Annotated in this window: 56 protein-coding genes and 1 tRNA gene (2 of these 57 only partly in view); 19 read left to right on the plus strand and 38 right to left on the minus strand. The window is 64.9% G+C overall.

The features are described 5' to 3' along the window. A protein-coding gene (gene polA, locus GEU84_RS07905) for a DNA polymerase I (protein ID WP_174539433.1) crosses the window boundary here: on the plus strand, positions 1 to 2,401 show its 3' portion. 416 nt of this gene lie to the left of the window's left edge; the window shows 2,401 of its 2,817 coding nt (coding positions 417-2,817); the start codon falls outside the window, past its left edge; the stop codon is at positions 2,399 to 2,401. 106 nt (positions 2,402 to 2,507) lie between these two features. Here polA and GEU84_RS07910 read toward each other — a convergent pair whose 3' ends face one another. The 3 genes from GEU84_RS07910 to GEU84_RS07920 all read right to left on the minus strand — a co-directional run bounded on the left by GEU84_RS07910 (position 2,508) and on the right by GEU84_RS07920 (position 5,053). Next, a complete protein-coding gene (locus GEU84_RS07910) occupies positions 2,508 to 2,972 on the minus strand; it encodes a DUF1203 domain-containing protein (RefSeq protein WP_174539434.1) in 465 nt (154 codons plus the stop codon). Positions 2,973 to 3,076: 104 nt separating this feature from the next. Next, the gene (locus tag GEU84_RS07915) at positions 3,077 to 3,457 is read right to left on the minus strand and encodes an HIT domain-containing protein (RefSeq protein WP_174539725.1); all 381 of its coding nucleotides are present in this window, start codon (positions 3,455 to 3,457) and stop codon (positions 3,077 to 3,079) included. Positions 3,458 to 3,475: 18 nt separating this feature from the next. Then, positions 3,476 to 5,053, minus strand: a complete 1,578-nt coding sequence (locus tag GEU84_RS07920; RefSeq protein ID WP_174539435.1) for a DUF5928 domain-containing protein — start codon at positions 5,051 to 5,053, stop codon at positions 3,476 to 3,478. 149 nt (positions 5,054 to 5,202) lie between these two features. Here GEU84_RS07920 and GEU84_RS07925 point away from each other — a divergent pair, with 149 nt between their 5' ends. Beyond that, positions 5,203 to 6,021 carry a sulfotransferase family protein gene (locus GEU84_RS07925; RefSeq protein ID WP_174539436.1) on the plus strand — a complete coding sequence of 273 codons (819 nt, stop codon included), beginning with the start codon at positions 5,203 to 5,205 and terminating at the stop codon, positions 6,019 to 6,021. 36 nt (positions 6,022 to 6,057) lie between these two features. Here the strand turns inward: GEU84_RS07925 and uvrB are convergent, their stop codons facing one another. Together uvrB and GEU84_RS21425 are read right to left on the minus strand one after the other, a co-directional pair. Further along, the gene (gene uvrB, locus GEU84_RS07930; RefSeq protein ID WP_241427621.1) at positions 6,058 to 8,244 is read right to left on the minus strand and encodes an excinuclease ABC subunit UvrB; all 2,187 of its coding nucleotides are present in this window, start codon (positions 8,242 to 8,244) and stop codon (positions 6,058 to 6,060) included. An 87-nt stretch (positions 8,245 to 8,331) separates the two neighbouring features. Continuing rightward, a complete protein-coding gene (locus GEU84_RS21425) occupies positions 8,332 to 9,102 on the minus strand; it encodes a VHL beta domain-containing protein (RefSeq protein WP_174539437.1) in 771 nt (256 codons plus the stop codon). A 444-nt stretch (positions 9,103 to 9,546) separates the two neighbouring features. Here GEU84_RS21425 and GEU84_RS07940 point away from each other — a divergent pair, with 444 nt between their 5' ends. After that, entirely contained in the window at positions 9,547 to 9,858 is a 312-nt protein-coding gene (locus tag GEU84_RS07940) for an ETC complex I subunit (protein ID WP_174539438.1), read from the plus strand. Then, positions 9,858 to 10,316, plus strand: coding sequence for a GNAT family N-acetyltransferase (locus GEU84_RS07945; protein ID WP_174539439.1), 459 nt, complete (start codon positions 9,858 to 9,860; stop codon positions 10,314 to 10,316). Before GEU84_RS07940 ends, GEU84_RS07945 begins: the two co-directional genes overlap by 1 nt. A gap of 342 nt (positions 10,317 to 10,658) precedes the next feature. Here the strand turns inward: GEU84_RS07945 and GEU84_RS07950 are convergent. The 10 genes from GEU84_RS07950 to ccoN all read right to left on the minus strand — a co-directional run bounded on the left by GEU84_RS07950 (position 10,659) and on the right by ccoN (position 19,840). After that, positions 10,659 to 10,733: transfer RNA gene (locus GEU84_RS07950), tRNA-Glu, on the minus strand. A 445-nt stretch (positions 10,734 to 11,178) separates the two neighbouring features. Beyond that, positions 11,179 to 11,970, minus strand: a complete 792-nt coding sequence (gene fnrL / locus GEU84_RS07955; RefSeq protein ID WP_174539440.1) for a transcriptional regulator FnrL — start codon at positions 11,968 to 11,970, stop codon at positions 11,179 to 11,181. Positions 11,971 to 12,139: 169 nt separating this feature from the next. Beyond that, positions 12,140 to 12,298 carry a cbb3-type cytochrome oxidase assembly protein CcoS gene (gene ccoS / locus GEU84_RS07960; protein WP_174539441.1) on the minus strand — a complete coding sequence of 53 codons (159 nt, stop codon included), beginning with the start codon at positions 12,296 to 12,298 and terminating at the stop codon, positions 12,140 to 12,142. Positions 12,299 to 12,301: 3 nt separating this feature from the next. Further along, entirely contained in the window at positions 12,302 to 14,476 is a 2,175-nt protein-coding gene (locus GEU84_RS07965) for a heavy metal translocating P-type ATPase (protein WP_174539442.1), read from the minus strand. Positions 14,477 to 14,479: 3 nt separating this feature from the next. Beyond that, entirely contained in the window at positions 14,480 to 14,932 is a 453-nt protein-coding gene (locus tag GEU84_RS07970) for a FixH family protein (RefSeq protein ID WP_174539443.1), read from the minus strand. 1 nt (position 14,933) lies between these two features. Next, positions 14,934 to 16,370: a cytochrome c oxidase accessory protein CcoG gene (ccoG, locus tag GEU84_RS07975; RefSeq protein ID WP_241427622.1), complete on the minus strand. Its 1,437-nt coding sequence runs from the start codon at positions 16,368 to 16,370 to the stop codon at positions 14,934 to 14,936. 60 nt (positions 16,371 to 16,430) lie between these two features. After that, positions 16,431 to 17,300 (minus strand): cytochrome-c oxidase, cbb3-type subunit III, encoded by an 870-nt coding sequence (gene ccoP, locus GEU84_RS07980; protein ID WP_174539444.1) that lies wholly within the window; start codon positions 17,298 to 17,300, stop codon positions 16,431 to 16,433. Further along, entirely contained in the window at positions 17,300 to 17,491 is a 192-nt protein-coding gene (locus tag GEU84_RS07985; RefSeq protein ID WP_174539445.1) for a cbb3-type cytochrome c oxidase subunit 3, read from the minus strand. The genes ccoP and GEU84_RS07985 overlap by 1 nt, the downstream gene beginning before the upstream one ends. Positions 17,492 to 17,500: 9 nt before the next feature. After that, positions 17,501 to 18,226, minus strand: coding sequence for a cytochrome-c oxidase, cbb3-type subunit II (ccoO, locus tag GEU84_RS07990; protein WP_174539446.1), 726 nt, complete (start codon positions 18,224 to 18,226; stop codon positions 17,501 to 17,503). 12 nt (positions 18,227 to 18,238) lie between these two features. Further along, a complete protein-coding gene (gene ccoN / locus GEU84_RS07995; protein ID WP_174539447.1) occupies positions 18,239 to 19,840 on the minus strand; it encodes a cytochrome-c oxidase, cbb3-type subunit I in 1,602 nt (533 codons plus the stop codon). Positions 19,841 to 20,032: 192 nt separating this feature from the next. Here ccoN and GEU84_RS08000 point away from each other — a divergent pair, with 192 nt between their 5' ends. Then, entirely contained in the window at positions 20,033 to 20,881 is an 849-nt protein-coding gene (locus GEU84_RS08000; protein ID WP_174539448.1) for a universal stress protein, read from the plus strand. 126 nt (positions 20,882 to 21,007) lie between these two features. Then, positions 21,008 to 21,802 (plus strand): inositol monophosphatase family protein, encoded by a 795-nt coding sequence (locus GEU84_RS08005; RefSeq protein ID WP_174539449.1) that lies wholly within the window; start codon positions 21,008 to 21,010, stop codon positions 21,800 to 21,802. 180 nt (positions 21,803 to 21,982) lie between these two features. Here GEU84_RS08005 and GEU84_RS08010 read toward each other — a convergent pair whose 3' ends face one another. The 3 genes from GEU84_RS08010 to GEU84_RS08020 form a co-directional block, all read right to left on the minus strand. Beyond that, positions 21,983 to 22,363, minus strand: a complete 381-nt coding sequence (locus tag GEU84_RS08010) for a PRC-barrel domain-containing protein (RefSeq protein ID WP_241427623.1) — start codon at positions 22,361 to 22,363, stop codon at positions 21,983 to 21,985. A gap of 262 nt (positions 22,364 to 22,625) precedes the next feature. Next, positions 22,626 to 22,973 carry a YigZ family protein gene (locus GEU84_RS08015; RefSeq protein WP_174539450.1) on the minus strand — a complete coding sequence of 116 codons (348 nt, stop codon included), beginning with the start codon at positions 22,971 to 22,973 and terminating at the stop codon, positions 22,626 to 22,628. Between the two features lie 13 nt (positions 22,974 to 22,986). Next, positions 22,987 to 23,718 (minus strand): M48 family metallopeptidase, encoded by a 732-nt coding sequence (locus GEU84_RS08020; protein ID WP_174539451.1) that lies wholly within the window; start codon positions 23,716 to 23,718, stop codon positions 22,987 to 22,989. A gap of 192 nt (positions 23,719 to 23,910) precedes the next feature. Here GEU84_RS08020 and GEU84_RS08025 point away from each other — a divergent pair, with 192 nt between their 5' ends. The 5 genes from GEU84_RS08025 (at position 23,911) to GEU84_RS08045 (ending at position 26,757) form a co-directional block, all read left to right on the plus strand. Then, the gene (locus GEU84_RS08025) at positions 23,911 to 24,147 is read left to right on the plus strand and encodes a hypothetical protein (RefSeq protein WP_174539452.1); all 237 of its coding nucleotides are present in this window, start codon (positions 23,911 to 23,913) and stop codon (positions 24,145 to 24,147) included. Between the two features lie 247 nt (positions 24,148 to 24,394). Then, positions 24,395 to 24,634 carry a hypothetical protein gene (locus tag GEU84_RS08030; protein ID WP_174539453.1) on the plus strand — a complete coding sequence of 80 codons (240 nt, stop codon included), beginning with the start codon at positions 24,395 to 24,397 and terminating at the stop codon, positions 24,632 to 24,634. Continuing rightward, positions 24,631 to 25,125 (plus strand): hypothetical protein, encoded by a 495-nt coding sequence (locus tag GEU84_RS08035; RefSeq protein ID WP_174539454.1) that lies wholly within the window; start codon positions 24,631 to 24,633, stop codon positions 25,123 to 25,125. The genes GEU84_RS08030 and GEU84_RS08035 overlap by 4 nt, the downstream gene beginning before the upstream one ends. Positions 25,126 to 25,486: 361 nt before the next feature. Continuing rightward, positions 25,487 to 26,065: a nitroreductase family protein gene (locus GEU84_RS08040; protein WP_174539455.1), complete on the plus strand. Its 579-nt coding sequence runs from the start codon at positions 25,487 to 25,489 to the stop codon at positions 26,063 to 26,065. Further along, positions 26,065 to 26,757, plus strand: coding sequence for an EI24 domain-containing protein (locus GEU84_RS08045; protein ID WP_174539729.1), 693 nt, complete (start codon positions 26,065 to 26,067; stop codon positions 26,755 to 26,757). The genes GEU84_RS08040 and GEU84_RS08045 overlap by 1 nt, the downstream gene beginning before the upstream one ends. Here the strand turns inward: GEU84_RS08045 and GEU84_RS08050 are convergent, their stop codons facing one another. Beyond that, complete coding sequence (locus GEU84_RS08050) at positions 26,758 to 27,042, minus strand: DUF1467 family protein (protein ID WP_174539456.1); 285 nt, start codon at positions 27,040 to 27,042, stop codon at positions 26,758 to 26,760. Continuing rightward, positions 27,039 to 27,443, minus strand: a complete 405-nt coding sequence (gene mce, locus GEU84_RS08055; RefSeq protein WP_174539457.1) for a methylmalonyl-CoA epimerase — start codon at positions 27,441 to 27,443, stop codon at positions 27,039 to 27,041. Before mce ends, GEU84_RS08050 begins: the two co-directional genes overlap by 4 nt. Before the next feature lie 227 nt (positions 27,444 to 27,670). Here mce and GEU84_RS08060 point away from each other — a divergent pair, with 227 nt between their 5' ends. After that, positions 27,671 to 28,498 (plus strand): response regulator, encoded by an 828-nt coding sequence (locus tag GEU84_RS08060; protein WP_174539458.1) that lies wholly within the window; start codon positions 27,671 to 27,673, stop codon positions 28,496 to 28,498. Positions 28,499 to 28,544: 46 nt separating this feature from the next. Here GEU84_RS08060 and GEU84_RS08065 read toward each other — a convergent pair whose 3' ends face one another. The 5 genes from GEU84_RS08065 to GEU84_RS08085 all read right to left on the minus strand — a co-directional run bounded on the left by GEU84_RS08065 (position 28,545) and on the right by GEU84_RS08085 (position 33,582). Beyond that, the gene (locus GEU84_RS08065) at positions 28,545 to 29,246 is read right to left on the minus strand and encodes a GNAT family N-acetyltransferase (RefSeq protein ID WP_174539459.1); all 702 of its coding nucleotides are present in this window, start codon (positions 29,244 to 29,246) and stop codon (positions 28,545 to 28,547) included. A gap of 74 nt (positions 29,247 to 29,320) precedes the next feature. Beyond that, entirely contained in the window at positions 29,321 to 29,812 is a 492-nt protein-coding gene (locus tag GEU84_RS08070) for a DUF1993 family protein (RefSeq protein WP_174539460.1), read from the minus strand. Beyond that, positions 29,809 to 31,587 (minus strand): aspartate--tRNA ligase, encoded by a 1,779-nt coding sequence (gene aspS, locus GEU84_RS08075; RefSeq protein ID WP_174539461.1) that lies wholly within the window; start codon positions 31,585 to 31,587, stop codon positions 29,809 to 29,811. The genes GEU84_RS08070 and aspS overlap by 4 nt, the downstream gene beginning before the upstream one ends. Positions 31,588 to 31,855: 268 nt before the next feature. Further along, positions 31,856 to 32,488: an aminotransferase class IV gene (locus GEU84_RS08080; protein WP_420899276.1), complete on the minus strand. Its 633-nt coding sequence runs from the start codon at positions 32,486 to 32,488 to the stop codon at positions 31,856 to 31,858. Then, positions 32,446 to 33,582 (minus strand): aminodeoxychorismate synthase component I, encoded by a 1,137-nt coding sequence (locus GEU84_RS08085; protein WP_174539730.1) that lies wholly within the window; start codon positions 33,580 to 33,582, stop codon positions 32,446 to 32,448. Before GEU84_RS08085 ends, GEU84_RS08080 begins: the two co-directional genes overlap by 43 nt. Before the next feature lie 265 nt (positions 33,583 to 33,847). On the opposite strand from GEU84_RS08085, the gene carB reads away from it, so the two are divergent. The 4 genes from carB to GEU84_RS08105 all read left to right on the plus strand — a co-directional run bounded on the left by carB (position 33,848) and on the right by GEU84_RS08105 (position 39,876). Next, positions 33,848 to 37,177, plus strand: a complete 3,330-nt coding sequence (gene carB / locus GEU84_RS08090) for a carbamoyl-phosphate synthase large subunit (RefSeq protein ID WP_174539463.1) — start codon at positions 33,848 to 33,850, stop codon at positions 37,175 to 37,177. Between the two features lie 3 nt (positions 37,178 to 37,180). Continuing rightward, positions 37,181 to 37,792, plus strand: coding sequence for a hypothetical protein (locus GEU84_RS08095; protein WP_174539464.1), 612 nt, complete (start codon positions 37,181 to 37,183; stop codon positions 37,790 to 37,792). Continuing rightward, entirely contained in the window at positions 37,793 to 38,185 is a 393-nt protein-coding gene (locus GEU84_RS08100) for a hypothetical protein (RefSeq protein WP_174539465.1), read from the plus strand. Between the two features lie 350 nt (positions 38,186 to 38,535). After that, positions 38,536 to 39,876 (plus strand): DEAD/DEAH box helicase, encoded by a 1,341-nt coding sequence (locus tag GEU84_RS08105; protein WP_174539466.1) that lies wholly within the window; start codon positions 38,536 to 38,538, stop codon positions 39,874 to 39,876. Positions 39,877 to 39,981: 105 nt separating this feature from the next. On the opposite strand, the gene GEU84_RS08110 is transcribed toward GEU84_RS08105, so the two are convergent. Further along, positions 39,982 to 40,434, minus strand: coding sequence for a hypothetical protein (locus GEU84_RS08110; RefSeq protein WP_174539467.1), 453 nt, complete (start codon positions 40,432 to 40,434; stop codon positions 39,982 to 39,984). A 256-nt stretch (positions 40,435 to 40,690) separates the two neighbouring features. Between GEU84_RS08110 and GEU84_RS08115 the strand changes: the two genes are divergently transcribed. Beyond that, on the plus strand, positions 40,691 to 41,269 hold the full coding sequence (locus GEU84_RS08115; RefSeq protein WP_174539731.1) for a thymidine kinase: 579 nt from the start codon (positions 40,691 to 40,693) through the stop codon (positions 41,267 to 41,269). Here the strand turns inward: GEU84_RS08115 and GEU84_RS08120 are convergent. After that, positions 41,242 to 42,171 (minus strand): DMT family transporter, encoded by a 930-nt coding sequence (locus tag GEU84_RS08120; RefSeq protein ID WP_174539468.1) that lies wholly within the window; start codon positions 42,169 to 42,171, stop codon positions 41,242 to 41,244. The two genes, GEU84_RS08115 and GEU84_RS08120, sit on opposite strands and share 28 nt — an antisense overlap. Positions 42,172 to 42,329: 158 nt before the next feature. Here GEU84_RS08120 and GEU84_RS08125 point away from each other — a divergent pair, with 158 nt between their 5' ends. After that, positions 42,330 to 43,349 (plus strand): hypothetical protein, encoded by a 1,020-nt coding sequence (locus GEU84_RS08125; RefSeq protein WP_174539469.1) that lies wholly within the window; start codon positions 42,330 to 42,332, stop codon positions 43,347 to 43,349. Between the two features lie 65 nt (positions 43,350 to 43,414). Here GEU84_RS08125 and GEU84_RS08130 read toward each other — a convergent pair whose 3' ends face one another. The 11 genes from GEU84_RS08130 to GEU84_RS08180 form a co-directional block, all read right to left on the minus strand. Next, on the minus strand, positions 43,415 to 44,860 hold the full coding sequence (locus GEU84_RS08130; protein ID WP_174539470.1) for an SPOR domain-containing protein: 1,446 nt from the start codon (positions 44,858 to 44,860) through the stop codon (positions 43,415 to 43,417). Between the two features lie 67 nt (positions 44,861 to 44,927). Then, positions 44,928 to 45,560, minus strand: a complete 633-nt coding sequence (gene upp / locus GEU84_RS08135) for a uracil phosphoribosyltransferase (protein WP_174539471.1) — start codon at positions 45,558 to 45,560, stop codon at positions 44,928 to 44,930. Beyond that, complete coding sequence (locus GEU84_RS08140) at positions 45,553 to 46,545, minus strand: adenosine deaminase (protein ID WP_174539472.1); 993 nt, start codon at positions 46,543 to 46,545, stop codon at positions 45,553 to 45,555. The genes upp and GEU84_RS08140 overlap by 8 nt, the downstream gene beginning before the upstream one ends. Then, a complete protein-coding gene (locus GEU84_RS08145; RefSeq protein ID WP_174539473.1) occupies positions 46,542 to 47,765 on the minus strand; it encodes a phosphopentomutase in 1,224 nt (407 codons plus the stop codon). The genes GEU84_RS08140 and GEU84_RS08145 overlap by 4 nt, the downstream gene beginning before the upstream one ends. Beyond that, positions 47,765 to 49,072 (minus strand): thymidine phosphorylase, encoded by a 1,308-nt coding sequence (locus GEU84_RS08150; RefSeq protein WP_174539474.1) that lies wholly within the window; start codon positions 49,070 to 49,072, stop codon positions 47,765 to 47,767. The genes GEU84_RS08145 and GEU84_RS08150 overlap by 1 nt, the downstream gene beginning before the upstream one ends. Further along, positions 49,073 to 49,489: a cytidine deaminase gene (locus tag GEU84_RS08155; protein WP_277604898.1), complete on the minus strand. Its 417-nt coding sequence runs from the start codon at positions 49,487 to 49,489 to the stop codon at positions 49,073 to 49,075. Positions 49,490 to 49,553: 64 nt separating this feature from the next. Beyond that, complete coding sequence (locus tag GEU84_RS08160; protein ID WP_174539476.1) at positions 49,554 to 49,790, minus strand: Lrp/AsnC ligand binding domain-containing protein; 237 nt, start codon at positions 49,788 to 49,790, stop codon at positions 49,554 to 49,556. 57 nt (positions 49,791 to 49,847) lie between these two features. Next, a complete protein-coding gene (locus GEU84_RS08165; RefSeq protein ID WP_174539477.1) occupies positions 49,848 to 51,380 on the minus strand; it encodes an ATP-dependent DNA helicase in 1,533 nt (510 codons plus the stop codon). 53 nt (positions 51,381 to 51,433) lie between these two features. Further along, complete coding sequence (locus GEU84_RS08170) at positions 51,434 to 51,625, minus strand: hypothetical protein (RefSeq protein ID WP_174539478.1); 192 nt, start codon at positions 51,623 to 51,625, stop codon at positions 51,434 to 51,436. A gap of 177 nt (positions 51,626 to 51,802) precedes the next feature. Beyond that, a complete protein-coding gene (ccrA, locus tag GEU84_RS08175) occupies positions 51,803 to 53,095 on the minus strand; it encodes a crotonyl-CoA carboxylase/reductase (RefSeq protein ID WP_174539479.1) in 1,293 nt (430 codons plus the stop codon). A 113-nt stretch (positions 53,096 to 53,208) separates the two neighbouring features. Beyond that, positions 53,209 to 54,594 (minus strand): 1-acyl-sn-glycerol-3-phosphate acyltransferase, encoded by a 1,386-nt coding sequence (locus tag GEU84_RS08180; RefSeq protein WP_174539480.1) that lies wholly within the window; start codon positions 54,592 to 54,594, stop codon positions 53,209 to 53,211. 131 nt (positions 54,595 to 54,725) lie between these two features. Here GEU84_RS08180 and GEU84_RS08185 point away from each other — a divergent pair, with 131 nt between their 5' ends. Beyond that, positions 54,726 to 56,285, plus strand: partial view of a protein meaA gene (locus tag GEU84_RS08185; RefSeq protein WP_174539481.1) — the 5' portion only. The gene runs 408 nt beyond the window's last position; 1,560 of the gene's 1,968 nt are visible here — the first part of the coding sequence; the start codon lies at positions 54,726 to 54,728; its stop codon lies beyond the right edge, outside the window.

The following is a 56,285-nucleotide window of genomic DNA, read 5'->3' on the forward strand; positions in this document are numbered from 1 at the left end:
GACGATCATATCCTCCGACAAGGATCTGATGCAGCTGATCGGTGACGGCGTGAACATGCTGGACCCGATGAAGAACAAGCTGATCGGCCCGGACGAGGTGTTCGAGAAATTCGGCGTGGCCCCGAACCGCGTGGTCGACGTGCAATCGCTGGCGGGGGATTCGGTCGATAACGTGCCGGGCGCGCCGGGCATCGGCATCAAGACCGCAGCCCTGCTGATCCAGGAATATGGCGATCTGGAAACCCTGCTGGCGCGCGCGGGCGAGATCAAGCAACCCAAGCGGCGCGAGGCGCTGGTGGACAATGCGGAACAAATCCGCATCTCAAAGCGCCTTGTGCAACTGGACTGCGACACGCCGCTGGATTTCACGCTTGACAGCCTTGAGGTGCGCCAGCCGGAGCCTGACATTCTGATGGGGTTCCTGAACGCGATGGAATTCCGCACCCTGACGCAGCGGGTGGCCAACAGCCTGAAAGTCGCCCCGCCGCCCGCGCCCGCCATGGTCGTGGCCACCGGCACCCCCGATGCCGATGCCGGAGCGGCCCCCGCCGCCGCCCTGCCCTTCGACCATGCCAGTTATGAATGCGTCCGCGATGCCGATGCGCTGGCGGCGTGGATCGCCCTGATCCGCGAGCGCGGCCATGTGGCGATTGACACCGAAACCACCAGCCTAGACGAAATGCGCGCCGAACTGGTGGGCATTTCCTTGTGTGTGGTGGCCGGACGGGCCTGCTACATTCCTGTCGGGCACAAGCAGGGCGGCGGCGACCTGTTCGGCTCCACCGATCTTATGCCGGGCCAGATGCTGCTGGCCGAGGTGCTGGCCCTGCTTAAGCCGGTGCTGGAGGATGATGCCATCCTGAAAATCGGCCAGAACATGAAGTATGACGCCAAGATTTTCGCGCGGCATGGCGTGACGGTTGCGCCTTTAGACGACACGATGCTGATGTCCTATGCCATGCATGCCGGGCTGAACGCGCATGGCATGGATGCGCTGTCGGACAAATACCTTGGCCATTCGCCCATTCCGATCAAGCAGTTGCTGGGCTCGGGCAAGGGGCAGATCACCTTTGACCGCGTGCCTATCGACGAGGCGGTGAAATACGCCGCCGAGGATGCCGACATCACCCTGCGACTGTGGGAATTGTTCAAGCCGCAACTGCACCGCGCGCGCGTCACCACCGTGTATGAAACGCTGGAACGCCCGCTTGTGCCCGTGCTGGCGGCGATGGAAATGGCCGGCGTGCAGGTGGACCGTGACACGCTCAGCCGCATGTCAAACGCATTCGCGCAGAAAATGGCGGGGCTGGAGGATGAGATCTACCAGCTGGCGGGCGAGCGGTTCAACGTGGGATCGCCCAAGCAGCTTGGCGAGATCCTGTTCGACAAGATGAGCCTGCCCGGCGGCGAAAAGGGCAAGACCGGGGCCTATGCCACAGGGGCCGATGTGCTGGAGGATCTGGCCACCGAACACGAATTGCCGGGCCGGGTGCTGGACTGGCGGCAATTGGCCAAGCTGAAATCCACCTATACCGATGCCTTGCAAGACCATATCAACCCCGAAACCGGGCGGGTGCACACATCCTATTCGCTGACCGGGGCCGTCACCGGGCGGCTGTCATCGACCGACCCCAACCTGCAAAACATCCCCGTGCGCACCGAGGAAGGTCGCCGCATCCGCGAGGCATTCGTGGCCCCGAAGGGCCGGGTGATCGTGTCGCTGGACTATAGCCAGATCGAATTGCGCATTCTGGCCCATGTGGCCGACCTGCCCGCGATGAAACAGGCGTTTCTGGATGGCCATGACATCCACGCCATGACCGCATCGGAAATGTTCAACGTGCCGCTGGAAGGGATGGACCCGATGATCCGCCGTCAGGCCAAGGCGATCAACTTCGGCGTCATCTATGGCATTTCCGGCTTTGGCCTTGCCCGCAACCTGCGCATTCCCCGGGCCGAGGCGCAGGGCTTCATCGACCGTTATTTCGAGCGTTTCCCGGGCATTCGTGAATACATGAACGATACCATCGCCTTCGCCAAAGAGCATGGCCATGTGCAGACGCTGTTCGGGCGCAAGATCCACACGCCGGAAATCAACGCCAAAGGCCCCGGCGCAGGCTTTGCCAAGCGCGCGGCGATCAACGCGCCGATTCAGGGCACCGCCGCAGATGTGATCCGCCGCGCCATGATCCGCATGCCCGCCGCGATTGCGGGGATGGACGCCAAGATGCTGCTGCAGGTGCATGACGAACTGCTGTTCGAGGTGGCCGAGGATGCAGTGGATGCGCTGATCCCGGCGGCGCGCGCCATCATGGAGGGGGCTGCCGCCCCCGCCGTGCATCTGTCGGTGCCGCTGGTGGTGGATGCAGGCCGCGGGGCAAACTGGGCGCAGGCCCATTGATGTGGCCTGCGGGCCGCACCTGCCCTTTGGACAAGCGCGATTTTTCTGCGAAAAATCAGATACTTTCCACCGGGTATCTGGAATTTTCGCAGAAAATTCGCGGTCCTCACACCCGGTCGATCCTGACCTGAAAGCAGTTGTTGCGGGCCGAGCGGACATGCACATAGGCCACGCGGGGGTCGGCCAGACGCGCCTCTGCCTCGGCAGGAATCGCGGCGGTCGGCACCACCGCGCCGGTGCCATAGACGATCCGGTCATCCGGGCCATAGCCTCTGACGATGTAATCCGGCGCATTCAGGATCGCGGGCAGCGATTCCGTTTCGCCCGATGCGCAGGGTTCGGCGCACAGGAATATCGGCCCCAGCTCTGCATAGGGTTGCGGGGCCGGAAAGGGCCGGTGCGCCAGCACCAGCATCCCTTCCCCGGCGGGCACGTTTTGCAGGCAGTGGCGGCAGGGCACACCCACGCCATCTGACACCGCCCGTTCGGGCGTCTGACCGTTGGCATCGGGTGCGCCCGCCTGATAGGCGCGCACGATATCGGTCGGGATCGGGGTAAAACGAAGCGTCATGGCATGGCCCTTGGCTGTTGCGATGCCCCGTTGTGACCGCCCTGCCCCGCCCGGTGCGACCCGAAACCTGCGCTTTCCCCGGGCCGAACGCAGGACGGTGCGCCTCAGACCTTCAGCACCAAAGGTCCCAGCACCCGGCCGGCCAGAATGTGCAGGTGGTAATGCGGCACCTCCTGCATGCCATGCGAGCCGGCGTTTGACAGCGTGCGATAGCCCGCCCCGCCCACGCCCGGCGCAACCCCTGCACTGGCGCAGATCTGCGCTGCGGCGCGGTGGAAATCGACCAGCTCTTCCGCCGAAGCCTCTGCCGCGAAATGATCGAAATTCACATAGGCTCCCTTGGGGATCAGCAGGATATGCACCGGAGCCTGAGGTGAAATGTCGTAAAAGGCCAAGGAGTGCGCAGTCTCCAAGACAGTTTTGTTGGGAATCTCACCCCGCAGGATGCGGGCGAAGATGTTCTGCGGGTCATAGGTATAGGTCAGTGCGGCATCGGGCATGGGTCAATCCACAAACAGATAGTCGGTCTCGGCGATCACGCGCGCCTTGGCTTCGGCAATACCAAGGAATGCGGCCAGAGGCACGGCATTTTCCGCCGGTGTCGCCGCCTCGCGGATGCGATACAGCGCCTCGAAATCGGCATCCCTGATACGGTCGGATTCAAAGCGCACATCATAGCGGATGGTGGGCAGCAGCCGGTTGATGGTCTCCTGCGGGGTGCGTTCGCCCGCCAGCCCGACGCGACGCGCATGGCCGATCAGATAGTCATCGGTGAACTCGCATTCGATCTCCAGCAGCCGCACGGTCGATCGGTCGGCAAAGAAATCCTGCATCAGATCAACATTGGCCGGGTCGATGCAGACCACCAGCTGTTCGGTTTTCCAATAGTCGAACAGCATGCGCACCAGCGCCCGGCGGTGCCGCGTGCGCTTTTCAAGGGTCGATTGGATGCCCCCCAGATCGGGCAGCGGCGTGCTGGCCTCGTTGAACAGGTAATCCACCGCCGGAATGCCCGTAACCTTGCGCACCCGTTCCACCAGCCGCTTGGCCACATGCCATTTCTTGCACGTCACCATCAGCAGCGTGCGTTCGCGCCCAAGGCTCGATTCCGTCTCCCAGAACCGGGGGGCAAAGCGGCGCCCGATGCGGCCCCGCCCGGTCAGGAACCGAAACAGGCTGCGCCCCTCGTTCGAGATCGGGAAATGCACATCGGTTGCGGCATAAAGCTGGCCCAGCCGCAGCTTCAACTCCTTCGCCTCGGGCGAGATCTTGCGGGCAAACAGATAGTCCTGGCTCAGCAGCAGGTCATAGTGGTCATTGTAGAAATTCACCGGCATGCCGTAATCGGTGAACATCAGGAAGGTCAGCGTGCGGGCGCGGATCTCGTGTTCGGGCACCAGATGGCGCACCAGGGTCTGGAAAAACGTCTCGTCCGGGATCCAGGTGGTGCGGAAAAAGCGCATCACATCGCGGCGCTTGGCGCAGAAATCCAGCAGCCATTCCACCGTGCGGCGGCGCAGGCACCACCACTGGCTGCCGATCTGGATTTGCAGATCGGCAGGTATGCGCCGGGTCAGGCCCAGCCGCTTTTGCAGATCCATCGAGGCATAGAACCAGGATTTATGCGTGCGTTCATTGAAGAAATGCCGGTAGATCAGCCGCTCCTCGCGGATTCCGGTCTTGATCCAGTCGGATTTGAAGAAATCGAAACTTTCCACATAGTCCACATCGTCGCGGTCCAGAAAGGCGCTGGCATATTCGGCAGATTTGATCGGCATGCAATCGCCTGACAGCATGTAGAAATGCGTGGCGCGAGGAAACGCATCCACCGCCGCGCGCACCGCCAGCAGGGTCGCCTCGACCAGGCTCCATTCCCCCCAGCCGCAGCGCACCCGCCGCGCGGCAAAGGCCACCGACGGATTCTGCCCCAGCGCCTGCCTTATGCGGTCAAAATCCTCGCGCGCGGCCCGGGCATCGAAATGGATGGCGATGTAATCCCCGGCCTCGGTCAGGCGCTGCGCCTGGGCGATGATGCCCTCCGCGTCCTTGTGACACAGAAGAATGTAGGCGATCTTTGCCATTTCCGAAACTCTTCACCGCCTGCCGCCGCCGTTGTTTCCATAGATAGCTTTATTGGTCATTGAAAAGACAGAGTTTCTTTGCTTTTTTACAGCCTGATGGGGCATTGGCGGCACAGGGCCGCGCAAGCCATTGGCAAAGGCAGGATTTCATGGGTTTTCCCGGCACCTGGATGACGGAAAGCGAAAGCGTGGTCTACCGCGTGGTGCCGAAATGCGCCTGTTCGACCATCGGCCAGATCATGTTCTATTCCGACCATGGCCGGTTCTTTGACGGCGACATCCATGATGCCACAGGCGGCCTGCACAAATGGGCGATCGAGGCCAGCCAGCCGGTGATCGAGGCGAATGTGCGGGGGCACAAATCCTATGCCTTCACCTGTGTGCGCAATCCCTACACCCGCATCCTCAGCTCGTTCTTCGACAAGATTTGCGGCATCCAGCGCAACGGCAAGCGGTATCGCGGCAATCTGGTGCCGATGCTGATACAGAAATACGGCATCGAGGTGGGCGGCGATGACGGCAAGCAGGAGTTTGACCAGATCGCCAGCTTTCGCCGATTCCTGCTGTTCGCCCGCGACACCATCCGCTTCCGCAAACCGATGGAGCCTGACATCCACTGGTCGGCCATGGCGGGGCATATCTCGACCTATATCGTGAACGGCGGGCGCTATGACGCTATCTTTTTCACTGAAAAGTTCGATGAGGGCATGAGCGGCGTGCTGGGCCAGATCACGACCACGCATCAGGTCGACCTCAAGACCATCCCGAAGTTCAATGAAAGCGAAGGGCATGGCCCCAAGCGCGCGCATCCGGTGGAAGATTACTTTGACGATCTGTCAAAACATCTGATGTGGGAAATCTACAAGCGCGATTTCCAGCTGTTCCGCTATGACTTCGACAACCCCGGCAACAAGATGCCACTGGGCCCGGTGGATCTGGACGAGGTGCATGCCAAGCTGGGCGATTGAGGGGGGGCTCGGCGGGCTAGCCCAACTTTTCCCGCATCACTTCCTGCGCCGCGCCTTGCCGCCGCGCGTCCCCGCCCGACCTGCGGTTGACCGCCCGCTGCGCGATACGGCTTCTTCCACCGCTTCGTCCACCGCTGATTGCCGGGCCAGCGGGTCGTCGGCGATGGTCAGTTCTACCGCCTCCAGCCGCTTCACCTCGTCGCGCAGGCGGGCGGCTTCCTCGAACTCCAGGTTTTCCGCCGCCTTGCGCATCGCCAGGCGCAGCGCATCCAGATGCGCGGCAAGGTTGGAGCCGACCATCGGCTTGTCCAGCTTGGCGGTGACACGGGCCATGTCGGTGTCGCCCTGCCACAGGCCCGCCAGCACATCCTCGACGTTTTTCTTCACCGTGGTGGGCGTGATGCCGTGCAGGGTGTTGTAGGCCACCTGCTTTTCCCGCCGCCGGTCGGTCTCGCGCATCGCGCGTTCCATGCTGCCGGTGATCCGGTCGGCATACATGATGACCCGCCCTTCGGAATTGCGCGCCGCCCGCCCGATGGTCTGGATCAGCGAGGTTTCGGACCTGAGGAAACCCTCTTTATCCGCATCCAGAATCGCAACCAGCCCGCATTCGGGAATATCCAGCCCTTCGCGCAAAAGGTTGATGCCCACCAGCACATCAAACGCCCCCAGCCGCAAATCGCGCAGAATTTCAATGCGTTCAATGGTGTCGATGTCGGAATGCATATAGCGGATGCGGATGCCCTGTTCGTGGAAATACTCGGTCAGATCCTCGGCCATGCGCTTGGTCAGCACCGTGACCAGCACGCGCAACCCCTGCTGTGCCACCTTGCGGATCTCGTCCAGCAGGTCATCCACCTGCATCTCTACCGGGCGGATCTCGACCATCGGGTCGATCAGGCCGGTGGGGCGGATGACCTGTTCGGTGAACACGCCGCCGGTCTGTTCCATCTCCCATGCCGCGGGCGTGGCGCTGACGAACACCGATTGCGGGCGCATCGCATCCCATTCCTCGAATTTCAGCGGGCGGTTGTCCATGCAGCTGGGCAGACGAAAGCCATGTTCGGCCAGCGTGAACTTGCGCCGGTAGTCGCCTTTGTACATGCCGCCGATCTGCGGCACCGAGACATGGGATTCGTCCGCGAATACAATGGCATTGTCGGGAATGAACTCGAACAAGGTGGGCGGCGGTTCGCCCGGCGCACGCCCTGTCAGATAGCGCGAGTAGTTTTCGATGCCATTGCAGACGCCCGTCGCCTCCAGCATTTCCAGATCAAAGGAACAGCGCTGTTCCAGCCGCTGCGCCTCCAAAAGCTTGCCCTCGTTCACCAATTGGTCAAGCCGGTGGCGCAATTCCTTTTTGATGCCGATGATGGCCTGCTGCATCGTGGGGCGCGGCGTGACGTAATGCGAATTGGCATAGATTCGGATTTGCTTGAAACTGTCGGTTTTCGCCCCGGTCAGCGGGTCGAATTCGATGATCGACTCAAGCTCCTCGCCAAAAAAGCTGAAACGCCAGGCCCTGTCTTCCAGGTGGGCGGGCCAGACCTCGACCGAATCGCCGCGCACGCGGAAACTGCCGCGCTGAAAGGCCTGATCGTTGCGGCGGTATTGCTGCGACACCAGTTCGGCCAGCACCTGCCGCTGGTCATAGTTGCTGCCGACCACCAGATCCTGCGTCATGGCGGAATAGGTTTCCACCGACCCGATACCATAGATGCAGGAGACCGAGGCGACGATGATCACATCATCGCGTTCCAGCAGCGCCCGGGTGGCCGAATGGCGCATCCGGTCGATCTGCTCGTTGATCTGGCTTTCCTTCTCGATATAGGTGTCAGACCGCGCGACATAGGCCTCGGGCTGATAGTAATCGTAGTAGGATACGAAATATTCCACGGCATTGTCGGGAAAGAACCCCTTGAACTCGCCGTAAAGCTGCGCGGCCAGCGTCTTGTTGGGGGCAAGGATGATGGCCGGGCGCTGCGTTTCCTCGATCACCCGGGCCATGGTGAATGTCTTGCCCGTGCCGGTCGCGCCCAGCAGCACCTGGTTCTGCTCGCCCGCCAGAACGCCCGCCGTCAGTTCGGCAATCGCCGTGGGCTGGTCGCCCGCCGCCTGAAACGGCGTGTTCAGCCGGAAGCGCCGCCCGCCCTCCAGCTTGGGGCGGCGGGGGGCGATGACGGTGGACAGGTCCGGCAAATGGTCGGGCGAATTGTTGTGCATCTGGTGTCTCCGGGTGACATGCCAGATTTGATCCGTTTTTGTTCCGATGCAAGGGGTGCCCCGGCGATTGATGCCGGGGCCGTAGCCTCAGTAAATTTCCCAGACCTGGGCACCGCCCGCCGGGGTGATCACGCCGCCATGACAGACCCCCTGAAAGTCGCGTGCCAGCCAGCGGTGTTCGGCCCATGTGTTCACTGTAAAATCATCGCGGGGCAGCAGGCCGGCATATTCGACCGGCAGGCCGGTGAAATCGAGCCAGTAAAGCGTGATCGCCACATCCGAGGCATTGTAGAACTGCACCGTGGCCGGGGTGTCGTTCGAGGTGGACACCACGCTGCACATCCGGGGGCAGCCAGCGCCGGGCCGCAACGCATCGCTTTCCACCACCGGGGCGGGCGCGGTGATGGCCACAGTCGGCCTGCCCGCCTTGCGGGCAAAACACTCCCGCACCTTGCCCACCATCGCTGCCGAACCGTCCAGGCGCCAATCTGTCGTCTGGTCGCCGTTCATCGCCACCTTCAGGCGGCTGCCCTGCGCGATCCATCCGACGGCAGCCTCGCTGATGCCGATATGGCCCGCGCCTTCGGGCTGAAACTCCACCTGCGAATCGATGACGCGCCCGTCAATCGTGACAACCGCGCCGTCCCAGGATTCGCTGCGGTCTGACGGCACCCGCAGCATCCAGCCGTCGCGTGTCTGCATGACGCCCAGAAAGCCGTGCGCCTGTTGCGGACTGATGCCGGAGCAGGCCAGAAAGCCCTGATCATCCGACAGCACATCGACCTGCCAGCCGCGCACATTGGCGGCATAGGGCTGGATGTCGAAATCCTGCGCAGCGGCGGCAGTGCCGGCGAGCACCGCACAAAACAACAAAGGGACGAGTTGCAAAGACATGGTCAATCCTCGGGCATGGCCCCGCAGCGTGCGGAAAATGTTACCGCTTCCACGGCGCGGCATCGCTTTTTTGCACAGCTTGCCAATCCTGTAAACGCGGCAGGCTGTCGTAGCGTAAACTTGTTTACATGCTGTTAAGCATCATGAAGGAAACCTTCACGGAAGTGCTTCAATTTTAAGGAAAATGCCGGATTCTGCGCGAAGTTTCCTTTGAAAATCCCGCAGCTTTGGGGCAAGGTTCAGGGGCTAGCAACGAACCGCTGTCGGCTGGCTGCACCACACACCCCACCCACACTCCCCGTGGCCTGCCGACAGCACCTTCGTCTAGGCATCTTGCGCGTGCCCAAGCATCTTGCGCGCTGACCGGAAAGTCGCAATAACACGGCAGGTCAGCCAAGGAGCCCTCCCATGCGTGCCCGCATCTACCAGCCGTCGAAGACCGCCATGCAATCGGGCACTGCCAAGGCAAAGGGTTGGGTGCTGGAATTTGCCCCCGCTTCGGCACGTGAGGTTGATCCCCTGATGGGGTGGACATCTTCGGACGACACGCAGGCGCAGGTGAAACTGCGTTTCGACACGCGCGAGGCCGCCGAAGACTATGCGCGCGCCCATGGCATCAGCGCCGATGTGGTTGAACCGAAAACCCGCAAGCCGGTGATCCGCGCGCGCGGCTATGGCGATAATTTCGCCACTGACCGCCGTGGTGCCTGGACGCATTGATGATCGCGATCTATCGCGACAGCCCGCTGCGCGCGCCCGTTCTGGTGCTGCTGCAACGGCATCTTGATCTGATGCGCGCCTCTTCGCCGCCCGAAAGCGTGCATGCGCTGGATCCGCAGGCACTGGCAGGCGATGATGTGCAGTTCTTTACCCTGCGCGAGGGTGAGGCGCTGCTGGGCATGGCGGCGTTGAAAGCCATAGCGCCCGACCATGCCGAAATCAAATCCATGCATGTGGTGGCCGAGGCGCGTGGCAGGGGACTGGCCCGCGTCCTGCTGGATCACCTGCTGGATCAGGCGCGCGCCGCGGGCTTTCAACGCCTGAGTCTGGAAACGGGGGTAGAAGACGTGTTCGCCCCCGCACGCACCCTTTATGCCAAGGCCGGTTTTGCCACATGCCCGCCATTTGCAGGCTATTGGGACGATCCGCATTCGGTCTTCATGACGCGCAGCCTTTAGCGGCAACAGGCCAGAACCGGCATCGGAAACCACGGCAAGGCATTCCATCGCGATCCGATCTGCCAGACCATCAGACCCGGCTGCTTGGCGCAGGGCCGTTGCCTGCCTTTGCTTTGGCAAACCTGCGGTGTGTCGTTGCGCCGCACAATCAGCACCGGGCCAGGCTGCCTTGTGTGCTGTTCGACCAAGGTGCGTTGCAACCGCCCGCATGATCGGGCGCCCTCGGCCCGTCGAAACGCCCGATGGGCAGCTTTCACACGTCAACTTGTAGTGGCTGGTTTCAACCAAAGACCTTCAAGCATGAATATTATTGATAACAATCAATAATTTATACAGGGTAAGTGGCAGCCCGTAGGGGAGTCGAACCCCTCTTCCCAGGTTGAAAACCTGGTGTCCTAACCGATAGACGAACGGGCCATCTCTGGCGTGAGCGGCTTATTATGCGAGGCGCTTTCAGGGCGCAAGGGGAAAAATCCGGCATTGCGCGCTGCATCTTGCTTGGCGGGTGGGCACGGATCGCGGCGCGACTTTGGTGCTGGCGGCATCGGGGAACCGCCCCCTTCTGCCGACGGTGCCGAACGACCGACATGCAGGGCCCCGGTGCCGCAACCGACAAATTGCCCGCCGCTTCCTTGTAGCACCACCTTGTCAGGGTTGCTGGCAGTAACAGGCAAGGCTGCATCGCAACCAGAACAGCGGGGATCAGCCCTCAACCTGTCAGACCGGGCCGTTGCCGGCACGGATGACCTGTCACACCGGCCCGAACCTGACTGTCAGGCTGGTGCGCATTCGTCGCAGACATCGACCATGCTACGGGGCAGAGTTGCCATCGACTGCAAGCGGTGGCGCTTCCATAACACTTTCAGGCACCGCCTTTTGCGTATCTGCGCATCGGTCCGGGGACGGGCTGGCCCACGGCAGGCCCGTCACTGTCATCGCCTGTCACAGCCGCCAGCGCGTCAAGATCGGTGATCGTTACCCTGCGGTTGCCTGCTATGGTGATCATGCCCTTCTGCCGCAGGTCCGTCATCTTGCGGCTGACGGTTTCCAGCGTCAGGCCCAGATAATCGGCCATCTGTTCACGGGTCAAAGGCAGATCGAACACCACAGCCCCGCCAGCACTGGTGCTGCCCAGCGCCGCGCGACGTCGGGCAATGATGACCAGCAGGCTGGCTATCCGCTCCAGTGCCGTCTTGCGGCCCAGCAGCAGCAGCCATTCGCGCGCGGCATCCAGTTCGTCCAGCGTCATTTCCAGCAGGCGCTGTGCTACATGCGGTGTAGACAGCAGCAGGTCTTCGAAGGGTTTGCGCCGAAAGCAGCACATGACCATATCGGTGGCCGCCGTGACATCGTAGCTGGCGCTGCCCCGCCCCGGGCGGCCAACGAAATCGGACGGCAGCAACAGCCCCACCATCTGCCTGCGGCCATCCTCCATTGTCTGCGTCAGCGTGGCCACACCGGTCACGACCGAGGCCACGAAATCCATCCGGTCGCCTGACCAGATCACCGTCTGGCCTGCCTCAAAGCTGCGATAATACTTGATCTGTTCCAGATGCTGCAATTCGTCGGGTTCACAGCGGGCACAGACCGCCCGTTGCCGGATCGGGCAACTGCCGCAATCGTCCAGCAGTTTCGGCACAAAAGTGGCGGCCATCGTCCATCGCTTTCCTGATCCGCGCCAAAAGTGCCGGCCCGTGTCGAAAGCGACCCTAGGCGCATGCGGCGCGAATCGCAACCCGCACGGCATGGGGCGCGATGACGCGCGGGCTCAGCGATATGCCGGTCAGCCATTTGCAACAATGCGGTGCCGTGCCGGGCGGCGTTCAGTCTTTGGGGTGGTTGTCCCAATCAGGTTTCAGGATTCGGTTGGCATCACCCTGCGGGTCGTCGAACTGCCGCGACCGCAGCGCCCAGACAAAGGCCAGCAGCCCCAGCCCCCCAAGAAACAGCGATACCGGAATAAGCCACGCCAGAATATCCATCGCTTACCTCAACCGCAGGGCGTTCAGCGCCACTGTAATGGATGACAGCGACATGGCCAGCGCCGCCGCCAATGGTGTGGCCAGTCCTATCAACGCCAATGGCACCGCCACCACATTGTAAATCAACGAGATCGCAAAGTTTTCCTTGATCCGCCGCCGCGCCAGCACGGCCGTTCGCAGCGCATCGGCCAAGGGCGCCATATCCTGCCCCAGCAGCACGATATCCGATGCCACCCGCGCCGCATCCAGCGCCGAGGCCGGGCTGACCGACACATGCGCGCCCGCCAGCGCCGCCGTGTCGTTCAGCCCGTCACCCACCATCAGCACGCGCTGCCCGGTGGCGGCCAGTGCCGCCACGCGCGCGGCCTTGTCCTGCGGCAGGCAACTAGAAGACCATTCGGCAATGCCAAGCCGGGCCGCCATCGCCGCCACCGGGCCTTCGGCATCGCCCGACAGCAGGATGATCCGCTTGCCCTGCGCCTTCAGCGCCGCGACCGCCGTATCGGCCCCGGGGCGCAGCCGGTCGGCAAAGGCAAAGGCATGCGTGTGGCCGCCCAGCGCCAGATAGGTCGCCGTCACCGGCAGCGCCGCAGCCCCCACCCATTCGGCCCGACCCAGCCGCACGGTCTGCCCGCGCCATTGGCCTTCGATGCCATAGCCAGGCACTTCCCGCAGGCCAGTGACCGCCGCAGGTGTGATGCCCTGCCCGGCCAGCGCCCGCGCCAACGGATGCGACGACGCCTGCGCCAGCCCGGCCGCCACCGCCAGCACACCCGGTGCATGATCCCCCAGCCCCACGGGCTCGGGCCGCCCCAGCGTCAACGTGCCGGTCTTGTCGAACACCACGGTATCCACCTCGGCCAGCCGTTCCAGCGCCGTGCCGTGCTTTATCAGCAGGCCCTTGCGGAACAGCCGGCCCGAGGCCGCAGTCACCACCGCCGGCACCGCAAGCCCCAGCGCGCAGGGGCAGGTGATGATCAGCACCGCCGCCGAAATGTTGATGGCAAAGCGCAAATCGCCCCCGGTTGCCCACATCCAGTAGCCAAAGGCGCTGAATGACAGCAGATGCACCAACGGCGAATAAAGCCGCGCCGCACGTTCGGCCAGACCGGTGTAACGGGTCCGGGCCGCTTCAGCCACGGCAACCAGATCAGCCATCCGGTGCAGCGACGAATCCCGCCCCGCGGCCAGAACGCGCAGGGTCAGCGGCCCCGTCAAGTTCACCTCGCCCGCGCTGACGGTGCTGCCCGGGCCTGCATGGCCGGGCAGGCTTTCGCCGGTCAGCAAGGATCGGTCAACCTCGCTGCTGCCCTCCAGCACCAGCCCGTCCACCGGCATGCGCCCGCCGGGCCGCACGCGCACCAGATCGCCCGACCGCACCTCGGAAATCGGCACGATCACCTCGGCCCCGTCACGCAGCAGGGTGGCGCGCGGCACCTCCAGCGCGGCCAGTTCCCCGGCGGCAGACCGTGCTATCGCCCGCGTGCGGTGATCCAGATAGCGCCCCGCCAGCAGGAAGAATGTCAGCGACACCGCCGCATCGAAATAGGCGTGATGCCCGCCCATCACCGTCTCGAACAGTGACATCCCCGAGGCCAGGATCAGCGCAAGGCTGATCGGCACATCCATGCCCAGCCGCCGCGCCCGCAGCGACGCCCAGGCGCTGCGAAAGAACGGCTGCCCGGCAAAGGCCACCGTGGGCAGGGCGATCATGGCGGAAATCCAGTGGAACAGGTGCCGCGTCGCCTCTTCGGCCCCTGACCAGACGGCGACCGACAGGAGCATGACGTTCATCATGGCAAAGCCCGCAACACCCAGCCGCATCAGCAGTTCCTGGCCCTGCCGGTCGGTCTCGGTCGCAGACAGCAGCCCCGGGTCCAGCTCATGCGCCTCATAGCCCAGCCGGGCCAGCGCCGCGATCAGCCGATCAGCGGTCACATCGGCCGCCGCATCCACGCTGACGCGGCGCAGGGTCAGGTTCACGCGGGCCGAATGCACACCGGGCAGCGCCTGAAGCCCGCCTTCCACCACCGACATGCAGGCCGCGCAATGCGCCGTGGGCAAGGACAGCATCAGCCGCGCGGGCCGGGGCGCCGCCAGCGACGCCAGCCGTTCCGCCGAAGGCACAACCGCGCAGGCCGGGCAGGCCATCGGGGCCGCGTGATCCGCCATGGTCATGGGTCAGCCCTTCACGAACAGGTCGATGCGCTGGCGGAACAGCGTGCCATCGGGGGCGCTGGCCTCGACATGCAGCATCCATTTGCCCGGTGCCAGATCCAGCGGCGTGCTGAACACCCCGTCAGCACTGGTAAATTCCGGCCTTGCATCGTCGCGCGCCACCGTCGTGCGTCCCACCAGAACACGCAGATCCTGCACCGGTGCGGGCAACCCCGCCGCATCGCGGAACGTCAGGCGCAGCGCACCTGTGCTGTAGACGCTGGACAGTTCCCAGCCCAGCCCCTGCTGCGCGCTGCGGTCGGCGTCAAAGCTCTGGCTGGCGATGTAGGAGTTTTTCACCTCCAGCCCCGGAAAGGTGGCCACGGCCTGATATGCCAGCGTCATGTTCACCCCGATGATTACCGCAAAGGCGCTGACCGTGATCACCAGCACATGCCGCCCCGTCAGTTCGCCCATCTCAGTCATCCTTTCCGTTGAAAATCGTGTCGCTGTGGATGCGGTCGGTATTGCCCAGATCCGCGACCCACAGCCGCAGGTCGGTGCGGTCCGTGCCTGCCGCCCGCGACCCGGCAGGGGCCACCACATAGATGCGCTGCATCGTCGTCGCATTGCCCGGGACGGTGACGGTCTGTGCAGCCTGCCCCTCCAGCGTCAGCGCAAGGCCCGCGTCCGAAGTCAGCGAGATGGCAAACTCGCGCGCCCCGCCGTGTTTGTTCAGCAGCCGCAAGTCATAGGTGTTGCGGATCGCACCATCCGAAAGCGTGACGAAAGTGGGGTTGCGCACCGGCGTCACATGCAGCCCGATGTCAGACCGCAGGAACAGCGCCGCCACCAGACCAAGGCCAACTCCGCCCCACAGCACTGTGTAAAGGATCGTCCGGGGCCGCAGGATGTGCTTCCACACCGGTTTTACCGCAGTGCCCGCACGTTCGGCCACCTCATCGGTCAGCGCCAGATAATCTATCAGGCCCCGTGGCTTGCCGATCTTCGCCATCGTGTCGTCGCAAGCGTCGATGCACAGCGCGCAGGTGATGCAGGCCAGTTGCTGCCCATCGCGGATGTCGATGCCCGTGGGGCAGACGTTCACGCAGGCCATGCAGTCGATGCAGTCGCCATGGGCATCAGCCGGGGCGATGGCGCCTTTTTGCAGCTTGCCGCGCGGTTCGCCCCGCCAGTCGCGGTAAGCCACGGTGATGGTGTCCTCATCCATCATTGCGGCCTGAATCCGGGGCCACGGGCAGGCATAGATGCAGATCTGTTCGCGCATGAAGCCGCCGAAAACGAATGTCGTGGCCGTCAGCCCCGCGATGAAGGCCCAGGCCACAGGATGCGCCTCGCCCGTCACCAACCCGCGCAACAGCGTAGGCGCATCGGCAAAGTAGAATACCCAAGCCCCGCCCGTGGCCATGGCGATCAACAGCCAGACCGCCCATTTCATCAGCCGCTTGCGGGCCTTTTCACCATTCCACGCCTGCCGGTGCAGCCGCAGCCGCGCGTTGCGGTCGCCCTCGACCCAGCGCTCGACCAGGATGAACAGATCGGTCCAGACGGTTTGCGGGCAGGCATATCCGCACCAGACCCGCCCCAGCGCCGAGGTGAACAAGAACAGGCCCAGCCCGGCCATGATCAGCAAACCGGCGACGAAGTAAAACTCATGCGGCCAGATTTCGATCATGAAGAAGAAGAACCGCCGCCCGGAAAGGTCGATCAGAACCGCCTGATCCGGCAGGTTTGGCCCACGGTCCCACCGGAGCCAAGGCGTGATGTAATAGATGCCCAGCGTCACCCCCATGATCCACCACTTCAGCGTGCGGAAATACCCCTTCACCCGGCGCGGAAAGACCGGCTCGCGCGGGGCATACAGGCTGGGTGGCGGGGCGTCGGTGGGGGTCAAGGGGCTCTCCAGTGGTATCAGATTGGTGTCTGGCGGGCCTGAAGCGGCCCGCCGGGCAGGCTATTCGCCGCCACCAAGCCCGTGGACATAGACCGCGACCGCGCGCAGGTCGGCCTCGGACAGGCGGGTGTTCCAGTTCGGCATCACGCCGAACCGTGCGTTGGTGATCGTATCGGTCAGGGCCACCGCGTCACCGCCATAAAGCCAGATCGCATCGGTCAGCACCGGCGCGCCCAGGTCACGGTTGCCCTCGCCCGCATCGCCATGACAGGACGCGCAATTGTCGGCGAAAAGCGTGGCCCCCGCCGTGGCCAGGCCCGCGTCATGGTCCTGCCCCGAAATCGCCAGAACATGCTGCACCACCTGCGCTATCTCGTCCGGTGTCAGCAATTCGCCGAACTTCGGCATTTCCGAATAGCGCGCATCGGGGTCGGTGGTGTTGCGGATGCCATGGGCGATGGTGGTGTGGATGTTGGCGATGTCACCGCCCCACAGCCAGTCATCGTCCAGCAGGTTGGGATAGCCCGAGGCCTGCACGCCCGCCGCCCCCGACCCGTGGCATTGCGCACACCATGTCCGGAACACCGCCGCCCCGGCACTGGTGGCATACTGGTTCAGTTCGGGGTCGGCGGGGATCGCCGCCAGATCGGCTGCCTCCAGCCTTGCGCGGATCGGGCCATTGGCATCGGCGAACCGCTGGATTTCGGCAGCGACGTTGTCGCGCGTGGAATACCCCAGCAGCCCCGGCGTGGCGCGGCTCAGCAGCGGCCAGGCCGGATACAGCACGCTGTAGATCAGCGCGAAAAGGATGCAGGCATAGAACGTCCACAGCCACCAACGGGGCAGCGGGTTGTTCAGCTCTTCGATTCCATCCCAGATGTGGCCGGTGGTGCCGGGATCGGTCGGTTTGTTGGTGGGCTTGCGGGACATCAGCGCGGCTCCGTTTCGGTCGGGGCGGCTTTGGGCCGGGTGTCATTGCGAAAGATCGAGGCGGCGGCGGCATCATGCGCAGAACGGCTGCCCGGGCGATACGCCCAGAAGATCACGCCGACAAACACCAGCGTCAGTGCCAGCAGCATCCAGCTGTCGGCGAATTCGCGCAGCAGACTATAGGTTTGCATGGCGGCCTCCTAGCGGTTGGGATCGGGGATGAAGGTCGAGAAATCGACCATGGTGCCCAGCACCTGCAGATATGCGATCAGCGCATCCATCTCTGACGTGCCAGGCTGGCCGTCGAAGTTGCGCACCTGCGCGCCATCATAGCGTTCCTGCATGGCCGCATAATCGAGGTCGGGATTGGCCTGTGCCGCGAAATCGAGGCTGGCGTTCTCGATCATGTCATCCGTGTAAGGCACGCCGACGATGCGGTGTGTGGCCATCAGATCGGCCACATAGTCACCCTCCAGCATCACATCCGACAGGAAGCCGTATTTCGGCATCACCGACTCGGGCACCACCGATTGCGGATCGGTCAGGTGATCGACATGCCAGGCGTCGGAATAGCGTTCGCCCACACGGGCCAGGTCTGGCCCGGTGCGCTTGCTGCCCCACTGGAACGGATGGTCATACATCGACTCGGCGGCAAGGCTGTAGTGGCCATAGCGTTCAACCTCGTCGCGCATCGGGCGGATCATCTGGCTGTGGCAGACATAGCACCCTTCGCGGATGTAGATGTCACGGCCCGTCAGTTCCAAGGGCGTGTAGGGGCGCACCCCCTCGACCTTTTCGATGGTGTTTTCAAGATAGAACAGCGGCACGATCTGCACCAGTCCGCCGATGCTGACCACGACAAAGCTGAGCGCAAGCAGCAGCGTGGCGTGGCGTTCGATGGGTTTGTGGCGGTCAAGAATTGACATGGGTTTCCTCGATCATTCGGCGGGAATGGCGGCGGGCGCGGGCGCGCGGCCCGGGGCGGATGTGACGGTTTTCCAGAGGTTGACGCACATGATGATGCTGCCGGCCAGATAGAGCATACCGCCCAGCCCCCGCACGATGTTCATCGGCCATTTCGCGGAAACCGTGTCGGCAAAGGCGTTGACGAGGAACCCGTTGGCATCGACCTCGCGCCACATCAGGCCTTCCATGATGCCCGACACCCACATCGCGCTGGCGTAAAGAACGATCCCGATCGTGGCCAACCAGAAGTGCCAGCTGACCATGGCGAGGCTGTAAAGCCGGTCACGGTTCCACAGGCGCGGCACCAGGAAGTAAAGCGCGCCAAAGGTGATCATGCCGTTCCAGCCCAAGGCACCGGAATGCACATGGCCGATGGTCCAGTCTGTGTAATGGCTCAGGGAGTTGACAGCCTTGATGCTCATCACCGGGCCTTCGAAGGTGGACATGCCGTAGAACCCGATGGCCACGACCATCATCCGCAGCACCGGGTCGGTGCGCAGCCGGTCCCATGCGCCCGAAAGCGTCATCAGCCCGTTGATCATGCCGCCCCAGCTGGGCATCCACAGCATGATCGAGAACACCATTCCCAGCGTCGCCGCCCATTCGGGCAGGGCGGTGTAGTGCAGGTGGTGCGGCCCCGCCCAGATATAAAGAAAGATCAGCGCCCAGAAGTGGATGATCGACAGTTTATAGCTGTAGACCGGGCGTTCGGCCTGCTTGGGCACGAAGTAATACATCATGCCCAGGAACCCCGCGGTCAGGAAGAAGCCCACCGCGTTGTGGCCATACCACCACTGCACCATCGCATCCTGCACGCCCGAAAACACCTGCACCGATTTCGAACCGAACACCGACACCGGGATCGACAGGTTGTTCATCACATGCAGCATCGCCACAGTGACGATGAACGACAGGTAGAACCAGTTCGCGACATAGATATGCGGCTCGCGCCGTTTGATGATCGTGCCAAGGTAGACGGCCAGATAGGCCAGCCAGACGATCGTCAGCCAGATGTCGATGTACCATTCCGGCTCGGCATATTCCTTGGACTGGGTGGCGCCCAGCAGATAGCCGGTGGCCGCCAGCACGATGAACAGGTTGTAGCCCCAGAACACGAACCAGGCGAGGTTGCCGCCCCACAGCCGCGCGGCGGATGTGCGCTGCACGACATAGAACGACGTGCAGATCAACGCATTGCCGCCAAAGGCAAAGATCACCGCCGAGGTGTGCAGCGGCCGCAGCCGGCCAAAGTTGGCATACCCCTGCGCCCATTCAAAGTTCAGCGCCGGGAAGGCCAGCTGAAAGGCGATGACCACACCCACCAGAAACCCGGTGACACCCCAGAATGCCGTGGCGATCACACCATAGCGCACCACGCCGTCCAGGTATTCGTTCTGCGGCATCGCCGCGCGCGGCTCGTCCGTCCGGCGCAGCACCCACAGAAACAGGCCAGCCGCGACCACCATGATGATCACGGCATGCACCATATAGGCCAGATCGCGGGCATGGTTGGCGGCAATCGCCGCCAGCAGCGTGATCAGGCCCAGCGCGGTCAGTTTGATGTAATCCGTCATTCCGCATCCCTCTGTCCCACCGGCCCGCCATGCGGCAGACCGGGCACTCTTTGCGGGCGAGGGTGGAGCATCCGCCGGGCGGCCGCCTTGATCCATGTCAACCGCAGCGGCCCGATTGCTTGATCCAGATCAGGGCGCTTTGGGTCTTTTGGTCGCAGCCTCTGATCCAAAGGCACCGAGGAGGACCGCATCATGGCCTACAAATCCATTCTGACCGTCGTGACCGGCCCGCAGGGCATCGGTCGCCTGCTGGGGGTGGCTAGCAATCTGGCACAGGCCCAGGACGCGCATCTTGACGTGCTGGCAGTGGGCGTGGACGGATTGCAGCCCGCCTTTTACGGAATGGGCGATTCAATCTCGGCCATGCAGATCGCGCTGGATCAGGCCCGCGAGGTTGCACGCGCCAACGAGGCCGCCGCACGCGATTGCCTGACGCGCGAAAGCCCGGTCCTGCGCTGGTCTCTGGAAGGTGCGGCGCTGCAAACCGGCGGCCTGCGTGATCTTGTGGCCCAGCGCGCGCGGTTCAGCGATCTGGTGGTGCTGCCACAGCCCTATGGCGGCGACAGCCCGAAAGACACGGCCATCGTGCTGGAATCGGCGCTGTTCGACGGGCAGTCTGCCGTTCTGGTCATCCCGCAGGGCATGGAAGCCCCCATGCCGACAGGCGGCCGCGTCATTATCGCCTGGAACCAGAGCCGCGAGGCGATGGCCGCCGTGCGCCGCGCGATGCCGTTCCTGGCGGCAGCCCGGCAGGTCAGCATCGTGGTGGTCAACCCGCCGCTGCACAGCCCCGAACGGTCAGACCCGGGTGGTCAATTGTGCCAGATGCTGGTGCGCCATGGTGTCAAGGCGGGCGTGTCGGTTCTGGCGCAAAGCGAGCCGCGCACCGCACAGGTTCTGCTGCGGCATATCCGCGAACAGGGGGCCGACCTGCTGGTGATGGGTGCTTACGGCCATTCACGGCTGCGCGAATCGATCCTGGGCGGGGCTACGCGCGACATGTTGGAACAGGGCACGGTCCCGACCTTGCTGGCGCACTAGCCCACCTGCGCGAACCCCAACCTTGTCCCGAATGACACAGCCGCGCGGCCCCATTGGCATCACGGGCAAGCCATGCATAGATCGCCAGGCAAACCGGGGCTTTGCCCCTTGTCCTGGGAATGTCCGATGACCGATGCCATAGCCGCGCGCCACCAGGCCGCCGAACAGATCGCCGCCGAGGCCGCCGCGCTGGCCCTTGGCTATTTTCATCGCCGCGCCGATCTGGTGGTCGAGACCAAAGCCAGCCCGCAAGACATCGTGTCGCGCGCCGACCGCGAGGTCGAGACACTGATCCGCGCGCGGCTGGCGGCCCTTTGCCCCGATGACGGGTTTCTGGGCGAAGAACTGGGCGTGCAGGCCGGCACCTCGGGCTTCACCTGGGTGATCGACCCGATTGACGGCACCAGCCCCTTCATCGCCGGTCTGCCGCATTGGTGCGTGGCGATCGCCCTGCAACAGGGGGCTGCAACCGTGGCCGCCGTAACCCATGTGCCAGTCGCTGACGAGGTGTTTACGGCGCGTCAGGGTGGCGGTGTGCGGCTGAACGGGGCGCTCTTGCGGCTGGACGATGCGGTGCGGCTGACCAACAGCCAGACCGGCATCGGGGCCAGCCACCGCTCCGACCCCACCGCAATGGCCGCGCTGGTCCAGGCGCTGCTGGTGGCAGGCGGTGTGTTCTATCGCAACGGATCGGGCGCGCTGATGCTGGCCTCGGTCGCGGCCGGGCGGCTGGGCAGCTATTTCGAGGCGCATATGCATGCCTGGGATTGTCTGGGCGGTCTCTTGATGGTGCGCGAGGCGGGCGGTGTCACCGCCCCGTTCTGCGCCGACGGCTACTTGCTTGCGGGCGGCAGGGTGGTGGCCGCAGCCCCGCAAGTCTGGCCTGCGCTGCAAGATGTGCTGATCGCGGCAGAGGTCTGACCGCGCAACGCAACGGACCGCAGCGTTTGAACGCTGCGGCCCTTTCACGGCAAGTCACGGCAAGATCATTACGCGGCTTGTGGCGCGGCTTGCGGCCGGTCGGCCCGCATATGTGTCAGGCAACCTGCGCCTGTGCGGCGGGCAGGGGCCGGGCGCAACCGCGCCCTGCCCCCTCCCAGATCACATCCAGTAAGGTGCCACGCCATAATGGTCATGCGCTGTCTGACCCCAGGTGCGGTCACGCTGCCAGTCTTCCGGCACGGCGGGGGCCGCTTCAAGCTGTTCCTTGGTGATGTCGGTCACATAGCCGTCCAGCTGCACGTCATAGCGCAGCTTGCCCCAGGGCAGCGGCGTGTGGTCGGCACCGATGCCCAGGAAACCGCCGAATGACATCACGGCATAGGCCACACGGCCCGATTGCTTGTCGATCATCAGATGGTCGACATTGCCCAGGTGATCGCCCGTCGGGCTGTAGACCCGCGCGCCGTTCACGTCACCGCTGGACACCATCGGGTTCGGCGCGGTGGTCTGGGTCGGGGCGGCATAGGGTTGCGTCTGCATCGTATCCTCCTGCGTTGCAGCTATACCGACAAAACCCCACAGGCCGGGAATGGTTCCCCCATTTGGCGTTTCCTGCCGCCGCGTCACCACCTCGCCGCCCCCGCATCCCGGCTGCGCGGCCGCAAACCCACGACAGGCAAGGCCCGTTCGGGCAAGACATGGCCAACCAGTTTTTCGGTCGCGGTGTTCGTCGGTTCCGCCACTGGCACCGCCCGAACCGGGCCGCAAGGCAGCCGCACCTGTGCCACCCAAGGCGCAAGACTCACGCTCCCGCCAGATACTGCCGCACGGCCTCTGTCACATGGCGGAAACGGTCACCGCCCAGCGGCACGCCGCCATACCAGCGCGTCACCACCACCACATGATCGCGCAGGCCCGCGCGTTCCAGCATGCGCAGGATGGCGGCACCCGCCCCCGCCTCGCCGTCATCACCCTTCAGCGGGCCATCGGCCAGCAGCACAGCCCAGGAATTATGCGTGGCGCGGGCGAATTTCTTGTGGTGCTTCAGGGCCACCAGAAACGCATCGACCTCGGCACGGCTGGCCGCAGGCCCGCCCGACACGGCATATCTTGAGCCGCGGTCGCTGACGACATTCTCGATCTGCCGCATTTCCACCGCCCGATCAGCGCCCCGTCAGCCGTGCAACCGTGTCCTGCACCACCGCGCGCCGCGCGGCATTGGGCGGATGCGTGCCCAGAAACTCATCCCCCGGGTCGGGCAGCCGGTCAAAGAACGCGGCCCCCCGCAACGGGTCATACCCGGCCAGCAAGGCAATCTCGGCCCCCAGGGCATCGGCCTCAAGCTCGAACTCCTTGGAAAACTGCCGCGCCCCCACCGAGGCACCTACCTGTTGCACCTGCCGGATCGTCGCCTCATCCGCCCCGCCCAGCGAGGCCAGCACCCCGGCCAGCAGCGCCCCGGTCATCGCGGTTTCCTGCTGGCGCGGAATGTGGCCTGCGATGTGATGCGCCGCCTCGTGGCCCAGCACGAAGGCCAGTTCATCGGCGTTGCGCGCATCGGCGATCAGCGCAGGCGTAAAGCCGATGATCGGGCGGCCCGCGCCATCCAGCGTCTGAAAGGCGTTGGCCGGCTGGCCCGGGCGTGTGTCCAGCGCGATCTGATAGTTGCAGGGCACGCCCCGGGTGCGCTGCCGGCACAGATCCTCGGCGACAGGCTGCACCTGCGCCACCACCTGCTGAAACCTGCCCAGCGCGGTCGTGGCGGTGGGCTGCGGGGCGGTGGGCTGCGGGGCGGGGCCCGCAGACACCGGCACCGGCGGCGCAAGCGGCCCCTGCGGAACGGCCGCACAAGCGGCCAGCCCCGCCACCATCACCACCATCACCAGATAACGCATGCCCGCACCCCGACTTGTTTTTCCCCTGATTAGCAAGTTTCCCCGGACAGAGAAGCCCGGATCAAGCGCCGCGGCACCTGCTCACGCGAAGGTGCGACGCTTTGGCAAAAGCTGCGCGCCCGTGGCAAACCGCCGGGTGGCACGACGCACGGGGCATTGAGCTTTGCATCCCCCTGCCCTAGCATCTGCGGCATGTTTACCATCGAGCATGATTTCGACGCGACCGTCATCACCCTCATCGACGAGGGTGGCGTAGCCTTGCAGGAAGACGTGACGATTTGCGCCTTCGAGGATTGCGTGACGCTGGAACAGCTTGATCCGCTGACGGGCGAGCCGATGCGCCTGACGCTGTCCATGGCGCAATTGCACGATCTGGCCGCCGCACTGGATCTGCCCGAGGGCAGCTACCGGCTGACCCGAAAGGGCTGAACGCCTGCCCCCAGTCATGACGGCACTATTCCCCCCTGCGCATATTGACGCGCGGCGTGTCGGTGCCTGTCCGGCCCTTCTGACGGGCAAAGAGCGATTCTGCGCCTGATTGGGCGGATGTGACATTCACCCCGGAATGAGGCCTTGCATATCTATAGTGTTTTTGTCAGAAATATCCGAGGTCAAGCCGTTTCCCGCCAGATCACCCACCGGTCCGCCCCGTGGCGGCAGGCGAAGCGAGGCACGTATGACCGACATCACCCGACTTCTGGCCATGGATGCCGTTGCGCGCGCCCATGGTGGCGGGCTGAACCCCGCGCTGCGCGCCCTGCTGGGGCGCAGCGTGCAGCATGACGGCACGCTTGCCGCGCCGTTCCCCGTCCACAGCGCAGGCCCCGCACGGCAGGCGGTGCCTGCGGCCTTGCCCCCCGGCGTCAGCCACCTGCCATCGCCCATGCTCAGAAACGCCCGCAAGGTGCCGGCATGAGCTGCCAGATGCCGCACCCGGGCGACATGCCGCTGGAACAGGCCGGGCTGGATGGCTTTGAAACCGGGCTTCTGGCCCTTCTGCGCCATTTCTGCGCCAGCTTTGCCACGCCGGAAACCCAGGGCTGGGTGCTGGCCTTCCGCATCGCGGTGGAACGCTGGGGGCCACGCGATGGCCCGGCAACCGGGCAGGCGCTGCTGGCGGTGGCGCAGGCCATGCGGCTGACCCGGCGGTCGGTCTTCGTGTTTTCCAATCCGCTGTGCCCCGGCTGCCGCGCGGTCATCACCCCGAACGAGCGGCACATGATGCGGATGATCCACGCCGCCCGCCGGGGCCGCGCGGGCGAGGCGCGGGCCGAGGCGATGCTGCTGTGCGAGGGGCAGGACACCACCCATCTGTTGCAGGCGGTCGAGGCGCTGGCCGCCCTGTTTCCGCCCTCGGCGGATGACCGGCCCCTGCCCCGCAGCCTGGCGGCGCTGCGGCTGCATTAAGATCGCAAGAAACGCGCGCCGCGTGCCCTGTTGCCGACAAAAGACGCGCCATCACCCCGGCGGGCGGGCAGGCTGTTTGGGGCCCCCATCCCGCTTTCAAAGGGCGACTGCGGCTGTGGCTGGCGCGCCGCATTCTGCCCTGCCGCGCGGCGGCGGTTGACCGGGGCTCATCCTTTACCAGCGGTCACTCTTCGCCGCACCCGCCGATGACCGACCGCAAGGGACGGAATTCGCCCCGGGGGCTGGCAAGATGCCGCTTCCCCCGCACAAGCCCGCAAAACACCGCCATCTGACCGCCGCCCCTTGACCGCACCTGCCCTTTCCCCGACATCTGGCCCAACCCGCCCGACCCGAGGTTCCCATGCCCGCACCCAACCCTGCCGCGCTCGACTTCCTGCTGACCCGCCGCTCGCGCCCGGCCAAGACACTGGGCCTGCCGGTGCCTGACCGCGACGCGCTGGCCCCGATCCTGACCGCCGCGGTGCGCAGCCCCGACCATGGCAAGCTGGAACCCTGGCGCTTTTTGGTGCTGGAACAGGGGGCCATGCCACGGCTGGCCGCACTGGCCGAGGCGCGGGCCATCGCCCTGGGCGGCGACGCAGAAAAGATCGCCAAGGGGCGCGGGCAATATGATGCGGGCAAACTGGCCGTGGTGGTGATCGCCAGCCCGAAACCGTCAGAAAAGATCCCCGCACTGGAACAGACCCTTTCCGCCGGCGCGGTCTGCCTTGCGCTGCTGAACGCGGCCGAGGCGGCGGGCTGGGGGGCCAACTGGCTGTCAGGCTGGCCATCGCATGACCGCGCTTTCATGGCCGAGGCATTCGGCCTGGAACCGCAGGAATTTGTTGCGGGCATCATCCATATCGGCACCGAAACCGCCATGGCCCCCGACCGCCCCCGCCCCGACATCAACCGGCTGACTACCTGGGTATCCGCATGATCTTTGGCGATTTTCTGCGCGCCGTTGGCCAGATCGGCGACCGGCGCTTTCGCCGCGTGCTGTTTTTGGGGGTGGCACTGTCGCTGGCGCTGCTGGTCGGGGTCTATGCCGGTTTTCTGTGGCTGCTGCAGTCCTTCACCCCGGATGAGGTGGTGATCCCCCTTGTGGGCCCGGTGGGCGGGCTGGATACGCTGGTGTCCTGGGGGTCGGCGTTCTTCATGATCGGGCTGTCGGTGTTTCTGATGGTGCCCGTCGCCTCGGCCTTCACCGGCCTTTTTCTGGAGGATGTGGCCCAGGCGGTCGAAGATCGGCACTACCCGCACCTGCCCGCCGTGCCGCGCCTGCCGCTGGGTGACACGCTGATCGACAGCGCCAATTTCTTTGCCCTGCTGATCGCGGTGAACACGGTGGCGGTGCTGGCCTATGTGTTCGTCGGCCCCTTTGCGCCGGTCCTGTTCTGGGGGCTGAACGGCTATCTGCTGGGGCGAGAGTATTTCACGCTTGTGGCCATGCGCCGGCTGGGCCGGGTGCAGGCCAAGGCGCTGCGCCGCCGCTACCCCGGCACGATCTGGATGGCGGGGGTGCTGATGGCGGCCCCGCTGTCGATCCCCTTGGTGAACCTGCTGATCCCGGTGCTGGGGGCCGCCACCTTCACCCATCTGTTCCACCGGCTGAACGCCCGGCAGGGCTGATCAGGGCTGTGCGCCCTCTGGCCCCAATGTGCCGCGGATGTCGAAATCGCGCACCGAAATCACCCCCGACAGGATCACCGCCGACAGCGCCGCCCAGACCACCACCGCAATCAGCGTGGTCAGCCGCGCCTTGCGGGCCACCACGAAACCGGCGGGGGCAGATGACGGGGTGCCCGGCACCACGGCGCCAGCCTCGCCCTGCGAGGTGACGCGCAGCGGCAGCACAATGAAGAACACCATGAACCAGACCATGGCGAACAGAACGATGGCGGCGGTGATGGTCATACCTGCTCCAGCTCCACCAGACAGCCGTTGAAGTCCTTGGGGTGCAGGAACAGCACCGGCTTGCCATGCGCGCCGATCTTCGGCTCGCCCGAGCCCAGCACCCGCGCACCCGCCGCTTTCAGGCGGTCACGCGCGGCCAGTATATCCTCCACCTCATAGCAGATATGGTGGATGCCACCGGCCGGGTTCTTGTCCAGAAACCCCTGGATGGGCGAGTTCTCGCCCAGCGGATACAGCAATTCGATCTTGGTGTTCGGCAGGGTGATGAAGATCACCGTCACGCCATGGTCAGGCTCGTCCTGCGCGGGGCCGACCTCGGCCCCCAGGGTGCCCCGGTATTGCGCCGCCGCCGCCGCAAGGTCGGGCACGGCAATGGCCACATGGTTCAGGCGTCCGATCATGATCCGCTCCGCAAGGTGATGCCCGGTTATGCGGCCCGCGGCCCGCGCAGGCAAGAGGGCGACGTGCCGCAGGCGGGCCCTTGCAGGAGGCGGGCCCTTGCAGGAACTCCGGGCTGGCGTTTACCTTGGGTTAGGTATTTTGCGGTTCAATGGCCCGGTCCCGCCACCGTCTTGCTTGCCTGCATGTCCACCGCCCTGCGCGAAGGCCCACCATGCCCCAGCCGCCAATGCCTCCCGCCTCGCTGCATACCCGGCTGACCCCGCCGGATCTGGCCGCACAGCCGCTGCTGCCACTGGCCGGGTTGACGGTTCTGGCGGTGGAAGACAGCCGTTTCGCGTCGGATGCGCTGCGGCTCTTGTGCCAGCGGTCGGGCGCGCGTCTGCGCCGCGCTGCCAACCTGCATGCGGCCCGGGCGCATCTGTCAGTCTATCGCCCCGATGCGGTGATCGTCGATCTGGGCCTGCCCGATGGCCGGGGCGAGGGGCTGATCCGCGATCTTGTGCTGCATGGCCCATCCCGCCCCCGCATCTTGGGGTGCAGCGGTGATCCGGATGGGCGCGGCATGGCGCTGGCCGCTGGCGCAGACGGGTTTCTTGACAAGCCGCTGCCGGGCCTTGCGGCCTTTCAGTGCGCGGTGCTGGGCCTGCCCCCGCTGCCACAGGGGCTGGTGCAGGCTGATGTGCTGCCCCCGCCCGATCCGCTGGCCCTGCAGGATGATCTGGCCGAGGCGCGGCGCCTGACCCGGCACCTGATCACCCGCGCGTCAGGCGATGGCGGAACCGCCGCGCAGGGCCTTTCCGTTTGGCCAACACGCGAATTGGCCCTGCATTCGCGCAACCTGTCGGCGGCCCATCTTTCCAGCACGCTGCAAAAGCCAAGCCACGCCTATCTTGCCGCCTTTGTCACCAGTCTGGCCCGCAGCAGCAACGACACGGTTCTGGAACAAGCCGCCAAAGCCGCCCGTCACAGCCACAGCGGACTGCAACGGCTCGATCATCTTCTGGCGCAACGGCTTGGCGAAACCCGGGCCTTCAGCCAGGATGAAAAGCCGTGATCCGGCTCAGCGGCCGCAATAGACCGGCGCGGGCCGCAAGATCAGCCTAGCGGTCCCCGCCACGCACCAGTCGGGTCAGGTCGGACAACCGCTCGCGCTGGCTGCCATCGGCACGGAAATTCGCAGGCAACAGCCAGGCGCGGTAGGCCTCGCGCAGCGACGGCCATTCGCTGTCGATCACGGAATACCAGGCGGTGTCGCGGTTACGGCCCTTGACCACCGCCGCCTGCCGGAACAGCCCCTCATAGGCAAAGCCCAGCCGTTCCGCCGCGCGGCGCGAGGGCAGGTTCAGCGCGTCGCACTTCCACTCGTACCGCCGGTAGCCCGCATCAAAGGCCCATTGCATCATCAGAAACGTCGCCTCGGTGCTGACCCGCCCGCGCTGCACCTCGGGCGACAGGCAGATATGCCCCACCTCGATCGACCCGGCCTCTGGCGTGATGCGCAGGTAACTGGCCACCCCGCCGCAATGCCCGGTCTCGCGGTCGCGCAGCGCGTAAAACAGCGGATCCGTGCCGCTGGCGCTGGCCTTGACCCAGCGGTGATATCCCGCCGACGATCCGAACGGCCCATAGGGCAGATAATCCCACAAGCCGTCATCCACGCTGAAGGCGCGGTGCAGGTCGGCGGCATGGGTGTCGGCCTCCAGCCGCTCCAGCCGCGCATAGAGACCCTCCAGCAGCACACCCTCAGGGCGCGGCGGGGCGACCCAATCAGGCACCGCAACACCAAACCGCTTGTCTGTCATCACCGCCATCCCCGTGCTGCCCGTTGCAGGTTATGGCGCTTTGCCGCGCGCGACACAACGGGGCTGACCGCGCTTCAGGAAAACCGGAACCCGCCGGGATAATGGTGCAGCCCGTCGAAATCAGCCTTGCCCAGTGCCAGCCCCGCCGCGCGCAGGCTGGCGTAACCCATGGTCAGGTGAAACATGAAGTTCGGCATGCCATACTGGTGCAGAAAGGTCGCGCCATCCTGCTCCAGATCGGCAAAGCCCGCGCGGTGGCAGATCACACGCGCCTCGGCCCCGATGAAATCGGTGGCGGCCAGCCGGGCCAGCTCCGCCTGCACCGCCGCAAAACGCCGCGCCAGCGCCGTTTTGTCCGCCCCCTCCGGCAAGTCGGGCACAGCACGCCCTGCCAGCGGGCAGGCAACCCGCAGCGCATAGCCCGCCGCCGTGGCCAGTTGCGCACCCGCCGGCAAGGCATCGGCCAGCCCCTGCGCCAGCTGCGCCTCGCTCGCCCGCTCCGCCATCCGCGCCGCCTGCCCCAGATAGCGGGCAAAGACCGGCACCGATGCGGCGTAAAGGCTCATTCCTTCGGCACCACCCGCAGGTTCAGCTCGCGCAATTGCGCGTTCAGCGGCTCTGACGGCGCACCCATCAGCAGGTCTTCGGCGCGCTGGTTCATCGGGAACATGATGACCTCGCGGATGTTCGCCTCATCCGCCAGCAGCATCACGATCCGGTCGATCCCCGCCGCACAGCCACCGTGGGGCGGCGCGCCGTATTTGAACGCCTTGACCATGCCGCCGAACCGCTTCTCCACCTCCAACGCCGGATAACCCGCCAGTTCAAATGCCTTGAACATGATCTCCGGCTTGTGGTTGCGGATGCCGCCACTGATGAGTTCATAGCCGTTGCAGGCCAGATCATATTGATAGGCATAGACATTCAGCGGATCGCCCTGCAACGCCTCAAGGCCCCCTTGCGGCATCGAGAACGGGTTGTGGCTGAAGTCGATCTTGCCCTCATCCGTCTTTTCATACATCGGGAAATCGACGATCCATGCGAATTTGAAGCAATCCTGCTCGGTCAGCCCCAACTCCCGCCCGATCTCATTGCGCGCACGCCCCGCGACAGCCTCGAAGTTCTCCGGTTTGCCACCAAGGAAGAAGGCCGCGTCGCCCTCGCCCAGATCCAGTTGCAGGCGAATGGCCTCGGTCCGCTCCGGCCCGATGTTCTTGGCCAAGGGCCCGGCGGCTTCCATGCCCGACCCGTCCTCGGCCTTGCGCCAGAAGATATACCCCATCCCCGGCAGCCCTTCCTTCTGGGCAAAGGCGTTCATGCGGTCGCAGAACTTGCGCGACCCGCCGCCCGGGGCCGGAATGGCCCGCACCTCGGTGCCTGCATTCTCCAAAAGCTTGGCGAAAATCGCAAAGCCCGAATCCCGGAAATGATCCGACACGATCTGCATCCGGATCGGGTTTCGCAGATCGGGCTTGTCCGACCCATACCACAGCAGCGAATCCCGATAGGCGATCAGCGGCCAGTCGGCATAGACCTTTTTCCCCGGCGCGAATTCCTCGAATATTCCCTGAACCACCGGCTGCACGGCGGCAAAGACATCCTCCTGCTTGACGAAACTCATCTCGATATCAAGCTGATAGAAGTCGGTGGGTGAACGGTCGGCACGCGGGTCTTCGTCGCGGAAACAGGGCGCAATCTGGAAATAGCGGTCAAACCCCGCCACCATGATCAGCTGCTTGAACTGCTGCGGCGCCTGCGGCAGGGCATAGAACTTGCCCGGATGCAGCCGCGACGGCACCAGAAAATCGCGCGCGCCTTCGGGGCTGGAGGCGGTGATGATCGGCGTCTGAAACTCGTTGAACCCCTGCGCCCACATCCGGTTGCGGATCGACCGCACCACGTTGGACCGCAACATCATGTTGGCATGCAGCTTTTCGCGGCGCAGGTCCAGAAAGCGGTAGGTCAGCCGGGTTTCCTCGGGGTAATCCACGTCGCCAAATACCGGCATCGGCAATTCATCGGCCGCCCCCAGCACGGTCATGCCGGTGGCGTAAACCTCGATCTCGCCGGTCGGCAGTTTCGGGTTCACCAGCGCGGCATCGCGCCCCTTCACCCGCCCGTCGATGCACACCACCCATTCGGCGCGCAGCTTTTCCAGCTCGGCAAAGGCCGGGCTGTCAGAATCACAGATCACCTGCGTGATGCCGTAATGGTCGCGCAAATCCAGAAACAGCACGCCGCCATGGTCGCGCACCCGGTGAACCCAGCCCGACAGGCGCACATCCTGCCCCACATTGGCCCGGTTCAGTCCCGCACAAGTATGGCTGCGATAGGCGTGCATCGTTTTCCCCTTCCCGAGGCTTTTCATGTTCCGCGCCGATACACATCGGGCAAGGGCCAAAGTCAAGGCCGCGCCAAAGTCACGTGCCCCGCACCCCGCATTCTTACTGGCCCAAATATCCGCGCCGCAGGCCTCCGACAGGGCTGCATGTGATCCCGCCTGATCGCCGCCCGCCCAAAAATCTTCGAAGATTTTTGCAAGAATTTTCGAAAATTCTTGGGCGCCCGCCGGGGGTCTCAGGCTGGGATACTTTTGCCAGAATGCAAGCTCACCCCGCCCAGATCGCCGGGGCCAGACCGCGCAACGCATTGCCCAGCCACAGCCGCGCGCGGGGCAGGTCGCGGCCTTGCAGCACCGCCTCGCGCGCCATGCCGCTGGACAGCATGTCCGCCCGCAGCACGCCCGGCAGCAGCCCCGACGCCAGTGGCGGCGTGCATAGGCCCGTGCCCAAGTCGAAAAACAGCGTGGTGATCGTGCCATCGCAGACCTCACCCCGTTCGTTCAGGAACACCACCTCGTCCAGCCCCGGCGGTAGGGCGGCACGCGCGGCGTCATAGGCGGCGCGGCGGGTGGTTTTCAGGCCAAGCCAGGGGTCGGCGGAGTTCAGGCTGGCCCCGGCCAGCCCGACGCGCCACAGGGCCAGCGCCGCGGGCAGCGCGGCCACCGTTACCTCCAGCGCACCCTCGGCATCCAGCGTCAGGCGCAGGCGTGCCGGGCCGGATGGCGCTGCGGCCCGCAGGGTCGGGCCCGGGTCGGCGCAGGGCCAGCCCAGCAGGCGGGCAGACCGCTCCAGCCGCGCCACATGCCCCGCCAGCCGGGGGAAAGCCGCGCCATCCCACAGCAGCGTCTCGATCAGCCTCAGCCCCGGCTCACCGCCGCCGCCGCGAAGCGCGCTTTCCACAGCGCCTCCTCCCATTCGCCCTGCGCGGTGGACCCATGCACCACCCCGCCACCCACATTCATCACGATCTGCCGCCCCGTCACCGTCATGGTGCGGATCGCCACTGAAAAATCCGCCCGCCCGTCGGGGGCCAGCCAACCCACCGCCCCGCAGTAGACGCCGCGCGGCTGCCGCTCCAGTTCGCGGATGATCTGCATCGCGCGGATCTTTGGTGCCCCCGTGACCGACCCGCAGGGAAACAGCGCAGCCAGCAGCCCCGCCAGCGTGACCGGCCCCGCCAGTTGCCCCTCGACGGTCGAGGTCATCTGATGCACGGTGCTGTAGGTTTCCATGGCAAACAGCGCGGGCACCCGGACCGAGCCCACCTGCGACAGCCGCGAGATGTCATTGCGCAGCAGATCCACGATCATCAGGTTTTCCGCGCGGTCCTTGGCGCTGGCCTGCAATGCCGCCGCAACGGCGGCATCCTGCGCCGGATCGGGGTGGCGCGGGGCGGTGCCCTTCATCGGGCGCGTCACGATGCGCCCGCCCGCGTCGATGGCAAAGAACAGTTCGGGCGAGCGTGACACCACCACCGGCCCGCCCAGATCGGCAAAGGCCCCGTGCCCCACCGCCCCGGTGCGCCGTAGCGCGCCATAAAGCCCCAGCGCCGTGCCCTTCACCAGTTCCGCCCGCATCGGAAAGGTCAGGTTCACCTGATAGCAGTCGCCAGCGGCGATATAGCCCAGCAGCCGCGCCATGGCAGCGTCATAGGCGGCGCGGGTGATCATCGGATGCGGGCGGCTGATGCCCGTCGTCAGCCCCGCCTGATGCGCGCGCGCCAGCGTAGCCGCCGCATCGCCGGGGGCCGCGAAAATACCCATACACAGCAGGGGTGTGGGCCGGTCCCGCGGCATCTGCGGGGCCAGCCGCGGCTCCAGCGCATAGCCCGCCTCATAGGCGACATAGCCCGCCAGCCATTTGCCCGCCGCGCGCGCCGCCTCCAGTTCCGCCAGCGCCGGGGCAAGGGCGGCAGGGTCATCCACGCTGATCACAACCTCGGGCCGGTCGAACAGCACCGGGCCGCCATCTGGCCCGAATTCACACAGGATCATGCCCATGGGATCACCCCGTCGCCTTTTGTTCTGCCGTCACGTGCCTTCTGGGCCATCTAGCACGGGCTCACCACCGGGAACAGGCCGGGTGCGACACTGCGGCAGGGCGATGCACCCCCGAACCGGGCGCAAGCAGGGAAATGCGACCGCACACCCTTGCGCCCCCACCGCCCATGTCTATAACCGCGCCAATTTGCGCAACGCTTGCGAATCCGAAACGCCCGCTGCCACCCGGCATGCGGAGCCATAGAACACGGGGCCGACCATGCCGAAAAGAACCGATATCCACTCCATCATGATCATCGGTGCCGGCCCCATCATCATCGGGCAAGCCTGCGAATTCGACTATTCCGGCGCGCAGGCCTGCAAGGCTTTGCGCGAAGAGGGCTACCGGGTGATCCTGGTGAACTCCAACCCCGCCACGATCATGACCGATCCGGGGCTGGCCGACGCCACCTATATCGAGCCGATCACCCCTGAGGTTGTCGCCAAGATCATCGAAAAGGAACGCCCCGATGCGCTGCTGCCCACAATGGGCGGGCAGACCGGGCTGAACACCTCGCTGGCCTTGGCCGACATGGGAATATTGGAAAAGTATAACGTCCAGCTGATCGGGGCCAATCGGCAGGCCATCGAAATGGCAGAAGATCGCAAGCTGTTCCGCGAGGCGATGGACCGGATCGGGCTGGAAAACCCCAAGGCCACCATCATTGCCGCCCCGAAACTGCCCAATGGCCGATACGACATTTCCGCAGGCGTCGCCGAATGCATGGCCGCGATCGAATATGTGGGCCTGCCCGCCATCATCCGCCCCGCCTTCACCCTTGGCGGCACCGGCGGCGGCGTGGCCTATAACCGCGACGATTACGAACGCATCTGCCGCTCCGGCCTCGACGCATCGCCTGTCGCACAGATCCTGATCGACGAATCCCTTCTGGGCTGGAAGGAATTCGAGATGGAGGTGGTCCGCGACCGCAAGGACAACGCGATCATCGTCTGCGCCATCGAGAACATCGACCCGATGGGCGTGCATACCGGCGACAGCATCACCGTGGCCCCGGCGCTGACGCTGACCGACAAGGAATACCAGATCATGCGCAACGGCTCCATCGCCGTGCTGCGCGAGATCGGCGTGGAAACCGGCGGATCGAACGTGCAATGGGCGATCAACCCGGTGGATGGCCGCATGGTGGTGATCGAGATGAACCCCCGCGTGTCGCGGTCATCCGCACTGGCGTCAAAGGCCACCGGCTTTCCCATCGCGAAAATTGCCGCAAAACTCGCCGTCGGCTATACGCTGGACGAGTTGGACAATGACATCACCAAAGTCACCCCCGCCAGCTTCGAGCCCTCCATCGACTATGTGGTCGTGAAGATCCCGCGCTTTGCGTTTGAAAAATTTCCCGGCTCCGAGCCGAACCTCACCACCGCGATGAAATCGGTGGGCGAGGTGATGGCGATTGGCCGCACCTTCCACGAGGCAATGCAAAAGGCGCTGGCATCCCTTGAAACCGGCCTCACCGGCTTTGACGAGATTGCCATCGCGGGTGCCCCCGACCGTATCGCCATCACCAAGGCGCTGGCGGCCCAGACGCCAGACCGCATCCGCGTCATCGCCCAAGCCATGCGCCATGGCCTTTCCAACGACGACATTCAACACGCCACCGCCTTTGACCCGTGGTTTCTGGCCCGCATCCGCGAAATCATTGACGCCGAGGCCAGCATCCGCGCCCAGGGCCTGCCGCTGACCGCCGATGGCCTGCGCCGCCTGAAAATGCTGGGCTTCACCGATGCCCGTCTGGCCAAACTGACAGGCCGGGATGAGGCCGTGGTGCGCCGTGCCCGCCGCAATCTGGGCGTCACCGCCGTATTCAAACGCATCGACACCTGCGCCGCCGAGTTCGAGGCGCAGACCCCCTACATGTATTCCACCTACGAGTCCCCCGTCATGGGCGATGTGGAATGCGAGGCCCGCCCCTCTGCCGCCAAAAAGGTGGTGATCCTCGGCGGCGGCCCCAACCGCATCGGCCAGGGCATCGAGTTTGACTATTGCTGCTGCCACGCCTGCTATGCGCTGACCGCCGCCGGTTATGAAACCATCATGATCAACTGCAACCCCGAAACCGTCAGCACCGATTACGACACCAGCGACCGGCTCTATTTCGAACCCCTGACGCTGGAACATGTGCTGGAAATCCTGCGGGTGGAGCAGGAAAACGGCACCCTCCACGGCGTCATCGTGCAATTCGGCGGCCAGACCCCGCTGAAACTCGCCAATGCCCTGCATGAGGAAGGCATCCCGATCCTGGGCACCTCGCCCGATGCCATCGACCTGGCCGAAGACCGCGAGCGTTTCCAGCAGCTTCTGCAACGCCTTGGCCTGAAACAGCCCGTAAACGGCACCGCCCGCAGCCGGGACGAGGCCTTCGCGGTTGCCGCCACCGTCGGCTACCCGCTGGTCATCCGCCCCTCCTTCGTGCTGGGTGGCCGTGCCATGGAAATCATCCGCGACGATGCGCAGCTGGAACGCTACATCCGCGAGGCTGTGCAGGTGTCGGGCAACAACCCCGTTCTGCTTGACAGCTATCTGTCCGGCGCGATCGAGGTTGATGTGGACGCCCTGTCAGACGGCACAGACGTGCATGTTGCGGGCATCATGGAACATATCGAAGAGGCCGGCGTGCATTCCGGCGATTCCGCCTGCTCGCTGCCGCCCCACTCCCTCAGCCCCGCCACCATTGACGAACTGAAACGCCAGACCGTGCAGATGGCGCTGGCCCTCAATGTCGTGGGGCTGATGAATGTGCAATTCGCCATCAAGGGGGATGACATCTATGTGCTGGAGGTGAACCCACGCGCCTCGCGCACCGTGCCTTTCGTGGCCAAGGCGACCGACAGTGCCATCGCCTCCATCGCCGCCCGGCTGATGGCCGGGGAAAAACTCGGCACCTTCCCGATGCGCGCGCCCTATGCCGCAGGCGTCGGCCCCGACACCGTGCTGCCGCTGGCCGACCCGCTGACGCTGGCCAACCCGATCACGCCCTGGTTCTCGGTGAAGGAATCCGTCCTGCCCTTCGCCCGCTTCCCCGGCGTCGATACCCTGCTCGGGCCGGAGATGCGGTCAACGGGTGAGGTCATGGGCTGGGACCGCACCTTCGCGCTGGCCTTCCTCAAGGCGCAGATGGGTGCGGGCACCCACCTGCCGGAATCCGGCCGCGTCTTCCTGTCGGTGAAAGACAGCGACAAGACCGAGGCGCTGGCGCAGGCCTCGCGCGATCTGGTGGCCATGGGCTTCGAAATCATCGCCACCCGCGGCACCGCCCTGTGGCTGGAGGCCGCCAGCATCCCGTCCACCCGCGTGAACAAGGTCTATGAGGGTCGCCCGAACATCGTGGACATGCTGAAGAACGACGACATCGCGCTGGTGATGAACACCACCGAAGGCGCGCAGGCGATCTCGGATTCCCGCGACATCCGCGCCGTGGCGCTGTATGACAAGATCCCGTATTTCACCACCGCCGCGGCGAGTATAGCGGCGGTGGAGGCGATGAAGGCACGGGGTGAGGGGATTGGGGTGCGGACGTTGCAGGGGTGAAAGATGGCTCTTGAAGCATTTGTGACTATGTCTAAGAGTATTCGGATAGAAACAAGTTTAGAAAGAGCACCCATGTCAGGCGTAAAGGGCCAGTGCGACCCAAGAGAGGAATTTTTTATTGCTGTCGTAAGCGTATTAGTTGCGCCGCTTGCTCCACTTATGATCGAATTAGGATATACTCACCAAATAAGCGCAGGAACACTTCTCGTGTCTGCAATCATGTATGTAGCGTCACTGGCGTTCAGCACAGACAAAAAGTACCTCTTCTTTATTGGCTTCTTGGCCGTTGGCTTTTTATGCCTGGTTTACGGCTCTGCGATTCGTGTCGCAGTGGACGCTAGTACGGTGGCGGCCACTGGTTCAGTTGCAACTCTTCCTTCGAGCGATTTCCCGCCAAAGCAAATAGAGGGCTTGACACAAAATAGCGCGAAAGACGGGGGTGAGGGAGGAGTTACTCTAACTGTTGTAGCGGACAATAGCATTTACTATTCCGCCATAATTCTTATGATAGGGTTTGGTTTGGCACATCTTCTCCAGAGGGTCCGGATGCATCTCAAAGAATCCCAGCCGTTCCTTGATTTCCGTATCTCTGTGCGTACATCTACGGAGAATTGAATGTCGATTTTCGCAGTAATTCCATTCACTGAAATCGCGGCAACGTTCTTTAGCTCTGTGGTGGTTGCTATGGCCGCGAGAGACCTTTTTCGTTCAAGAAATACCGCGGCCGTATTCGCTGAGGCGCTCAGCAAACGACGTGAGTGGCGTGATTTCGAAAAAAAGCGACTGCTTGATTTGCTTAAAGACAACAGGCTTAGTGAAGATGATTGGATAGAAATCCTATCTGTTGTTGAGTCGATCGTCGTTAGCGAAACTAAGATAAAAGGTTGGAAGGAGATGCGCAGTATCTATCCCGCTCGGAGCGAAAAGGCAAAAAGACTTTTGCTGTCAGAAGTTATAAACACCTCGTCGATTAGGCTTCGCTCGGAGATAAATAGCGAATTAGCTTAGCAAGCCGTAGGGTGCGTGAAGTCACTCACCCTAATCATCGGTCCCCCCACCAAGCCCGCCAAACTCCCCCGTGCATCCCCTGTGCATCACAATCACACCCTTGACATCCGGGTCAAAACCCCTCATCTCCCCCTCAACCGAGTGCCCGCTGCCGCGTGAGCAGCTGCCCTGTCATCAGGGACAAGGGCCGGTCAAACCCAGGTTCCCACCTTCACGCAGGGGCACCGCGACCCGTTCGGGGCGTGTGGCGTGCTGTCATGTGTCTCAGCTGCGGGCCGCCCCTCCGGCTGCCCCGATGATGGGGCCAGACCCCTTTGCGCGGGCCTTCCCCCCGCGCCGGAAAGACGCATATGAGCACGTTCGAAAGCCTGGGCCTTAGCCCAAAACTGACCAAAGGCCTTGAAAAGGCAGGATATACCACGCCCACCCCGATCCAGTTGCAGGCCATCCCGCATATCATGCAGGGCCGCGACCTGATGGGTCTGGCGCAGACCGGCACCGGCAAGACGGCGGCCTTCGGCCTGCCGCTGCTGCACCGGCTGCTGGATATCGGCCACCCGCCCGCGCCGCGCACCGTGCGCGCCCTGATCATGGCCCCCACGCGGGAACTTGTCAGCCAGATCTCTGAAAACCTTGAGGTTTTCACCAAGGGCACGGCCGTGAAGGTGGCCACGATCACCGGCGGCGCCTCGATCTTCCGCCAGTCCGAACGGCTGGCGCGCGGCGCCGATGTGCTGGTCGCCACCCCCGGGCGGCTGATCGACCTGCTGGACCGCAGCGCCCTGACGCTGGAATACACCGGCTATCTGGTGCTGGACGAGGCCGACCAGATGCTGGACATGGGCTTTATCCACGCCCTGAAAAAGATCGCCAAACACCTGCCGATGAAGCGCCAGACCCTGCTGTTTTCGGCCACGATGCCGAAGCTGATCGAGGATCTGGCCCAGACCTATCTGCGCGACCCGATCAAGGTGCAGGTGGCCCCGCCGGGCAAACCCATTGAAAAGATTGTGCAAGGCGTGCACTTCATCCCGCAGGGCGACAAGGCCAAGCTGTTGGAGAGCTATCTGAAACAGCATCCGGGCGAAATGGCGCTGGTCTTTGGCCGCACCAAGCATGGTTCAGAGAAACTCATGAAATTGCTGGTAAGCTGGGGCTTCAAGGCGGGTTCGATCCACGGCAACAAAAGCCAGAACCAGCGCGAACGCACCTTGCAGGAGTTTCGTGACGGCACGCTGGATGTGCTGGTGGCGACCGACGTGGCGGCGCGCGGCATCGACATTTCGGGCGTGCGGCATGTGTATAACTACGACATGCCGAATGTGCCGGAAAACTATGTCCACCGCATCGGGCGCACCGCCCGCGCGGGGGCCGAGGGCAAGGCTGTGGCCTTCTGCGCGCCCGCCGAGATGGACGAGCTGAAGGCGGTGGAAAAACTGCTGAAGGCACCGATCCCGGTGCTGGGTGGTGCCGCATGGTCGATGGATGCGGCCTCTGCCGCGCCGCGCCCGGGGCAGAACCGGGGCGGCCAAGGCCGTGGCAAGCCGCAGGGCCATGGCAAGCCGATGGGCGCAAAGCCGATGGGGCAAAAGCCGCAGGGCCAGAAACCCTCTCGGCCGGCAGAGGTTGGTGGCGCGGAATCGCCGCGCAAGGCCTTCCGCCCGCGCCGCCCGGCCGGCCGCGCTGCCTGAATTTCAAAGGCCCCGCTTTGGCGGGGCCTTTTGATCTTGCCGGGAAAGTGGCGGCGTTGCCCGCACCAGTCCCGCAAGGCAGGGCCCGTCGCGGGGCTCTGGCGCTTACCCCGCCTCTTCCTCAAGGTTCAGTTTCATATCCAGCAGCACCTGCTGGATGGCCAGGGTTTCGCGCAGCAACCGTCTGGCTTCGTTGCCGGAAATCACCCCGTCGCCGATCGCCTGATTGTATTCCGCCATCAGCATGGCAAAACGCTGCGCAAGCGCCACCACGTCGGCATTCACCCCGCCCGAGGCTGAATTCCGCTTTTCCGCGTCATAAGACAGCGTGATGCCACGCAGATCGGCCAGCGCGCTGGTCACGTGCGGAAAGCGCGCGGCCCCTTCCAGCGCAGCCACAACATCGATGGGCATGAACCGGTCGTCATGCTCATCCTGTTCGGAATAATACCGCCCCAGCGTCGCCTTCGACTTGCCGGTCAAGGCACAGGAGGCCTCGATTCCCACATCTTTCACAAGGGCTTCGCTGTGCTTCTTCAGATAGGATTCGACGCTCATGGCAACCTTTCACTTGCGCCCGGCCTTGCCGGGGAAATCACTCAGGCTTTTCCCATTAATCGGATCACAAGAAATTGTCATGCAGATTTGAGCACCGGGAAGCCGGTGCCTTAACGAGTGGCCGGTGTCCCCAGCACCGGCATAGGTGCGGCCCGTCGCGCATGCAGGTTTGCAGCCGGTGCGCGGCGGGTTCCTGCGACTGAACGGGCTTGCTTTCGCCTTGAAACCGGGGCGCGGCTTCGGCTATCCCGCCCGCATGGCCAAGCTGTATTTCCATTTTTCCACGATGAACGCGGGCAAGTCGACCGCGCTGCTGCAAGCCTCGCACAACTACCGCGAGGGCGGCATGGCAACCTATCTGATCACCGCGCAGTTCGACAACCGCGCGGGCGAGGGGCGCATTGCCAGCCGGATCGGTATCGGCGAGGCTGCCGATACTTTCGCGCCGGGCGAAGACATGTTCGCCAAGATAACCGGCCGGCTGGCGCAGGGGCCGGTGGCCTGCATCTTCATCGACGAGGCGCAGTTCCTGTCAAAGCCACAGGTCTGGCAGCTGGCCCGGGCGGTGGATGATCTGAACGTGCCGGTCATGTGTTACGGCCTGCGGGTTGACTTCCGGGGCGAGCTTTTCCCCGGCTCTGCCGCGCTGCTGGCGCTGGCCGATGAGATGCGCGAGGTCAGAACCATCTGCTTTTGCGGAAAGAAAGCGACAATGGTGGTGCGCAAGGGGCCTGATGGCAAACCCTTGCGCGATGGCGAACAAGTGCAGATCGGCGGGAATGAAACCTATGTGTCGCTGTGCCGGCGTCACTGGCGCGCGGCGGTGGGCGACTGACGGCTGCGCAGCGCGATCATTCCCCCGGCCAGGGCGATCAGAACCATGCCAAGGCTGGCTTGCAGTGTCAGCAGTTCACCCCAGATCAGCCATCCCCAGAAGGCCGAGGCGGGCAGGATGATGTATTCGAACACTGACACTCGGCTGGCCGCCGCCATCTGATAGGCGCGTATCATCATACCCACACCGAACAAAGACCCTGCCGCCTGGACAAACGTCCAGAACAGGAAGGTCGCCGAGGGCCATACGAAACCGCGCTGCACGAAACCGGCAGCACCCTCGGGCACCGCTACCGGCACCACGGCCAGCACCGACAGCCCGATCAACCCCAGCACCCCCAGCGTTGCAAAGAACCCCGCCAGCAGCACTTCGGCGCTTTCACCGGCGCACCATTCGCGGGTGGCGATATTGCCCATCGCATACATCAGCCCCGCCAACACGGGCAGCAGCGCCGCCGCCGATGCCCCGCTGATCGCCTCTGGTCCCAGCACCATGACCACGCCCAGAAAGCCCACCGCCACGGCGGCCACCCGCACCGGGCCAATGGTGTGGCCATAGGCGAAGCGGCTGATCAGCAGCACAAAAATCGGCGCGGTGAACAGGCCGGCCGCCACCTGCGCCACCGGCAAAAAGGCCAGCGCGCCGAAATAGATCAGCATGGCCAGCCCGTGTATCGCCGAACGCGCCAGCACGGCGCGCGGGTTTGCCGGGCGCAGCCGCAGGCCCAGCGGGCCCGCCAACAGCCACAGCAGCGCCAGCGCCATGGCCGATCGCGATGCATGAAACTGCCACAGCCCGCCCTCGGCTGCGATCACCCGCACGTAATTGTCGGTATAGCCGATGACCATCGCATAGATCAGGATGGCCCCGGCGGCAGCGAGGGTGCGGTCTGGACTGGCCATCGTTCGGGCTCCTTTTGCTGGGCACAGGGAAGCCCGGCGGCAGCGCCGCCGCAAGCCCCAATCCACCACCGGCGCGGGCCTGTGGACAAGTCATTGTGGCATCCCGGCAAAGGGGCTATCGTCATGGAAAAAGCAGCACAGGCACGGCCCGCAGATCAATGACGGCGCTGAAAAAGTATCAGAAACTCGAATGCCCCGGTCTTTGGCGCCCCACGCCCGAGGCGCAGCGGCGTGACGTGTCGGTGAAGTTTGGCGAAAGCACGCTGGTGCTGACCGACCCCCGGTCGGATCTGGCGCTGACGCATTGGTCCTTGCCTGCGGTAGAGCGGCTGAACCCCGGCCAGTTGCCCGCCATCTACGGCCCCGGGGCCGATGCGGAAGAAACGCTGGAACTGGACGAGCGCGACATGATCGCGGCGCTGGACACAGTGCGCGGCGCGCTGGAGGCGGCCTTGCCGCACCCGGGCCGGCTGCGCAACCGGGTGGCGCTGGGGCTGACGGTTTCCTTGCTGCTGCTGGCGGTGTTCTGGATGCCGGGCGCGCTGGTGTCGCATACCGTTTCGGTCGTGCCACCGGCCACCCGCACGGCCATCGGGCAGATGGCCCTGGCCGATCTGACCCGGCTGACCGGCGCGGCCTGCGCTGACCCATTGGGGCAACGCGCGCTGGATACGCTGGCGGGCCGGGTGCTTGGCCCCGATCCGGGCGCGGTGCTGATCCTGCGTGACGGGCTGGCAGGCCCCCTGCACCTGCCCGACCGGCAGATCCTGCTGCCCGAGGCGCTGGTGGCCGGGCAGGACGGCCCCGAGCCGCTGGCGGGCTTCCTGCTGGCCGAACGCGCCCGGGCCGAGGCGGATGACCCGCTGATCCCACTTCTGCAACATGCGGGCTCAACCGCCACCTTCCGGCTGCTGACCACGGGCGTTTTGCCTGAAAGCGCGGTTGCGGGCTATGCCGAGGTTCTGCTGCAAACTGATCCTGCCAGCCCCGCCGATGACAATCTGCTGACCCGCTTTGCAACGGCCGAGATCAGCAGCACCCCCTATGCCTATGCGCTTGATCCAACGGGCGAGGCCGTGCTGCCGCTGATCGAGGGCGACCCGTTCCGCGCGGGGCCACCGCGGCCCGTGTTGGCGGATGGCGACTGGGTCAGCCTGCAAGGCATCTGCGCCGAATAAAAAAGGCCCCCGGACTGGTCCGGGGGCGCAAGGTTTGTGACTGCCCGATTATCCTGTGACCGGCGTTACCGGATGAACGCATCCGCAAAGCCTGCGTTGCGCGCCGCCGTCAGCGCCGCCCGCGCCTGCCCTGCATCGGCAAACGGCCCGGCGTAGACGATCTGCAACGCCTTGCCGCCCTTGGTGACATTGCTGCCCGCAACCGGCAGGCCCAGCCCCGCCAGCCGCGCCTTGGCATCCGCCGCATTGCCCGCCTGCCCGAAGGTGCCAACCTGCACATAGCTCTTGCTCGCCGGTTCCGACTTTGTGGAAACAACCAGCCCCGGCTGCGGCTTGGCCGCCTGCGACTTTGACGACACGACCAGCCCCTCTGCCGGGACGACCCGCTGCACCACAGCGCCCGCAGGCTTGTAGGCCCGTCCGGTCGAGATGAAGTATTGCGACCCGTCAGTCAGCGTCACCAGCTTCAGCTTGCCATGCGGCACATCGGCGATCAGCCGCGCGGGAATGTCGCGCGTCCAGTATTTGTCCTGCTGCGCCTGGCCGCTGCGTGTGATCTCGCCCCGGTGCGGGTTCAGCCGGTCATCCTTGAAGGCCAGCTTGTAGCCCTTCGGCGGCTTCGGCACCTGGTTCGATGATACGCGGTAAGTGGCCAGCGCCTGCGGCTGCGTCTGAACCGCCGCTGCCTGCCCTTGCCGCGCAACGCGCAGCGGGGCCACAGCCCCGGCCAGACCGCCGTTCGCCGTGGTGCACAGCACCGTCACTCCGCCATCGGTGGTGCCGAACTGCCGTGCCACCGGGGCCGATGCCGGGCAGGCCACGCCCGTTGCACTGGCCGCGCTGCGGTAGGCCGGGGCAGATGTCACCACCTTCGGCGCGGCCACGCGGGCCACGGTGCCCTGACGCGCGGTGCACAGCCGCGTCGTGCTGCCATCGGTCAGCGTGACCTGCTCGGAATATGGCGCATGGGCCGGGCAACCGGCGGCGCGCGGCGCAACCTGCGCCACCACGCGGGGGGCTGGCGCGACGGCGGCCGGGGCCACAACACGGGGCGCGACAACACGGGGTGTGGGGGCATTCACCACCGGGGCCGCCGTGTAAGAGGTGACGGGCACGGTGCTGCGCGGCGCGGTCGCGCGGATTTTCGGCGGTGCGGTGATGGTGGCCACCGTCTCGATCGGCTGGCGTGTGGTGCGGGCAACGGCGCGAGGCGCAGGTGCGGGCGCCGGCGCGGCCTCGGCCACCTCCACAGGCGCGCGTGGCGCACCCAGCGACGGCGGATAGCCGCACAGCACCTTGCGGCTGTTCGTTACACGCGGCACCCAGCGCGTCGTGCCGCCGTAGCCCGCGCGCAGGAACACGCAGCCCCGGCTGTCAACATACTGGCCCGCGGTATAGCTGGCAGGCGGCTGTTCGCGCGGCCCGCCGATATCAGCGATGGTTTGCGCGTGTGCAGCGCACATACCACCAACGGCGGCCCATACGGCCACCGTGACGACTTTCAACAGCATGACTACCCCCATGTAGCGTGTCGGGGATGATGCCCAAGGATCGCCTGCGAGTAAAGCGGCAAATCCCTTATTTTGTGCCGAACATGCGGTCGCCCGCATCCCCTAGCCCGGGCACGATGTATCCGTGATCATTCAGCTTTTCATCCACCGCCGCCGTGACAATGGGCACATCCGGGTGTGCCGCCTTCATGCGCGCGATGCCTTCGGGTGCAGCCAGCAAGCACAGGAAGCGAATGTTCGTGGCCCCCGCCGCTTTCAGCAGGTCAATGGCCGCGACGGAAGAGTTGCCGGTGGCCAGCATCGGATCCACCGCGATGACCAACCGGCTTTCCAGCATTTCCGGCACCTTGGCGTAATACTGCACGGGTTGCAGCGTCTCGGGGTCGCGGTAAAGCCCGATGAACCCCACCCGCGCCGCAGGTATCAGCTCCAATATGCCATCCATCAGCCCGTTGCCCGCCCGCAGGATGGAAATCAGCGCCAGCTTCTTGCCATCAAGTATCGGCGCGTCCATCTCGCAGATCGGGGTTTCGATGCGCATGGTCGTCATGTCGAGCTCGCGCGTCACTTCATAGGCCAGCAAAAGGCTGATCTCGCGCAGCAGGCGACGGAAACCGGCAGTCGAGGTTTCCTTTTTGCGCATGATGGTCAGTTTGTGCTGCACAAGCGGGTGGGTCACGATGGTCAGATGGTCAAGCATCGGCAGCCTCCAGCCGTTTCAGGATTTGCGCACGGGTATCTTCATCACAAAACGCGGCGTCAAGGCTGGTGCGAGCGATCTTGCGGAACACACCATCATCCCATTCGAATGCCTCTGCCAGCCGGTCATATTCATTGGCCATCGTCGTGTGGAAAAACGGCGGGTCATCGGTGGACACGGTTACTTTCACCTCGCGCCGGAACAACTCGGCAATCGGGTGCTTGCGCCATGCGGGAAAGACCCCCAACGCGATGTTCGAGCCGGGGCAAACCTCCAGCACGACACCCTTTTCTGCCAGCTCATCCACCAGCGCCAGATCCTCGATGGCGCGCACCCCGTGGCCGATACGTTCCACCTTCAGATCGGCCAGCGCATCGCGGATGCTTTGCGGCCCGCCCCATTCACCCGCATGCGCCGTCAGCCGCAAGCCAGCTTCGCGCGCCATGTCAAAGGCATAGGCGAAGTGCTTCGGCTTGCCCGCAAGCTCGTCGCCCGCCATGCCAAAGCCTGTGATGAAATCGCCCGCCGTTTCCACAGCACACCGGGCGGTTTCACGCGCCTTGTCGGGGCCGAAATGCCGGATCACCGTGACAATGCCGCGCAGGGTGATGCCCATGTCACGTTGCGCCTGATCCGCCGCCTCGCGGATCGCATGCACATATTCGCGCCAGGCCCCCAGATCGCGGCCGCCGCAAAAATCGGGCGAGAGAAAAGTTTCCGAATAGATCACGCCACTTGCGGCGCTTTCTTCCAGGACGGCCAACGTCAGGCGGTGGTAATCCATCGGGGTTTTCAGGGTTTCGGTGGCGGCCTCGTAGACCTTCAGGAAATGCCAGAAATCCTTGTAGGCGTAATGGCCGCGTTCATCAAAGATGCCCGCGATGTCCATGTGCTTTTCCTTGGCCAGCCCCCGTATGAAACCGGGCGGGGCCGCGCCTTCCAGGTGCAGGTGCAGTTCGACCTTGGGCAAAGCATTGATCGTCATAGCAGATTTTTCCCTGTTCCTTGCGCCGGAACGTCCAGCCATGCGGCGACGGTGGCGGCGATGTCTGTGAAGGCGCACAGGCCCACGGGCCCCGCCCCTGCCCCGGCGATCAGCACCGGCACCCGTTCGCGGGTATGTTCGGTGCCGGGCCATGTGGGGTCGTTGCCATGGTCTGCCGTGAACAGCGCCAGATCACCCGGGCGCAGGCTGGCCAAAAATGCCCCCGCCGCGCCGTCGAACCATTCCAGCGCACGCGCATAGCCCGCCACGTCGCGGCGGTGGCCATAAAGGCTGTCAAACTCGACAAAGTTCGCAAAGGTCAAGGAACCGGGCTCAGCAGCCGCAGAAAGCGCCATCAATTGTTGAAAGAGTGCAGCATCGTCGGCACCCTTGTGAAGCGCCCCGATGCCCTGCATCGAGAATATGTCACCGATCTTGCCCACTGCATGCGTGGCCCGGCCCGCGTTCTGCACCCAGTCCAGCAGCGTGGGCGCAGGCGGGGCTATGGCAAAGTCGCGCCGGTTGGCCGTGCGGGTGAAAGCCCCCTCGGCCCCGGTGAAGGGCCGCGCGATCACCCGGCCCACCTTCATCGCGTGCAACGTGGGGGCCAAGGCCCGGCACAGCGCAATCAGCCGGTCCAACCCGAAACCCTGTTCATGCGCGGCGATCTGGAACACGGAATCCGCCGAGGTATAGCAGATCGGCCAACCGGTGCGCAGATGTTCAGCCCCCAGCGCCTGAATGATCGGCACGCCCGAAGCGTGGCAATTGCCCAGGATCCCGTCAGTGCCCGCCAGACGGCAGACTTCGGCCACCAGATCGGGCGGAAAGGCGGGCGTTTCCACCGGAAAATAGGCCCAGTCCCACGGCACCGGCACACCCGCCAGTTCCCAATGGCCCGAAGGCGTGTCCTTGCCCTTCGACACTTCGGTCGCGGCGCCCCAACGGCCATGCGGCACGGCATCCAGCCCCGGGGTGGCATCGGCTGATGCCAGACGCACGGCGGCACCCAGCCCCAGCGCATCCAGCACCGGCATGCGCAGCGGGCCAGAGCGCCCCTGATCCGCCAGCCCCGCCGCACAGGCCTGCGCGATATGGGCCAACGTATTGGCCCCCGCATCGGTGAACCCGGCACCGCCAAAGGCGGCGGCATCGGGTGCACCGCCGCAGCCCACAGAATCCATCACGATCAGAAACGCGCGGCGGTCTGGCGCGGGCATCAGGCAATCCTTCCATGCACTAGCGGCGGCTCGTCCGGTGCGCGATCGCCAAAGCCGTAGGCGGCCTGCACGGCGCGCACCGCCGCCTCGGCATCCGCCTCGGTCGCGGCATGCACCATGGCCAGCGGCAGGTCGCGGCTGACCTCTTCACCGATCCCCGCCATGTCAGAGAGGCCGACCGAAGGGTTCACCCGGTCGCCGTCGCGCAGCCGCCCGCCGCCCAGATGCACCACCGCCTGCCCCAGCGCCGTGCCATCCACCGTTACGACAAAACCGGCGCGGGGTGCCGGCACCTCACGCAGCACGGGGGCCGAGGGCAGCCGGTCGGGCCAGCGTTCGACGAAATCGGCGGGGCCCCCCTGCGCCGCCACCATCCGCCCGAAATATTCCGCCGCATGGCCGCTTTCCAGCGCCTGCTCAATCCGCGCAGCCCCGTCATCGGCATCGGCGGCAAGGCCACCCAAGGCCAGCGCCTCGCCCCCCAGCGCAGCCGTCAGTTCCCACAAGGCCGCGTTCACCGACGTGCCGGTCAGGGTTTCCATCACCTCGATCACCTCCAGCGCATTGCCTGCGGCTGTGGCCAGCGGCTGCGACATGTCGGTGATCAGCGCGGTGGTCATGCAACCCGCCCCCTGCGCGGTTGAAACCAGAGCGCGCGCCAGCGCCTCGGCCTCGGCCATGGTTTTCATGAAGGCACCCGAGCCAACCTTGACATCCAGCACCAGCCCCTCCAGCCCCGCCGCCAGTTTCTTTGACAGGATGGATGCGGTGATCAAGTCGATGCTGTCGACCGTGCCGGTCACGTCGCGGATGGCATAAAGGCGGCGGTCGGCGGGGGCGATTTCGGCGGATGCCGACACGATGGCGCAGCGGGTGGTTTCCATCTGCGCGCGCAACTGGTCGGGGGTCAGGGCCACGCGAAGCCCCGGTATCGCCTCCAGCTTGTCCAATGTGCCACCGGTATGGCCAAGTCCGCGCCCGGAAATCATCGGCACATAGGCCCCGCAGGCCGCAAGCGCCGGGGCCAGCAGCAGCGATATGCAATCGCCCACCCCGCCCGTAGAGTGCTTGTCGATCACCGGGCCCGGCAGATCCCATGCCAGCAGCGTGCCGCTGTCGCGCATCGCACGGGTCAGCGCAACGCGTCCCGCCTCGCCCAGTCCACGCAGACAGACCGCCATGGCAAAGGCACCGGCCTGCGCATCCGTCACCGCGCCCGTGGCCAGGCCCTTGGCAAAGGCATCCAGTTCGGCGGCCGATGGCATCTTGCCCTGCCGCAGCCGGGCAATCACAGCGCGCGCGTCCACTTACGTCTTGGCCATATGGGCCAGGGAAAAGACGCCAGGCAGCAGGTCAGCCACGGTCATCGCCTGCTGCGTGCCATCAGTGGTGCACAGCGTCACCACCACATCCTGCGCCGCAAATTCGGCAATCTTCTGGCGGCAGCCGCCGCAAGGGGGCACCGGGCTGGGGCTGTCGGCGATCACCAGAACCTCGGCAATCACCGTGTCACCCGCCGCCACCATGGCCGCAATCGCCCCCGCCTCGGCGCAGGTGCCTTCGGGATAGGCCACGTTTTCGACATTGCAGCCCGCATAGACCTTGCCCGAAGCGGCACGGATCGCTGCCCCCACCTTGAAGCGGGAATAGGGCGCATAGGCATTTTCACGCACGGCACTGGCAGCGGCAAGCAGGGTCATCGGGCCTCCGGAGTTTTTGACCATTTGGTTATGACTCTGCGGCCAGCCCGCGCCGGATGCAAGAGGATCGCGCGGCAACCGGCGGTGTTCAGAACGCCTTGAAGGTCATCGTTGTCAGCGTGCGGACAATGCCCGGGATGTCGAACAGCTTTTCCGACAGGTAATGCCCCACGTCCTGATCCAGCGGAATGTAGACCTTGGCGATCAGGTCATATTCGCCCGAGGTTGAAAAAAGCTCTGACACCACCTCGCGGTCATAGATGGCATTGGCCACCGCATAGGTCTTGCCGGGGGTGCAGCGGAACTGGACGAATACGCAGCGCATGGGGCTCTCCTGCTGGATGGCACAAACCTAGGATGAAGCCGGGGCAGAGGAAAGGGCCTATACCTCGGGCTCCTCCACCCGCAGGGCCAGCCGGGGCGCGGTGCGGGGCAGGTCGGCGATGCCCAATTCGGTCTGCGGCAGGGCCAGCCGGTTGCGCACCACCCACAGAAGCCGGTTCTGGGCGCGGGTGATCGCCACATAGGCAAGACGCTTCCACAAGGGCACGCCCGCCTCGGTCCGCCCGGCCTGGGCTGCGGCAAAAAGATCGGGGGCAAAGACCTGCACCGTTTCCCATTGCGACCCTTGCGCCTTGTGGATCGTCACCGCCGCGCCATGCAGAAAGGCCGCACCCATCTTGGCGGCCGAGGGGATGAAGGGTTCATCCTCATCCGGTTTTTCGATCTTGATGATGCTGGCGGCGGATACCTGCGGGTCTTCGGCCCCCACCACATGCAGTTTGGCAAAGCCGTCGCGGCTGCCGGGGCCAAGGTAGATCACCTGTGCGCCCTTGATCAGGCCCCGCGCCTCCAGATCAATGCGCTTTTTGCGGTGCTTCAGCGGCAGCTCGATACCGTCGCAGATCAGTGGCTCGCCCGCGATCAGCTCAAACTCTGGCGCCTTGTGGGCGGCACGGAAGGCGGTGATCAGCCGTATGCGGGTGGCATTGCGCCAGACCAGCACGGGGCTGCGCGCCATCAGGTCGGCATCCACCCTTTGCGCCATCTGCACGCGGTCGTCGCGGGCGGCGGCACGTTCCACCCTTCGCTCGAATTCCTCAAACCCCATGTCGGGGTCGGCCAGGGCATGCGCCAGATCGAGGATCGGGTTATCCTCGGCCTGCCGGTGGATGCGGCTGAGGATCAGTTTGCGCGTGTCGCCCAGCCGGTCGAACACCATTTCGCCCGACTGGCCCACCGGGGCCAATTGCGCCGGATCACCGAACAGCACCAGCGTGGGAAAGATTTCGCGCAGGTCTTCGAGTTGCCGCTCATCAAGCATTGAGGATTCGTCGACAAAACCCACATCCAGCGGTTCCTCGCGGCGTTTCCAGCCCTTGATGAAATCGCTGCCGCGCAGCCCCGCCGCCGCCAAGGCCCCGGGGATCGACGCCACCGTGTCGTAAAACGCGCGGGCGCGGTCCAGCGCCAGTTCGGTCAGGCCTTCGACCTCGGGGCGGGGGCCGTTGCCAGCCAGCCATTCGGCGATGCGCTCATACTGCGGGTCATAGACCGGGGTATAGAGGATGCGGTGGATGGTGGTCGCGGGCACCCCGCGCAGCCGCAGCACCGACGCCGCCTTGTTGGTGGGGGCGAGGATGGCCAGCGTGCGGCGGTCCTTGCGCTTGCGCCCCTCGTAATCGCCCGAGATCACATCAACCCCGGCCTCTTGCAAGGCCTTGAAAAGGCTGGCCAGCAGCATGGTCTTGCCCGACCCCGCCTTGCCCACCACCGCCAGCACCGAGGATTTGCCCTCCATCGGCGCGGCCAGCGTGCCCTTGGCCAGATCAATGCCCATGCCGCGCAGCTGGTCGGCCACGCGGTCATAGGCTTCGGCCTGATCGTCGGAAAATGTAAGGGCCAGCGGCTGCATGGCGCGACCATAGCCGCGCTGCGGCGGATAGGCCAGCGGGCTTGGCCCGGCTGTCAGTGCGGGCGGCCCGCCGGAGGGGCACCGCCCGAGCCTTCGCCCCGCGCCGGGCAGGTATCGGCGGCGGCAATCTCGGTGCGGGCGACGCGCAACGTGTCTTCGACCTGTGCCGCCAGCGCCGTCAGCCGATTTTTCTGCGCGTAGCTGCGCAGGTCGGCCAGCACGTCAAAAATCCAGTCGTGACGCATGACACCCCGCTGCCTGCCGCAGTTTGCAGGTGGCAAAGCCTAGCACCCGGGCGGACCGGCGGGTATCCGGCAATCCGGCAACAATCGGTTGGCCGGGGGAAACAACCCGCTGGGGTTGCAAGGGAAAATGCCATGTCACACGACTGGCCCGCAGGGCGCGGGCCAGTTGTGAGTGTCTCAGCGGTGGCGGCTGGCCTCCAGCGTGTCCTCGAACGTGCGCAGGCCGGTGTGCGGGGCCTGCACCAGCACGGCCATATTGCCGGGCTTGTGCTGGTTCTTGCGCATTTTCATGTGGGCCGCCGGAATCTCCTCCCATGGCAGCACTTCGGACAGGCAGGGATCAAGCCGCCGCTCCAGCATCAGCTTGTTCGCCGCCGAGGCTTGCTTGAGGTTGGCGAAATGCGACCCCTGCACGCGCTTCTGGTGCATCCACAGATAACGCACGTCGAAGGTCAGGTTATAGCCGGTGGTGCCCGCGCAGATCACCACCATGCCGCCGCGTTTCACCACGAAAACCGACACGGGAAACGTGGCCTCGCCGGGGTGTTCGAACACCATGTCCACATTGTTGCCCTTGCCGGTGATCGCCCAGATCGCGGCGCCGAACTTGCGCGCCTCCTTGAACCAGGCGGCGTATTCGGGCGTGTTCACCGTGGGCATCTGGCCCCAGCAGTTGAATTCCTTGCGGTTGATGACACCCTTGGCCCCCAACCCCATGACAAATTCGCGCTTGTCCTCTTCGCTGATGACGCCGATGGCATTCGCCCCCGCCGCCGTCACCAACTGGATCGCGTAAGAGCCAAGGCCCCCCGACGCCCCCCAGACCAGCACGTTCTGCCCAGGTTTCAGCTCATGCGGTTCATGGCCGAACAGCATCCGGTAGGCGGTGGCCAGTGTCAGGGTGTAACAGGCCGATTCCTCCCACGTCAGATGCTTGGGCCGCAGCATCAGCTGCTGCGCCTGCACGCGGGTGAACTGCGCAAAGGATCCGTCCGGCGTCTCATAGCCCCAGATGCGCTGGCTGGGCGAATACATCGGATCACCGCCGTTGCATTCCTCGTCATCACCATCATCCTGGTTGCAGTGGATGACCACTTCATCCCCCACTTTCCAGCGTTTCACCTTGTCGCCCACCTTCCACACGATGCCCGACGCATCGGAACCGGCAATGTGATAGGGCATCTTGTGGCTGTCGAACGGGCTGATCGGAATACCCAGTGCCGCCCAGACGCCGTTGTAATTCACCCCCGCTGCCATCACCAGAACCAGCACCTCGTTGCTGTCGATCTCGGGGGTTTCCACCACCTCGACCTGCATCGCGGTATCGGGTTCGCCATGGCGCTCGCGCCGGATCGTCCAGGCATACATCTGCGCGGGCACATGGCCCAGCGGGGGCATTTCGCCCAGTTCATACAGGTCTTTCTGCGGCGCGTCATAGGCGGCGATACTGTGCTGCGTGTCCAAAGCCATCGGGGGCCTCCCTCAACCAAACAAGATGCCGCGACGCAGAATCGGCGCGGCTTGAGGTAGGGATACGAACGGCAAAGTAATAATGCAATAGTCTTGGCGACTATTTTGTAATTTTATGTCTGCCGCGTTGCAGAATGACTGCCCAGTTCTAGCCGTTGCAGCACCCCTGCCGCATAGTAAGCCAAGAGGCTGGCCTTGCCCGGGGCCGCTGCCAGACCCGCCGGGGTTTCCTGCACGATACCCCGCGCCTCCAGCGCGCGCAGCCCCTCGGCCAGTGCCGCCGCCGCACCCGAGGGCGGCAGTTTCAGCACCCCACCCACCGCCGCCAGCCGGGCCAGCAGGGCAGCCAGCGCACCCTCCATGGCAGCGCGGGGCACCGGCCCATCCGCAAGAACCGCCGCAACCAAAGGCACCGGCAGCATCGGCAGGCACAGCGCCACCTCGGCCATCAGCCGCTCGCCCAGCGTTTCTGTCGTGGCCCCCGGCGTAGCCGCCAGATAGGCGCGCAGCGACACCGGCGCACCAAAGCCCACCGCCGCCGTGCCAAACCCCGGAAACCGGCGGCGGATCATGCGCCAGACCATCCGGCCCGAAAACGCCAGTATGCTGAGAGGCGAGGCGCGGAAACGGCGGTTGCCGGCTGTGCCCGCCTGAACCAGCAGACGGTCCTCCAGCACGCGGTCATAGGCCAGCGCCACCGGCACGAACACCACATCGCGGGCCAGCGGGTCAAACCCCGTCACGATATAGCTCAGCAAGCCCATGCGCGCGGCCCCCACCCGGCCATTCAGGCTGAGGCCGCCTTCGGGAAACACCGCCTGCGTCGCGCCTTCCGCGGTGGCCATCTGCACATAGCGCGCCAGAACCCGGCGATACAGCGTGTTGCGGCTGCCGCGCCTGATGAAATAGGCCCCCATCGCCCGGATCAGGCGGCTCAGCGGCCAGACCCGCGCCCATTCGCCCACCGCATAAGACAGCGCCGAACGGTCGGCCACCAACCATGTCACCAGCACATAATCCATATTGCTGCGGTGGTTCATCACGAAAATCACCGTGGCCTTGCGGTCGATCCCGGCCAGTGCCGCATCCACCTGCCCCACCCGAACCCGGTAGAACGCCTTTGACAGCCAGCGCGCCGCGCGGGTGGCAAAGCCGAAATAGACCAGCGCCGAAAAGCCCGGCACAATCTCGCGCGCATAGGAACGGGCCTGCTGAAAGGCCACCGATTCCGGCACGCCCTCGGCCTGCGCATGCTCCACCACCGCCTGACTGACCGCCGGGTCGTGCACCAGCCGCACGATCATGTCCTGCCGCGCCATCAGCTTGAACGGCTCGATCGGGCGGACAAGCCGCCGGTTCAGCCGGGCAACCGCCCGTTCCATCCGCCGCCGGAAAAACCAGCGCACCGAGGGGAACAGGAAATGCGAAAAGAATGTCAGCGCGGCAAAGCCCAGCACCAGCACCAGCAACCAAAGGGGCATTTCCACCATGCGCGTCATGGCACCAGCCTAGGCGCTGCCACGCGGCGCGTAAATCCCGCCATGCCGCATTGCGGCGAATTGACAACGGAACGAAGTTTCGCCTATCTGTCACCGTAAGCAATATTGTTGCCCTGCCGATGGAGGCCACGATGACCGAAACCCGCAAAGAGGCCCCCTGGCTGTTCCGCACCTATGCCGGGCATTCGACCGCCACCGCGTCAAACGCGCTTTACCGCACCAATCTGGCCAAGGGGCAGACCGGGCTTTCGGTGGCTTTCGACCTGCCGACCCAGACCGGCTATGACAGCGATCACGAACTTGCACGCGGCGAAGTGGGCAAGGTGGGCGTGCCGGTGGCACATCTGGGTGACATGCGGGCGCTGTTTCACGACATTCCGTTGGACCGGATGAACACTTCGATGACGATCAACGCCACCGCCCCCTGGCTGCTGGCGCTGTATATCGCCGTGGCCGAGGAACAGGGGGCCGATCTGTCGGCGCTGCAAGGCACGGTGCAGAATGACATCATCAAGGAATACCTGTCGCGCGGCACCTATATCGCCCCGCCCAAACCCAGCCTTCGCATGATCACCGACATCGCGGCTTACACCCAGGCTCACCTGCCGAAGTGGAACCCGATGAACGTCTGTTCCTATCACCTGCAAGAGGCGGGGGCCACGCCCGAGCAGGAGCTTGCCTTTGCCCTCGCCACGGCTTGCGCGGTGCTGGATGACCTGAAAGGGAAAGTTTCCGCCGCAGATTTCCCCAACATGGTGGGCAGAATATCGTTTTTCGTCAACGCCGGCATCCGCTTTGTCACCGAGATGTGCAAGATGCGCGCGTTTGTCGATCTGTGGGACGAGATCTGCCACGACCGTTATGGCGTGCAGGATGCCAAATACCGCCGCTTCCGCTATGGCGTGCAGGTGAACTCGCTGGGCCTGACCGAGCAGCAGCCCGAAAACAACGTTTACCGGATTCTGATCGAAATGCTGGCGGTCACGCTGTCGAAAAACGCCCGCGCCCGCGCCGTGCAACTGCCTGCCTGGAACGAGGCGCTTGGCCTGCCCCGCCCCTGGGATCAGCAATGGTCGCTGCGCATGCAGCAGATCCTGGCTTACGAATCCGACCTGCTGGAATATGACGACCTGTTTGACGGCAACCCTGCGGTGGACCGCAAGGTGGCCGCGCTGAAGGATGGTGCGCGTGCCGAACTGGCGCAGATCGACGCGATGGGCGGGGCGGTGGCGGCCATCGACTATATGAAAGGCCGGCTGGTCGAGGCGAATGCCGAACGCATCGCGCGGATCGAAGCGGGGCAGACCGTGGTGGTGGGCGTGAACCGCTGGACCGAGGCCGCACCCTCGCCCTTGACCGCCGGTGACGGCGCGATCATGCAGGCCGATCCTGCTGCCGAGGCTGACCAGATCAGCCGCTTGCACGCATGGCGCGAGGCACGCAACGAGGCGGCGGTGCAGGCCGCGCTGAATGCCCTGCGGGCGGCGGCAGCCTCTGGTGCCAACATCATGCCGCCCTCCATTGCCGCCGCCAAGGCGGGGGCAACCACCGGCGAATGGGGGGCCATGGTGCGCGCCGCTTTTGGCGAATACCGCGCGCCCACCGGGGTGTCGCGCGCGCCCTCGAACCGCACCGAGGGGTTGGAGCCGATCCGCGAAGCGGTGCAGGCATTGTCGGCGAAACTGGGGCGG

Origin of the sequence: Fertoeibacter niger (assembly GCF_009380135.2) — a bacterium.
In the GTDB taxonomy this organism is placed as follows: Bacteria; Pseudomonadota; Alphaproteobacteria; order Rhodobacterales; family Rhodobacteraceae; genus Fertoeibacter; species Fertoeibacter niger.

Coding starts and splice junctions, on each gene's coding strand:
- GEU84_RS07910 (WP_174539434.1), bottom strand. CDS start 2,972: ATGACGCTTCGTTTTACCCCGATCCCGACCGATATCGTGCGCGCCTAT.
- GEU84_RS07920 (WP_174539435.1), bottom strand. CDS start 5,053: ATGGCAAAGATCGCCTACATTCTTCTGTGTCACAAGGACGCGGAGGGC.
- GEU84_RS07925 (WP_174539436.1), top strand. CDS start 5,203: ATGGGTTTTCCCGGCACCTGGATGACGGAAAGCGAAAGCGTGGTCTAC.
- uvrB (WP_241427621.1), bottom strand. CDS start 8,244: ATGCACAACAATTCGCCCGACCATTTGCCGGACCTGTCCACCGTCATC.
- GEU84_RS07940 (WP_174539438.1), top strand. CDS start 9,547: ATGCGTGCCCGCATCTACCAGCCGTCGAAGACCGCCATGCAATCGGGC.
- GEU84_RS07945 (WP_174539439.1), top strand. CDS start 9,858: ATGATCGCGATCTATCGCGACAGCCCGCTGCGCGCGCCCGTTCTGGTG.
- fnrL (WP_174539440.1), bottom strand. CDS start 11,970: ATGGCCGCCACTTTTGTGCCGAAACTGCTGGACGATTGCGGCAGTTGC.
- ccoS (WP_174539441.1), bottom strand. CDS start 12,298: ATGGATATTCTGGCGTGGCTTATTCCGGTATCGCTGTTTCTTGGGGGG.
- GEU84_RS07965 (WP_174539442.1), bottom strand. CDS start 14,476: ATGACCATGGCGGATCACGCGGCCCCGATGGCCTGCCCGGCCTGCGCG.
- GEU84_RS07970 (WP_174539443.1), bottom strand. CDS start 14,932: ATGGGCGAACTGACGGGGCGGCATGTGCTGGTGATCACGGTCAGCGCC.
- ccoP (WP_174539444.1), bottom strand. CDS start 17,300: ATGTCCCGCAAGCCCACCAACAAACCGACCGATCCCGGCACCACCGGC.
- GEU84_RS07985 (WP_174539445.1), bottom strand. CDS start 17,491: ATGCAAACCTATAGTCTGCTGCGCGAATTCGCCGACAGCTGGATGCTG.
- ccoO (WP_174539446.1), bottom strand. CDS start 18,226: ATGTCAATTCTTGACCGCCACAAACCCATCGAACGCCACGCCACGCTG.
- ccoN (WP_174539447.1), bottom strand. CDS start 19,840: ATGACGGATTACATCAAACTGACCGCGCTGGGCCTGATCACGCTGCTG.
- GEU84_RS08000 (WP_174539448.1), top strand. CDS start 20,033: ATGGCCTACAAATCCATTCTGACCGTCGTGACCGGCCCGCAGGGCATC.
- GEU84_RS08005 (WP_174539449.1), top strand. CDS start 21,008: ATGACCGATGCCATAGCCGCGCGCCACCAGGCCGCCGAACAGATCGCC.
- GEU84_RS08010 (WP_241427623.1), bottom strand. CDS start 22,363: ATGCAGACGCAACCCTATGCCGCCCCGACCCAGACCACCGCGCCGAAC.
- GEU84_RS08015 (WP_174539450.1), bottom strand. CDS start 22,973: ATGCGGCAGATCGAGAATGTCGTCAGCGACCGCGGCTCAAGATATGCC.
- GEU84_RS08020 (WP_174539451.1), bottom strand. CDS start 23,718: ATGCGTTATCTGGTGATGGTGGTGATGGTGGCGGGGCTGGCCGCTTGT.
- GEU84_RS08025 (WP_174539452.1), top strand. CDS start 23,911: ATGTTTACCATCGAGCATGATTTCGACGCGACCGTCATCACCCTCATC.
- GEU84_RS08030 (WP_174539453.1), top strand. CDS start 24,395: ATGACCGACATCACCCGACTTCTGGCCATGGATGCCGTTGCGCGCGCC.
- GEU84_RS08035 (WP_174539454.1), top strand. CDS start 24,631: ATGAGCTGCCAGATGCCGCACCCGGGCGACATGCCGCTGGAACAGGCC.
- GEU84_RS08040 (WP_174539455.1), top strand. CDS start 25,487: ATGCCCGCACCCAACCCTGCCGCGCTCGACTTCCTGCTGACCCGCCGC.
- GEU84_RS08050 (WP_174539456.1), bottom strand. CDS start 27,042: ATGACCATCACCGCCGCCATCGTTCTGTTCGCCATGGTCTGGTTCATG.
- mce (WP_174539457.1), bottom strand. CDS start 27,443: ATGATCGGACGCCTGAACCATGTGGCCATTGCCGTGCCCGACCTTGCG.
- GEU84_RS08060 (WP_174539458.1), top strand. CDS start 27,671: ATGCCTCCCGCCTCGCTGCATACCCGGCTGACCCCGCCGGATCTGGCC.
- GEU84_RS08065 (WP_174539459.1), bottom strand. CDS start 29,246: ATGACAGACAAGCGGTTTGGTGTTGCGGTGCCTGATTGGGTCGCCCCG.
- GEU84_RS08070 (WP_174539460.1), bottom strand. CDS start 29,812: ATGAGCCTTTACGCCGCATCGGTGCCGGTCTTTGCCCGCTATCTGGGG.
- aspS (WP_174539461.1), bottom strand. CDS start 31,587: ATGCACGCCTATCGCAGCCATACTTGTGCGGGACTGAACCGGGCCAAT.
- GEU84_RS08085 (WP_174539730.1), bottom strand. CDS start 33,582: ATGATCCTGTGTGAATTCGGGCCAGATGGCGGCCCGGTGCTGTTCGAC.
- carB (WP_174539463.1), top strand. CDS start 33,848: ATGCCGAAAAGAACCGATATCCACTCCATCATGATCATCGGTGCCGGC.
- GEU84_RS08095 (WP_174539464.1), top strand. CDS start 37,181: ATGGCTCTTGAAGCATTTGTGACTATGTCTAAGAGTATTCGGATAGAA.
- GEU84_RS08100 (WP_174539465.1), top strand. CDS start 37,793: ATGTCGATTTTCGCAGTAATTCCATTCACTGAAATCGCGGCAACGTTC.
- GEU84_RS08105 (WP_174539466.1), top strand. CDS start 38,536: ATGAGCACGTTCGAAAGCCTGGGCCTTAGCCCAAAACTGACCAAAGGC.
- GEU84_RS08110 (WP_174539467.1), bottom strand. CDS start 40,434: ATGAGCGTCGAATCCTATCTGAAGAAGCACAGCGAAGCCCTTGTGAAA.
- GEU84_RS08115 (WP_174539731.1), top strand. CDS start 40,691: ATGGCCAAGCTGTATTTCCATTTTTCCACGATGAACGCGGGCAAGTCG.
- GEU84_RS08120 (WP_174539468.1), bottom strand. CDS start 42,171: ATGGCCAGTCCAGACCGCACCCTCGCTGCCGCCGGGGCCATCCTGATC.
- GEU84_RS08125 (WP_174539469.1), top strand. CDS start 42,330: ATGACGGCGCTGAAAAAGTATCAGAAACTCGAATGCCCCGGTCTTTGG.
- GEU84_RS08130 (WP_174539470.1), bottom strand. CDS start 44,860: ATGCTGTTGAAAGTCGTCACGGTGGCCGTATGGGCCGCCGTTGGTGGT.
- upp (WP_174539471.1), bottom strand. CDS start 45,560: ATGCTTGACCATCTGACCATCGTGACCCACCCGCTTGTGCAGCACAAA.
- GEU84_RS08140 (WP_174539472.1), bottom strand. CDS start 46,545: ATGACGATCAATGCTTTGCCCAAGGTCGAACTGCACCTGCACCTGGAA.
- GEU84_RS08145 (WP_174539473.1), bottom strand. CDS start 47,765: ATGCCCGCGCCAGACCGCCGCGCGTTTCTGATCGTGATGGATTCTGTG.
- GEU84_RS08155 (WP_277604898.1), bottom strand. CDS start 49,489: ATGGTCAAAAACTCCGGAGGCCCGATGACCCTGCTTGCCGCTGCCAGT.
- GEU84_RS08160 (WP_174539476.1), bottom strand. CDS start 49,790: ATGCGCTGCGTATTCGTCCAGTTCCGCTGCACCCCCGGCAAGACCTAT.
- GEU84_RS08165 (WP_174539477.1), bottom strand. CDS start 51,380: ATGCAGCCGCTGGCCCTTACATTTTCCGACGATCAGGCCGAAGCCTAT.
- GEU84_RS08170 (WP_174539478.1), bottom strand. CDS start 51,625: ATGCGTCACGACTGGATTTTTGACGTGCTGGCCGACCTGCGCAGCTAC.
- ccrA (WP_174539479.1), bottom strand. CDS start 53,095: ATGGCTTTGGACACGCAGCACAGTATCGCCGCCTATGACGCGCCGCAG.
- GEU84_RS08180 (WP_174539480.1), bottom strand. CDS start 54,594: ATGACGCGCATGGTGGAAATGCCCCTTTGGTTGCTGGTGCTGGTGCTG.